At 37.0% G+C, this 57,671-nt stretch carries 61 protein-coding genes and 1 other annotated feature (1 of these 62 running past the window's edge); of the genes, 50 read left to right on the top strand and 11 right to left on the bottom strand.

Annotation, left to right across the window (positions count from 1 at the left end):
- Together V6E76_RS08380 and V6E76_RS08375 are read left to right on the top strand one after the other, a co-directional pair.
- On the top strand, positions 1–319 hold the final stretch of the coding sequence (locus tag V6E76_RS08380; protein ID WP_499797777.1) for a thermonuclease family protein. The gene continues 1,040 nt to the left of window position 1, outside the view; only the last 319 of its 1,359 coding nucleotides appear in the window; its start codon lies off the left edge, out of view; its stop codon occupies positions 317–319.
- Positions 320–447: 128 nt separating this feature from the next.
- A complete protein-coding gene (locus V6E76_RS08375) occupies positions 448–1,002 on the top strand; it encodes a VUT family protein (RefSeq protein ID WP_026866223.1) in 555 nt (184 codons plus the stop codon).
- Positions 1,003–1,108: 106 nt separating this feature from the next.
- Here V6E76_RS08375 and V6E76_RS08370 read toward each other — a convergent pair whose 3' ends face one another.
- Positions 1,109–1,267 (bottom strand): PhzF family phenazine biosynthesis protein, encoded by a 159-nt coding sequence (locus tag V6E76_RS08370; RefSeq protein WP_245570555.1) that lies wholly within the window; start codon positions 1,265–1,267, stop codon positions 1,109–1,111.
- Positions 1,268–1,515: 248 nt separating this feature from the next.
- On the opposite strand from V6E76_RS08370, the gene V6E76_RS08365 reads away from it, so the two are divergent.
- From V6E76_RS08365 to V6E76_RS08295, 15 genes are all read left to right on the top strand, one after another.
- A complete protein-coding gene (locus V6E76_RS08365; protein ID WP_026866224.1) occupies positions 1,516–2,130 on the top strand; it encodes an NUDIX domain-containing protein in 615 nt (204 codons plus the stop codon).
- Complete coding sequence (locus V6E76_RS08360; RefSeq protein ID WP_026866225.1) at positions 2,120–3,067, top strand: hypothetical protein; 948 nt, start codon at positions 2,120–2,122, stop codon at positions 3,065–3,067. Before V6E76_RS08365 ends, V6E76_RS08360 begins: the two co-directional genes overlap by 11 nt.
- 82 nt (positions 3,068–3,149) lie before the next feature.
- The gene (gene tig, locus V6E76_RS08355) at positions 3,150–4,439 is read left to right on the top strand and encodes a trigger factor (RefSeq protein WP_026866226.1); all 1,290 of its coding nucleotides are present in this window, start codon (positions 3,150–3,152) and stop codon (positions 4,437–4,439) included.
- A 130-nt stretch (positions 4,440–4,569) separates the two neighbouring features.
- Entirely contained in the window at positions 4,570–5,826 is a 1,257-nt protein-coding gene (gene clpX / locus V6E76_RS08350; RefSeq protein WP_026866227.1) for an ATP-dependent Clp protease ATP-binding subunit ClpX, read from the top strand.
- Between the two features lie 50 nt (positions 5,827–5,876).
- Positions 5,877–6,464: a ribosome biogenesis GTP-binding protein YihA/YsxC gene (yihA, locus tag V6E76_RS08345; RefSeq protein ID WP_026866228.1), complete on the top strand. Its 588-nt coding sequence runs from the start codon at positions 5,877–5,879 to the stop codon at positions 6,462–6,464.
- Between the two features lie 104 nt (positions 6,465–6,568).
- Positions 6,569–7,918, top strand: a complete 1,350-nt coding sequence (hemA, locus tag V6E76_RS08340; protein ID WP_026866229.1) for a glutamyl-tRNA reductase — start codon at positions 6,569–6,571, stop codon at positions 7,916–7,918.
- Positions 7,919–7,929: 11 nt separating this feature from the next.
- Positions 7,930–8,754 (top strand): cytochrome c biogenesis protein CcsA, encoded by an 825-nt coding sequence (gene ccsA / locus V6E76_RS08335; protein ID WP_247351967.1) that lies wholly within the window; start codon positions 7,930–7,932, stop codon positions 8,752–8,754.
- A 14-nt stretch (positions 8,755–8,768) separates the two neighbouring features.
- On the top strand, positions 8,769–9,698 hold the full coding sequence (gene hemC / locus V6E76_RS08330) for a hydroxymethylbilane synthase (protein WP_026866231.1): 930 nt from the start codon (positions 8,769–8,771) through the stop codon (positions 9,696–9,698).
- Complete coding sequence (locus V6E76_RS08325) at positions 9,688–10,380, top strand: uroporphyrinogen-III synthase (protein WP_499797775.1); 693 nt, start codon at positions 9,688–9,690, stop codon at positions 10,378–10,380. Before hemC ends, V6E76_RS08325 begins: the two co-directional genes overlap by 11 nt.
- Positions 10,370–11,350 carry a porphobilinogen synthase gene (gene hemB / locus V6E76_RS08320; protein WP_247351971.1) on the top strand — a complete coding sequence of 327 codons (981 nt, stop codon included), beginning with the start codon at positions 10,370–10,372 and terminating at the stop codon, positions 11,348–11,350. Before V6E76_RS08325 ends, hemB begins: the two co-directional genes overlap by 11 nt.
- Positions 11,351–12,637, top strand: coding sequence for a glutamate-1-semialdehyde 2,1-aminomutase (gene hemL, locus V6E76_RS08315; RefSeq protein ID WP_247351974.1), 1,287 nt, complete (start codon positions 11,351–11,353; stop codon positions 12,635–12,637).
- A 76-nt stretch (positions 12,638–12,713) separates the two neighbouring features.
- On the top strand, positions 12,714–13,214 hold the full coding sequence (locus V6E76_RS08310; RefSeq protein ID WP_247351976.1) for a c-type cytochrome: 501 nt from the start codon (positions 12,714–12,716) through the stop codon (positions 13,212–13,214).
- A 120-nt stretch (positions 13,215–13,334) separates the two neighbouring features.
- Positions 13,335–14,399 carry an AbrB family transcriptional regulator gene (locus V6E76_RS08305; protein WP_247351978.1) on the top strand — a complete coding sequence of 355 codons (1,065 nt, stop codon included), beginning with the start codon at positions 13,335–13,337 and terminating at the stop codon, positions 14,397–14,399.
- A gap of 46 nt (positions 14,400–14,445) precedes the next feature.
- Positions 14,446–14,654, top strand: a binding site (T-box leader).
- A 45-nt stretch (positions 14,655–14,699) separates the two neighbouring features.
- Positions 14,700–17,327: a valine--tRNA ligase gene (locus V6E76_RS08300; RefSeq protein WP_247351980.1), complete on the top strand. Its 2,628-nt coding sequence runs from the start codon at positions 14,700–14,702 to the stop codon at positions 17,325–17,327.
- 6 nt (positions 17,328–17,333) lie between these two features.
- A complete protein-coding gene (locus tag V6E76_RS08295; protein ID WP_247351982.1) occupies positions 17,334–18,593 on the top strand; it encodes a bifunctional folylpolyglutamate synthase/dihydrofolate synthase in 1,260 nt (419 codons plus the stop codon).
- Positions 18,594–18,997: 404 nt separating this feature from the next.
- On the opposite strand, the gene mscL is transcribed toward V6E76_RS08295, so the two are convergent.
- Entirely contained in the window at positions 18,998–19,390 is a 393-nt protein-coding gene (mscL, locus tag V6E76_RS08290; protein WP_026866239.1) for a large conductance mechanosensitive channel protein MscL, read from the bottom strand.
- 283 nt (positions 19,391–19,673) lie between these two features.
- Here mscL and acnA point away from each other — a divergent pair, with 283 nt between their 5' ends.
- The gene (gene acnA, locus V6E76_RS08285; protein WP_166626754.1) at positions 19,674–22,379 is read left to right on the top strand and encodes an aconitate hydratase AcnA; all 2,706 of its coding nucleotides are present in this window, start codon (positions 19,674–19,676) and stop codon (positions 22,377–22,379) included.
- 61 nt (positions 22,380–22,440) lie between these two features.
- Here the strand turns inward: acnA and plsY are convergent, their stop codons facing one another.
- Positions 22,441–23,031 (bottom strand): glycerol-3-phosphate 1-O-acyltransferase PlsY, encoded by a 591-nt coding sequence (gene plsY, locus V6E76_RS08280; RefSeq protein WP_026866241.1) that lies wholly within the window; start codon positions 23,029–23,031, stop codon positions 22,441–22,443.
- Between the two features lie 203 nt (positions 23,032–23,234).
- Here plsY and parE point away from each other — a divergent pair, with 203 nt between their 5' ends.
- The 7 genes from parE (at position 23,235) to V6E76_RS08245 (ending at position 31,513) form a co-directional block, all read left to right on the top strand.
- On the top strand, positions 23,235–25,217 hold the full coding sequence (gene parE / locus V6E76_RS08275; protein WP_026866242.1) for a DNA topoisomerase IV subunit B: 1,983 nt from the start codon (positions 23,235–23,237) through the stop codon (positions 25,215–25,217).
- Positions 25,204–27,633 carry a DNA topoisomerase IV subunit A gene (gene parC, locus V6E76_RS08270; RefSeq protein ID WP_247351984.1) on the top strand — a complete coding sequence of 810 codons (2,430 nt, stop codon included), beginning with the start codon at positions 25,204–25,206 and terminating at the stop codon, positions 27,631–27,633. The genes parE and parC overlap by 14 nt, the downstream gene beginning before the upstream one ends.
- A gap of 18 nt (positions 27,634–27,651) precedes the next feature.
- A complete protein-coding gene (locus V6E76_RS08265; protein WP_247351986.1) occupies positions 27,652–29,106 on the top strand; it encodes an alanine/glycine:cation symporter family protein in 1,455 nt (484 codons plus the stop codon).
- Positions 29,107–29,208: 102 nt separating this feature from the next.
- Positions 29,209–29,724, top strand: coding sequence for an NUDIX domain-containing protein (locus tag V6E76_RS08260; protein WP_247351988.1), 516 nt, complete (start codon positions 29,209–29,211; stop codon positions 29,722–29,724).
- 14 nt (positions 29,725–29,738) lie between these two features.
- Positions 29,739–30,035, top strand: coding sequence for a TIGR04104 family putative zinc finger protein (locus tag V6E76_RS08255; RefSeq protein ID WP_247351990.1), 297 nt, complete (start codon positions 29,739–29,741; stop codon positions 30,033–30,035).
- A gap of 61 nt (positions 30,036–30,096) precedes the next feature.
- Positions 30,097–31,332: an MFS transporter gene (locus tag V6E76_RS08250; protein ID WP_247351992.1), complete on the top strand. Its 1,236-nt coding sequence runs from the start codon at positions 30,097–30,099 to the stop codon at positions 31,330–31,332.
- A 10-nt stretch (positions 31,333–31,342) separates the two neighbouring features.
- The gene (locus V6E76_RS08245) at positions 31,343–31,513 is read left to right on the top strand and encodes a hypothetical protein (RefSeq protein ID WP_247351994.1); all 171 of its coding nucleotides are present in this window, start codon (positions 31,343–31,345) and stop codon (positions 31,511–31,513) included.
- 82 nt (positions 31,514–31,595) lie between these two features.
- Here the strand turns inward: V6E76_RS08245 and V6E76_RS08240 are convergent, their stop codons facing one another.
- Entirely contained in the window at positions 31,596–32,564 is a 969-nt protein-coding gene (locus V6E76_RS08240) for a DUF1002 domain-containing protein (RefSeq protein ID WP_247351996.1), read from the bottom strand.
- Between the two features lie 215 nt (positions 32,565–32,779).
- On the opposite strand from V6E76_RS08240, the gene V6E76_RS08235 reads away from it, so the two are divergent.
- From V6E76_RS08235 to V6E76_RS08225, 3 genes are all read left to right on the top strand, one after another.
- Positions 32,780–34,240, top strand: coding sequence for a VWA domain-containing protein (locus V6E76_RS08235; protein WP_247351998.1), 1,461 nt, complete (start codon positions 32,780–32,782; stop codon positions 34,238–34,240).
- Positions 34,241–34,382: 142 nt separating this feature from the next.
- Complete coding sequence (locus V6E76_RS08230) at positions 34,383–35,345, top strand: LCP family protein (protein WP_247352000.1); 963 nt, start codon at positions 34,383–34,385, stop codon at positions 35,343–35,345.
- Positions 35,346–35,617: 272 nt separating this feature from the next.
- Positions 35,618–36,076, top strand: coding sequence for a YdcF family protein (locus tag V6E76_RS08225; protein ID WP_247352002.1), 459 nt, complete (start codon positions 35,618–35,620; stop codon positions 36,074–36,076).
- 36 nt (positions 36,077–36,112) lie between these two features.
- Here V6E76_RS08225 and V6E76_RS08220 read toward each other — a convergent pair whose 3' ends face one another.
- Positions 36,113–37,366: a YeeE/YedE family protein gene (locus V6E76_RS08220; protein WP_247352004.1), complete on the bottom strand. Its 1,254-nt coding sequence runs from the start codon at positions 37,364–37,366 to the stop codon at positions 36,113–36,115.
- 178 nt (positions 37,367–37,544) lie between these two features.
- Between V6E76_RS08220 and V6E76_RS08215 the strand changes: the two genes are divergently transcribed.
- From V6E76_RS08215 to V6E76_RS08200, 4 genes are all read left to right on the top strand, one after another.
- Positions 37,545–38,081 carry a TetR/AcrR family transcriptional regulator gene (locus V6E76_RS08215; protein ID WP_247352005.1) on the top strand — a complete coding sequence of 179 codons (537 nt, stop codon included), beginning with the start codon at positions 37,545–37,547 and terminating at the stop codon, positions 38,079–38,081.
- Positions 38,082–38,390, top strand: a complete 309-nt coding sequence (locus V6E76_RS08210) for an SMR family transporter (RefSeq protein ID WP_247352007.1) — start codon at positions 38,082–38,084, stop codon at positions 38,388–38,390.
- Between the two features lie 10 nt (positions 38,391–38,400).
- A complete protein-coding gene (locus tag V6E76_RS08205; protein ID WP_247352009.1) occupies positions 38,401–38,748 on the top strand; it encodes a DMT family transporter in 348 nt (115 codons plus the stop codon).
- A gap of 69 nt (positions 38,749–38,817) precedes the next feature.
- Positions 38,818–39,066: a hypothetical protein gene (locus V6E76_RS08200; RefSeq protein WP_499797770.1), complete on the top strand. Its 249-nt coding sequence runs from the start codon at positions 38,818–38,820 to the stop codon at positions 39,064–39,066.
- A 53-nt stretch (positions 39,067–39,119) separates the two neighbouring features.
- On the opposite strand, the gene V6E76_RS08195 is transcribed toward V6E76_RS08200, so the two are convergent.
- On the bottom strand, positions 39,120–39,215 hold the full coding sequence (locus V6E76_RS08195; protein WP_152023464.1) for a type I toxin-antitoxin system Fst family toxin: 96 nt from the start codon (positions 39,213–39,215) through the stop codon (positions 39,120–39,122).
- Between the two features lie 407 nt (positions 39,216–39,622).
- On the opposite strand from V6E76_RS08195, the gene V6E76_RS08190 reads away from it, so the two are divergent.
- The 4 genes from V6E76_RS08190 to V6E76_RS08175 all read left to right on the top strand — a co-directional run bounded on the left by V6E76_RS08190 (position 39,623) and on the right by V6E76_RS08175 (position 42,807).
- A complete protein-coding gene (locus tag V6E76_RS08190) occupies positions 39,623–40,447 on the top strand; it encodes a hypothetical protein (RefSeq protein WP_499797768.1) in 825 nt (274 codons plus the stop codon).
- 142 nt (positions 40,448–40,589) lie between these two features.
- Positions 40,590–41,861 (top strand): Y-family DNA polymerase, encoded by a 1,272-nt coding sequence (locus V6E76_RS08185; RefSeq protein WP_247352013.1) that lies wholly within the window; start codon positions 40,590–40,592, stop codon positions 41,859–41,861.
- A 35-nt stretch (positions 41,862–41,896) separates the two neighbouring features.
- Positions 41,897–42,448, top strand: a complete 552-nt coding sequence (locus V6E76_RS08180) for a GNAT family N-acetyltransferase (protein WP_247352015.1) — start codon at positions 41,897–41,899, stop codon at positions 42,446–42,448.
- Between the two features lie 104 nt (positions 42,449–42,552).
- Positions 42,553–42,807, top strand: a complete 255-nt coding sequence (locus V6E76_RS08175; RefSeq protein ID WP_247352017.1) for a hypothetical protein — start codon at positions 42,553–42,555, stop codon at positions 42,805–42,807.
- A 51-nt stretch (positions 42,808–42,858) separates the two neighbouring features.
- Here V6E76_RS08175 and V6E76_RS08170 read toward each other — a convergent pair whose 3' ends face one another.
- Positions 42,859–43,242: a hypothetical protein gene (locus tag V6E76_RS08170; RefSeq protein ID WP_247352019.1), complete on the bottom strand. Its 384-nt coding sequence runs from the start codon at positions 43,240–43,242 to the stop codon at positions 42,859–42,861.
- Between the two features lie 126 nt (positions 43,243–43,368).
- On the opposite strand from V6E76_RS08170, the gene V6E76_RS08165 reads away from it, so the two are divergent.
- The 4 genes from V6E76_RS08165 to V6E76_RS08150 all read left to right on the top strand — a co-directional run bounded on the left by V6E76_RS08165 (position 43,369) and on the right by V6E76_RS08150 (position 46,609).
- Positions 43,369–44,196 (top strand): hypothetical protein, encoded by an 828-nt coding sequence (locus tag V6E76_RS08165; protein WP_247352021.1) that lies wholly within the window; start codon positions 43,369–43,371, stop codon positions 44,194–44,196.
- Positions 44,197–44,231: 35 nt separating this feature from the next.
- Positions 44,232–44,573: a hypothetical protein gene (locus tag V6E76_RS08160; protein ID WP_247352023.1), complete on the top strand. Its 342-nt coding sequence runs from the start codon at positions 44,232–44,234 to the stop codon at positions 44,571–44,573.
- A complete protein-coding gene (locus tag V6E76_RS08155) occupies positions 44,533–45,927 on the top strand; it encodes a hypothetical protein (protein WP_247352025.1) in 1,395 nt (464 codons plus the stop codon). Before V6E76_RS08160 ends, V6E76_RS08155 begins: the two co-directional genes overlap by 41 nt.
- A 106-nt stretch (positions 45,928–46,033) precedes the next feature.
- Complete coding sequence (locus tag V6E76_RS08150; RefSeq protein ID WP_499797767.1) at positions 46,034–46,609, top strand: hypothetical protein; 576 nt, start codon at positions 46,034–46,036, stop codon at positions 46,607–46,609.
- A gap of 66 nt (positions 46,610–46,675) precedes the next feature.
- Here V6E76_RS08150 and V6E76_RS08145 read toward each other — a convergent pair whose 3' ends face one another.
- Entirely contained in the window at positions 46,676–47,017 is a 342-nt protein-coding gene (locus V6E76_RS08145) for a hypothetical protein (RefSeq protein ID WP_247352029.1), read from the bottom strand.
- Positions 47,017–47,646 carry a helix-turn-helix transcriptional regulator gene (locus V6E76_RS08140; RefSeq protein ID WP_499797765.1) on the bottom strand — a complete coding sequence of 210 codons (630 nt, stop codon included), beginning with the start codon at positions 47,644–47,646 and terminating at the stop codon, positions 47,017–47,019. Before V6E76_RS08140 ends, V6E76_RS08145 begins: the two co-directional genes overlap by 1 nt.
- A 196-nt stretch (positions 47,647–47,842) precedes the next feature.
- Between V6E76_RS08140 and V6E76_RS08135 the strand changes: the two genes are divergently transcribed.
- The 9 genes from V6E76_RS08135 (at position 47,843) to V6E76_RS08095 (ending at position 54,518) form a co-directional block, all read left to right on the top strand.
- Positions 47,843–48,007, top strand: coding sequence for a hypothetical protein (locus tag V6E76_RS08135; RefSeq protein WP_247352034.1), 165 nt, complete (start codon positions 47,843–47,845; stop codon positions 48,005–48,007).
- 23 nt (positions 48,008–48,030) lie between these two features.
- Positions 48,031–48,306, top strand: coding sequence for a helix-turn-helix domain-containing protein (locus V6E76_RS08130; protein ID WP_247352036.1), 276 nt, complete (start codon positions 48,031–48,033; stop codon positions 48,304–48,306).
- Between the two features lie 178 nt (positions 48,307–48,484).
- Complete coding sequence (locus V6E76_RS08125; protein WP_247352038.1) at positions 48,485–49,732, top strand: aminoacyltransferase; 1,248 nt, start codon at positions 48,485–48,487, stop codon at positions 49,730–49,732.
- 273 nt (positions 49,733–50,005) lie between these two features.
- The gene (locus tag V6E76_RS08120) at positions 50,006–51,268 is read left to right on the top strand and encodes an aminoacyltransferase (protein WP_247352040.1); all 1,263 of its coding nucleotides are present in this window, start codon (positions 50,006–50,008) and stop codon (positions 51,266–51,268) included.
- Positions 51,269–51,291: 23 nt separating this feature from the next.
- Positions 51,292–52,539 (top strand): peptidoglycan bridge formation glycyltransferase FemA/FemB family protein, encoded by a 1,248-nt coding sequence (locus tag V6E76_RS08115; protein ID WP_247352042.1) that lies wholly within the window; start codon positions 51,292–51,294, stop codon positions 52,537–52,539.
- 94 nt (positions 52,540–52,633) lie between these two features.
- On the top strand, positions 52,634–53,191 hold the full coding sequence (locus V6E76_RS08110; RefSeq protein ID WP_247352044.1) for a DUF6036 family nucleotidyltransferase: 558 nt from the start codon (positions 52,634–52,636) through the stop codon (positions 53,189–53,191).
- Positions 53,192–53,218: 27 nt separating this feature from the next.
- Positions 53,219–53,560, top strand: a complete 342-nt coding sequence (locus V6E76_RS08105) for a hypothetical protein (protein ID WP_247352046.1) — start codon at positions 53,219–53,221, stop codon at positions 53,558–53,560.
- A 106-nt stretch (positions 53,561–53,666) separates the two neighbouring features.
- A complete protein-coding gene (locus tag V6E76_RS08100; protein ID WP_247352048.1) occupies positions 53,667–53,972 on the top strand; it encodes a hypothetical protein in 306 nt (101 codons plus the stop codon).
- Positions 53,973–54,161: 189 nt separating this feature from the next.
- On the top strand, positions 54,162–54,518 hold the full coding sequence (locus tag V6E76_RS08095; RefSeq protein ID WP_026866266.1) for a YflT domain-containing protein: 357 nt from the start codon (positions 54,162–54,164) through the stop codon (positions 54,516–54,518).
- Positions 54,519–54,577: 59 nt separating this feature from the next.
- Here V6E76_RS08095 and V6E76_RS08090 read toward each other — a convergent pair whose 3' ends face one another.
- Together V6E76_RS08090 and V6E76_RS08085 are read right to left on the bottom strand one after the other, a co-directional pair.
- Positions 54,578–55,252: a hypothetical protein gene (locus V6E76_RS08090; RefSeq protein ID WP_247352050.1), complete on the bottom strand. Its 675-nt coding sequence runs from the start codon at positions 55,250–55,252 to the stop codon at positions 54,578–54,580.
- A 60-nt stretch (positions 55,253–55,312) separates the two neighbouring features.
- On the bottom strand, positions 55,313–55,639 hold the full coding sequence (locus V6E76_RS08085; protein WP_247352053.1) for a DUF2651 family protein: 327 nt from the start codon (positions 55,637–55,639) through the stop codon (positions 55,313–55,315).
- Positions 55,640–55,768: 129 nt separating this feature from the next.
- On the opposite strand from V6E76_RS08085, the gene pepF reads away from it, so the two are divergent.
- Complete coding sequence (pepF, locus tag V6E76_RS08080) at positions 55,769–57,574, top strand: oligoendopeptidase F (protein ID WP_247352054.1); 1,806 nt, start codon at positions 55,769–55,771, stop codon at positions 57,572–57,574.
- The last annotated feature ends 97 nt before the right edge of the window (positions 57,575–57,671 follow it).

Genomic DNA, 57,671 nt, shown 5'->3' with positions numbered 1-57,671 from the left:
AGCTGCAGAACAAATTGCCAAAGATCAGCAAATTGGTATTTGGTCTATACCAGGCTATGTCAATGAAGGTGGAGAAGGGTTTAACTCAGAAAGTGAAGAGGAAGTCGTGAGTGAACCTGCTGTTGAAACTAGTCCAAGCAATAGTGATTCGACGACAAATAATGCGATAACAGCACCACCAGCAGATACTGGCGGCGGACAGTTCTTTAATAACTGTACTGAGTTAAGGGCAGTTCATCCGAATGGCGTTTCAAGTGATCATGCAGATTACCAACCGAAGATGGATAGAGATAAAGACGGCTGGGCATGTGAAAGATAATTAGTAGGAGAAGTTTGAGGATGGTAATCTACAAAATTGTAGAAATGCATCCTCATCTTTTTGTTATTCACAATATAATATATAATGAATGTTTATTAAATATATAAAATCTAGAATCGAGGAAAATCATGTTAAGACCTGTCTTATATATATTAGCAATCGTTATCGCTAACTTTATTACCGCTTATTTTGCACCATTAGTTTTAGGCATATTCATCATACCGTGGGGGACAGTTTTCGTAGGACTGACATTCGTCTTTAGAGACTTAGTACAACTACAATTCGGACGAAGAAAAACATATTACATCATTGCTATTGGATTAGGTATATCCATACTGATGTCCATATTTTACGGAGATATGTTACCAATCACGATTGCATCAAGTTTGTCATTTGTTTTATCAGAAGTGGTTGATACAGAAATCTTTACAAGATTTAAACTCAGCTTCTACAACAGAATTATGTTATCTGGAATATTAGGTGGACTCGTTGATAGTGTTGTGTTTATTTTAATTGGACTATCACCATTGTTTACAGGCATCCTAACTTGGGAGCAAGTGCCATATGCAATGCTCGGTCAATTAGTATTTAAGACGTTGTCACAGTTAATCACACTGGCTATTATTCATTTTGGATTTAGAGGCATTAAGAGAGAAGCGGATGAAAAGCTTTCTTATTCATAGTTAGATAAGCCCTTGAAGTAAAACTTCAAGGGCTTATCTTTATATGTTTAGTATTGAGGTTGAGAATAGCTGAGCCTGACCTGAAATTTCAACAGTATCTTCATAATTAAGTACAAACTAATGTCCCACCGCGTTTTGATGTTTGATAAGCTACAATATCTTTCTTTCCTAATTTATGTGCCCATAACGGTACGAGATGACAGTGCCCTGATCCACACACCGGATCTTCTGCTACACCAAGTTTTGGTGCAAAAGTACGAGACACACATTATGACAAACGGACTGTCATTATACATGACGACCAATACAAAGAATCAATCCAAATCACCTACCAGGGTCTCCAAGAGGATCCCGATAAATACCTAAACTCATAACAATCGCAATAGGGGTGTGACTTTTTACGACATTAGTGTTATTGTATATAGCTCGTAAGCAATATTGAATTGTGTTATTATAATTGTCGAAAATGATGAAAAATATATTCATTATGATTCAACTGTGAGGAGACTTATCATGAGTAAATTTGATGAACAAATACTAGTCGTAAATAGAAATACTTTATTTGATAACGAAGAAAATGCGTTTAATGGTTTTATCTCTAAGGATGATAATCGTTACAAGAACATTGTTAAACAGTTCTCAGAATTCCAAGTAAAACGCCGCGGGGATATGGAAGAGGATCCGTCTTACAAGCAGTTGATCAGCTATTGTATTATTGCCAATCAAGGCGAAACGCTTGTCTACAAACGCTTAACGGGTGGCGGTGAAGAGAGACTGCACGGCTTGTTATCGATTGGTGTTGGTGGCCATATGAACGATGTTGAAGATGTTTCTACTATTGAAGATAAACTTCGCATTAACGCGTCACGTGAGTTAAACGAAGAGGTTGGTTTAACTGAACAGGATGTAAAAAACATTGAAATTCACGGTTTAATCAACGATGATGATAACGAAGTAGGCAAGGTCCACATTGGGTTAGTTTTAAAAGTTGAAGTGGATAAGGAAAAAATCGTCAACAAAGAGGCGGATACGATTGAATTGAACTGGGTGGAAAATGATTTATTGGAAACGATGTCTCCATATGAATCATGGAGTGAATTAATTATACGTGATGCCTATGGACAATAAGATATCGACACATAAACGTTTTATTTCAAAGTTCGAGCGTGATTTAAAGTCTTATTTTGATCAAGGTGAAGATAATCAGTACGTCCAAACTTATCGGAAATATATTGAATTGACAGAGCCTAGTGATTATTTAGAAGAGTTATATTATGAGGCGCTATTAAACTTAGATGCTTATCACAGTGTCATTGATCATGCACTTATGAGAATGAACCGCGGCTTAGGAAATTATGAAACTCACATGGATTTCATGCTAGAGGCATTGACAGGTATGGGACGATTCCAAGAGGTTATTCAGTATTGTGAACAGCTTTTAAAGGAAGACTTACCACATGAATTTAGACTCTTAGTTCAACAGCGTCTCGGTCATGCGCGTCATGAATTAAATGTCTTCTACCGTGAGCCTGTCAAAAGAGATAAGGTAACAAAAAAAGAATATCAAGGTTATGATTTCATCGATAAGATTGAGTTTTTAGAGGATATTACTGAACTTACTGATATCTCATATAAATCTTTAATCTTAGACGAGATAAAAACCGAAACTGAGCCGATGGTCTACACTCAAATGCTCTTATATTTGCGGAGCATAAACGACAATGATAAGCTAAAAGTTAAGAAATTTAATATTTCAACGACTGTCGTACCAGCGAAACTACCGAGCTTAGAAGATTTTTACTTGGTGAATGAAGTTTTAGACGAACTATATGATATATTGGATGCCACAAATCCATCTATTAAGGATGCAGCAGAAAACATGCTGTATGGACATCTCTTATATATCTATCCGATTAAACCAAAATTCACAAACCACGAACTGGCGCTTGCTTACGCGCAATATCTACAGGAAATGCTTGGTCAAGAGAGTGTAGAACAGGCAGAGCAAAAGGCGATAGAGTGGATTGAAAAAATTGATAGATTTATGCTTGAAAATGAGCAGTAATTCAATGATTTGAAACAACTTAAGTATATGTTATAATATACTGGTTAATTGAAAATAACGACTTGATGGAGGAAATTGTATTATGTCTCAAACATGGGAAAAGCAAGAAGGAAATGAAGGAATTTTAACAATCACGATTCCTAGTGAAGAATTAGACACTGCTTTAGATGCAGCATTTAAAAAAGTATCCAAGGATATCTCTATCCCTGGTTTCAGAAAAGGTAAAGTACCACGTCAAATGTTCGAAAAACGTTTTGGTGTAGAATCACTTTACCAAGATGCTTTAGATATTCTTCTACCTGAACACTACACTAAAGCTGTTGAAGAAGCTGGAATTAACCCAGTTGCTCAACCAGATGTAGATGTAGAGCAAATCGAAAAAGGTCAAGACGTTATTCTTAAAGCGACAGTTACAGTTGAACCTGAAGTTAAATTAGGTGAATACAAAGGTCTTGAAGGTGAAGAAATCGACACTGAAGTCACTGACGAAGAAGTTGACCACCAAATCGATCATATCTTAACTGAGTACTCTGATTTAGTAGTTAAAGAAGAAGGTACTGTTGAGAATGGTGATATCGCGACAATCGACTTCCACGGTTTCGTTGATGGTGAGGCTTTCGAAGGTGGACACGCACACGATTACGAACTAGAAATCGGTTCTAACTCATTTATCCCTGGCTTTGAAGAGCAAATGGTAGGTATGGAAATCGGTGAAGAGAAAGACGTTACTGTGACTTTCCCTGAAGAATACCATGCTGAAGAGTTAGCTGGTAAAGAAGCTGTCTTCCAAGTTAAAGTCAGCGCACTTAAACAAAAAGAAACACCAGAATTAACTGATGAATTTGTGAGCGAATTAGAAGGTCGTGACGCAAACACAGTTGACGAATTAAAAGCTGAACTTAAAGAACAAGTTCAAAAACAAAAAGAAGAAAATGCTGAAGTGACATTAAAAGAAAGCTTAGTTGCACAAGCTGCTGACAACGCTGAAATTGATGTACCTGATGCAATGGTAGATACTGAAACTGATCGTATGCTACAAGAATTTGAAGCTAATCTTTCACAACAAGGCTTAAACCTTGAACTGTACACTCAACTGTCTGGTCAAGATGAAAACGCCCTACGTGAGCAAATGAAAGAAGATGCTTTAAAACGCGTTCGTACTAACTTAACGTTAAGACAAATCGCTGAAGATGAAAACATCGAAATCACACAAGAAGATGTTGACAACGAAGTGAACCGTCTTGCAGAACAATTCGGTATGCCAGCTGATGATGTTAAAAAAGCTTTAGGTGATGCATCTATGATTAAAGAAGATGTCAAACTACAAAAAGCATTAAACATCTTAGTTGATAACCGTAAACAAGCTGAGTAAATTCTAATATAAAAATAGAAAGAGAAGCTCTACACTTTAGTGTGGAGCTTTTCATCAATGTGCAAGTCAATTGATTTACCGCTGTTTTTCTAGTATATTTACTTGGAACTTAAGAATGAGGTGTATATAAATGTTTAAATTTAACGAAGACGATACTGATCTTACTTGCTCATTCTGCGGTAAAGATCAAGAACAAGTCAAAAAGTTAATTGCTGGTAGTGGTGTGTACATTTGTAACGAATGTATTGAACTCTGCTATGAAATCATACAAGAGGAATTGAAGTTAGACGATACAGCGGTCTTCGACTACATTCCAAAACCACAAGAAATCTTAGAAGCATTAGATGAGTACGTTATTGGTCAAGTTAACGCGAAACGTGCCTTAAGTGTGGCCGTGTACAACCACTACAAACGTATCAACAATGCGAGTGAAGAAGAAGTGGAAATCCAAAAGTCTAACATTGCTTTAATTGGTCCAACAGGTAGTGGTAAAACCCTACTTGCTCAAACACTTGCACGTACTTTAAACGTTCCATTTGCCATCGCAGATGCAACAAGTTTAACTGAAGCAGGTTACGTCGGCGACGATGTTGAAAACATTCTACTTCGTTTAATTCAAGCTGCTGACTTTGACATTGAGCGTGCTGAACAAGGGATTATCTATGTCGATGAGATCGATAAAATCGCGCGTAAGAGTGAAAACACATCAATCACTAGAGATGTTTCTGGTGAAGGTGTACAACAAGCCTTACTTAAAATTTTAGAAGGCACAACAGCAAGTGTGCCACCACAAGGGGGCCGTAAGCACCCTAACCAAGAGTCTATCCAAATTGATACGACAAATATCCTCTTTATTTTAGGTGGAGCCTTCGATGGTATGGAAGATATCATTAAACGCCGCCTTGGTGATAAGGTAATTGGTTTCGGCGGAGCATCTGAAGATTTTTCTGATAAGGATGCACTCTTAGCTAAAGTAAGACCAGATGACCTACAAGCTTATGGTCTTATTCCTGAATTCATCGGCCGTGTACCGATTATTAGTAACTTAGAAGAACTTGATGTTGAAGCATTGAAATCAATTCTTACTGAGCCTAAAAATGCCTTAGTTAAACAGTACACTCGTATGATGAATATCGATGATGTGGAACTAGAGTTTGAAGAGGATGCGCTCAACGCAATCTCAGAACTTGCGATTGATAGAAAAACTGGGGCTCGTGGTCTTCGTTCAATCATCGAAGAACGCATGGTCGACATTATGTTTAAAGTACCTTCTAATGATGACATCAAGAAAGTTGTTATCACTAGAGAAACGATAACTGATGAAAAAGAACCAGAAGTATATGATGAAAATGGTAAGGCCATTGAATCAGATAAGAAAAGTGCATAAATAATTTGAGGCTGTCGTCATAGACAGCCTTTTTTAAAGGAAGTGAACACATGAAAATTAATCCAGCTAATGTTGATATCATTATTTCAGCAGTGTCTAAGGCACAATATCCAGAAACTGGACTCAAAGAAATCGCACTTAGTGGCCGTTCTAATGTTGGTAAATCTTCATTTATTAATGCAATATGCGGTAGAAAAAATGTCGCAAGGACATCTTCAAAACCAGGTAAGACAATCACCTTAAACTTTTACAATGCAGATAATAAGTTCGTCTTTGTTGACGTTCCAGGTTATGGTTATGCCAAGCAGTCTAAGAAAGAGCGTGAAAAGTGGGGCGGAATGATAGAAGAATACCTCACTGAGAGAGAAAATCTCAGCTGTGTCGTCCAACTCATCGACCTTCGTCATCCACCAACACAAGACGATATTTTAATGTATGACTTCTTGAAGCATTATGAATTACCTGTGGTTATTGTGGCGACAAAATCGGATAAAATCGCCAAATCACGTCTGCAAAAACACATTAAAATTATTAAAGAAGACCTAGAATTAGAAGATGGGGATACAATTATTCCATTTTCATCTGTAAATAAAGAAAAACTACCTGAAATTATGACATCTTTAGAAAACTTCATCTAGAAGACTTGAAATATAGGTAGATTAGAATTATTGTAAATAGTGAGATGATTTATTCGTAAAACTGTGTATATACTTTTTTACTAGAGTTTTGAGGGGGCAAGACCGTGCATATTATTGCATTAAGTTTAAACTATAAACAAGCGAGTGTAGAGGACAGAGAAAAAGTCACGTTTCAAGATAATGAAGTCGTTGAAGCATTACATGCACTACGAGATCAAAAAAGTGTCTTAGAAGCGACGCTTTTATCGACGTGTAACCGTACAGAACTTTACGTTGTAAGTGATCAGGAGCATACGGGTGCTTATTATACGAGAAAATTCCTTGCAGACTGGTTCGGTGTGGACTATGAGCGCATTAAAAATATGACTGAACTAAAAGTTCAAGATGATGCTGTTAGACATTTGTTTAATGTAACGGCAGGCTTAGATTCGATCGTACTCGGGGAAACTCAAATCCTTGGGCAGATTCGTGATGCCTTTTTAAGAGCGCAAGAAGAACATACGACAGGTACAATCTTTAACAAGTTATTTAAAGAAGCGATTACGGTTGCTAAACGTGGACACAGTGAAACAGATATTTCTAAGAATGCTGTTTCTATGTCTTATGCTGCAGTGGAATTAGCAAAACGTATCTTCCAAAATGTTAAAGAGAGTAAGGTACTCGTAATCGGTGCTGGTGAAATGGCTGAAGAATCACTATTAAACCTTACATCTAACGGTATTGAAGACCTTGTTGTGATTAACCGTTCAATTGAAAAGGCTGAGAAGTTAAGTCAGAAATTTAATGGTAGAGCGGATAGTTTAGCGAATCTAGAAAAAGAATTGAAGAGTGCTGATATCGTGATCTCAAGCACATCTTCTACTGATTTTGTAATTGATAAAGAAATGATGGACCGAGTAAATGAAACCCGCAACGGTTCACCACTGATTTTAATTGATATCGCTATGCCTAGAGACATTGACCCGGCCATTGAAAGCTGTGACAATGTGTATATGTACAACGTTGATGATTTACAAGGACTCGTTGATTCAAATCTTGAAACAAGAGAACAAGAAGCAGAAAAAATTAAGGCAATGATTGACGGTTCAACTGCTGAGTTTGAAGACTGGTTACAAGTCCAAGGTGTGGTCCCCGTCATTCAAGCAATGCGAAAAAAAGCATTACAAATACACAGTGATACTTTTGAATCCTTAGAACGTAAGTTACCAGAAATGTCTGAACGTGAACGTACTGTAGTTTCAAAACATATGAAGAGTATCATTAATCAAATGTTAAGAGACCCAATTATCTTCACTAAAGAAATCGCTGGTGATAAAAATAGAGATGACAAGCTTGAAGACATTCAAGCGATGTTCCATATTGAAGAAGAAGTTAAGGCTCAACGTCTAGAAGCTGACCAAAAACAAAGACAAAAGTTACGTGCACGTAAAGAAGAATTGAGACTTAACTGGTAAGGTGGAATTTTATGGACATAATGTTCCGTATACAAGAAATTATCTTACTGCTATATTTCATTAGCCTTTCTGCACTGTCATATGATTTATTTACTAGAAATCGACAAGTCAGAAAGGCTTCTCTGTATGTTATGACACCTGCTGTCGTACTGCATGTTATTTCAGTGATACAACTCGGTATTAGCTTAAGAAGAATACCTATTCTGACTTTTTCTGAAGGTATCTTCACCTTAAGTCTAGTGTTGATTTTAATCGGTATTGTACATCTTTATAGGGTGAAAAGTGAGTTTGTGTTCATGTTTTACTTATTGATTACAACATTCTTATTAACGTTCTACACATTCTCACCTCTGAACTTTAGTTCTACAGCCTTGACACTAGATGTGGTGAATGAATTGTTAATTGTCCATGTGGGCAGTGCCTTATTAGCCTATGTAATGTTCTTTATTGCGATGGTGCATTCAGTCATATATTTAATTCAAGAACGAAATTTAAAAACGAAAAAATTCAATAGAACTTTCTTCTCATTGTTCAGTATAGAAACGGCCAAAAAAGTAATGGTTAGATTTGCCCTTATTGGTGTTATCTTACTGACGATAAGTATTATAATAGGAATTGTATGGGGCTTACAGATACTAGGGCCTCTAGTATTTTCTGACTTAAAGGTGATCGGTACATTTTTCGTCATCGTCATTTATGGAATAATTCTCGCACAGATGCGATTAAATCATGATGCGTCCAAGTTTGCAGTCTACAGTACAGCAGCCTTTGTTCTCGTCATGTTGAACTACCTGGTTATTTCGGAGTTCTCAGATTTTCATCTTTGGTCAATATAAGGAGCATATAAATTATGAGGAAACTAGTAGTCGGTTCACGTCGTAGTGGTTTAGCTATGACACAATCAAAGCAATTTATTAAAAAATTACAGGATAAATTCCCGGATCTTGAAATTGAAATTAAAGAAATCGTCACGAAAGGTGACCAAATTGTCGACGTTCAATTATCTAAAGTCGGTGGTAAGGGACTCTTCGTTAAAGAGATTGAAGCTGCCTTAGAAAACAAGGAAATCGATATGGCCATCCACAGCCTAAAAGATGTTCCGAGTGAGCTACCAGAAGGCTTTACGATTGCTTGTGTCCCTGAACGTGAGGACATGAGAGATGCTTATTTATCGAATGATAAGGTTACATTTAAAAACTTAAAACCTGGTAGTGTAGTGGGGACATCTTCACTCAGACGTGGTGCGCAATTAAAAGCGATGCGTGATGATATTACAGTCAACTGGGTAAGAGGAAACATCGATACGAGAATTAAGAAGATGGAAAATGGCGAGTACGATGCCATTCTACTCGCTGCAGCCGGTCTTAAACGTATGGGTTGGAGTGATGATGTGGTCACTGAATACTTTGAACCTGAAGAGTTCATACCAGCCATTGCCCAAGGTGCTTTAGGCATTGAAGTGCGTGAAGATGACCATGAATTAATTGAAATGCTTAAGAGCGTTCATTCAGATGAGGCGTCACTTTGTACAACGGCTGAGCGTACCTTCTTAAAACGTATGGACGGTTCATGTCAGGTGCCAATTGGCGGTTACGCGACAGTCGAAGATGGGGAACTATATTTAACAGGATTAATCATGTCTGAAGATGGTAACGAACGTTATCTAGTGAAAAAATCCCATGAAGACCCTGAGACTCTGGGTAACTTAGTTGCTGATGAGATGGAAAAAATCGGTGCTAAAGAAATCATTGATATGATTAACGAGAACAATGAGCAGTAAAAGTACAGTCTGTGTCACCCAAATGTCTTGTCAGCTCGATGAGAATGACTTAAGAATTATTCACCGTCCACTGATTACGACAGAAGCTTTGGACTTTGATCAGAAGTGTCTCGACACTGACTACGATTTACTGGTGATAACGAGTAAGAATTCGGTGAAGTATCTCTTACCTTATATGGATTCGCTTAAAGTAAGACGCATTGCTTCAATTGGTAAAAAAACAACTGAAGCCTTGGCTGACGCTGGGATTACGGTAGACTTTGAACCTGACGTCTATACTCAAGAAGGTTTTATCGAAGAGATCAACATCACACCAGGGGAAAAGATTCTCTATCCAGCTAGCCTAAACAAGAGACCTAAGTTAAGGGACTATATGACAGATCAAGGTGCGATTGTTACTGAAATCGACCTGTATTATCCAAAGGCAAATACTGAGTCTGTTCAGTGGATTAGTAATCATTTAGCTCATATCGATTTTCTTACCCTATCGTCACCATCCGCGGTCGAAGCACTGATGAGTGGCGTTGAAGCTGACGCTTTAATAGATACAACAGTCATTGCCATCGGGGCAGTGACCAAAGAACGTTTAGATAAATACAAAGTACCAGCAGAAACACCAGAACATGAAACATTAGATCATATGATAACTTATATTAAGGAGCGTATTCGTGATGAATTTTGACAGACATCGCCGCTTAAGAAGAAGTGGCTTCATGAGAGATATGGTGCGTGAAACAACATTATCAGTAAATGATTTGATTTACCCGATCTTTGTTGTTGAGAAGCTAGATGTAAAAAAAGAAGTGCCTTCAATGAAGGGTGTTTACCAGATCTCACTTAATCTCTTAAAAGAAGAGCTGGATGAGGTGGTTAAACTCGGCATTAAAAGTGTTATCTTCTTTGGTATTCCAAATGAAAAAGATGCTGAAGGCACAGGTGCCTATCATGACCATGGTATCGTTCAGGAGGCATGTCGCCTGTCAAAACAACATTACCCTGAGCTTTTAGTAATCTTAGATACCTGTCTTTGTGAATACACAGACCACGGCCACTGTGGCTTAATTGATCCGGTAACTAAAGATGTTGATAATGATTCAACACTACCTCTCCTTGTACAGACTGCTGTGTCACAGGCAAAAGCCGGTGCGGATATTATTGCACCATCAAACATGATGGATGGTTTTGTGAGTGAAATCAGACAAGGCTTAGATGAGGCTGGCTATAGCCACATCCCTATTATGAGTTACGGCATTAAATACGCTTCTAAATTCTACGGACCATTTAGAGATGCTGCGGAGTCGACACCATCATTCGGTGACCGTAGAACGTATCAAATGGATCCGGCTAATCGTCTTGAGGCCCTCCGTGAATTAGAGAGTGATACACTAGAAGGTGCGGATATGATGATCGTTAAACCTGCACTGTCTTATTTAGATATTATACGAGATGTCAAAAACAATTCTAATTTACCGATTGTTGCTTATAATGTCAGCGGTGAATATGCAATGACACGTACAGCAATTGATATGGGCTTAGTCGATGAGGCAGTGATTGCTGAACAGATGATCTCAATGAAACGTGCTGGTGCGGATATGATTATTACTTACTTTGCTAAAGAATTAGCTGAAAAAATCAATAGAGGAGAGATATAAATGTACGACAAGTCAAAAGCCCTATATGATGAAGCAGTCAAAGTGATGCCGGGTGGCGTAAACTCCCCAGCACGTGCCTTTAAGTCAGTCGGTGACCATCCATTATTCATCGACCACGCCAAAGGCAGTCGTGTGTATGATGTTGATGGCAATGAATACATTGATTACTCTTTGAGCTTTGGACCGTTAATTTTAGGTCATGCGGATGATCAAGTCGTAAAAAGTCTCCAAGAAGCTGCGGTTAAAGGTACTTCATTCGGTGCGCCAACTGAACTAGAAACAAAAATGGCGAACCTCGTGATTGACCGTGTACCTTCTATAGAGATGTTACGTATGGTTTCTTCAGGTACAGAAGCGACACTTGCTGCGCTTCGTTTAGCACGTGGTTTCACGGGTAAAAATAAGATTCTTAAATTTGAAGGTTGCTACCATGGACACAGTGACTCACTATTAATTAAAGCAGGTTCTGGTGTAGCAACACTCGGTCTACCAGATTCTCCAGGTGTACCAGAAGGTACGGCTAAAAATACAATTACAGTACCTTATAATGATGAAGCAAGCTTAAAAGAAGCTTTTGAAAAATTTGGCGATGATATCGCTGCAGTGATTATGGAACCTGTTGCAGGGAATATGGGCGTTGTACCGCCAAAAGAAAACTACCTACAGTTTGTTAGAGATATTACAAATGAACACGACAGCCTCTTAATCTTTGATGAAGTCATGACCGGCTTTAGAGTTGGCTATAACTGTGCCCAAGGATTCTTTGGTGTCACACCAGACTTAACATGTCTCGGTAAGGTCATTGGTGGTGGGCTACCAGTTGGTGCTTACGGTGGTCGTAAGGATATTATGGAAAGAATCGCGCCAGTTGGAGACATCTATCAAGCAGGGACTTTATCTGGTAATCCATTAGCTATGACTGCAGGCTATGAAACCTTAAGTCAATTGAGTGAAGAGAGCTATGAATATTTCAATGAACTTGCAGACCAATTAGAAAGTGGCTTAAAATCAGTATTCGATAAGCATGATCAAGCGATTACTGTAAACCGTGCAGGTTCAATGATTGGCTTCTTCTTAACCGACCAAGATGTTGTTGACTTTGATTCTGCTAATACATCTGACTTAGAATTATTTAAAGATATGTACCAAGCACTCCTCAGTGAGGGTGTTTACTTACCACCTTCACAATTCGAAGGCATGTTCTTATCAACGAAACACACAAGTGAAGACATCAAACAAACTTTACAAGCATTTGATAATGCATTAAGTAAAGTTAAGGGTAAATAATTTAGAATTTGTACTTCATCACTGAATAATTATGTGTATAATAGTAGTGATAGAATTAATTGGGGGGTAAAAGAATATGAGTGACAAAAAGCGTCCGACTGGTAAAAAGGTTGATGGACAGCCTCGCTACATCGACAAAAATGAAACAAGAAATACGAAAGGTACAGCGAACCTTTACTGGTTAATTCCGGTAATCATTGCTGTGCTCATCATTCCAGTTATGATTTTCCACCTAGGTGGCGGTGGTGGTGAAGAAACCGCATCTGAAGGTGAAAGTACTGAGGAAACAGCAGATTCTGGTGAAGAGTCAGGTGGCGAGTCTGAAGAAGGCGGCGGCGAAGAAGCTGCATCTAGTGGTGATGCAGATGCCGAAGGTATCGCTCGCGACAACTGTGCATCTTGTCACGGTGAAGACTTCTCTGGTGCTATGGGACCTGCTTTAGCAGGAACTTCATTAGCTGAAGATGAGTTCCAAACAATTGTCCGTGAAGGTCAAGGTTCAATGCCTGCTTTCAGTGAAGATCAAGTAGCAGAAGAAGAATTAACAGCTTTATATCAATTCTTTAGTGAACAATAGTGTTTATATAGACAAACTCATTATTTGAGTTTGTCTTTTTTCATTTTAAGCAAGTTACTGTAAATTTACATATTAATAAGTTATTATTATTGATGAATAAGTTATATATAAGGTGATATTATGAAGTTTCTTCGACTCTTGCTGCTCATTCTTATTGCGGCATTGATTTCATTGGGCCTTTCTGCTGTTGGTATGATCCTACCTTGGCTGTTCGGTTCAATGATTGCAACCATACTCTATATTAGATTAGTTAAAAAAGAACTGTTTTTCCCACCTTGGCTCGGTAACCTCGGTGTCATGATCATGGCAACTGAGATCGGCTCAACCTTAACCTTAGATGCCCTAGGTGATATGAAAGATGATCTTTTAAATATCTTTTTAATGACAATCTTCGTCTTACTACTCAGCTTAGCGCTCTCACGCTTCTTCATTTACTTAACGAAAAGTACACCTGAAACTGCCATCTTAGCATCCGTACCTGGTGCCTTATCTCAAATGTTGATTATGGCAGAGGAAGAAAAGAATGCAGATATTCTATTGGTGACATTGACTCAGATGTCCCGCATTGTCTTAATCGTCTTGATTGTGCCTTTTGTGGCAGGCTTGTTTGCTGGTTCAAATGATATACCTTTAGCGACGACATCTGTAGATTATGTCACATCTGTTTTTACTTATCCGATGCTCATTATTCCTGTAGCGAGCATACTTTTAATTTATATTTTCGATAAAATACGCTTCCCAGCGAGCCTGATGCTTGGACCCATTATTATCATGATCATTTGGAACTTAACCACAGGTATTGAATTTTCTTTGAATATTGAATTTATTAATGTGGCACAAATACTATTTGGTATTCGAATTGGTCTACAAATTGCTTCCTTGATGTCACAGCTCAGTAAGCGATTAATTTTTGCGATCTTACTGCAGAACTTAATGCTGATTTTTGGTACAATGTTTATCGTTTTTATTTTCCAAATTTTTACCTCACATCAGTTCAACGACTTATTCTTAAGTGCGGCACCAGGTGGTCTCGGTCAAATTATTGTTATCGCCATTGAAACAGGCGGTAATATTCCAATGATCTCGTCCTACCATATCTTTAGAATATTCTTCATTATTATCGTTGTCGTACCGATTGTTGGTTACTATCTAAGATACTTGAATAAACGCCGTCATAGCAGTTAAAGCCGCTTGACAGTTTCAAATTATTCGCATAAGATTAATCTATAATATTTAAGTGCAGAAGAGTATTCTGCTGCGGGTGTTAAGAGAGTAAACGGCGGTGTGAGTTTACCGAAGCAGTAGGTGAAAGTAGTCTGTATTCAGTTTCGTGCGAAAGGAAATCGATTAGTGCGAGACGTGTGATGAGCGTTAATCATCAATTGAGATGCAGGCGAACTCGCCTGAATTTAGGTGGTACCGCGGAACTCCGTCCTATTGTTAGGACAGGAGTTTTTTTGTTTTTTAATTTAAAGGAGTGATTATATGGAAATGTCAACGAAGTACAATCCGACTGAAGTTGAAAAAGGTAAATATGAAAAGTGGGTGGAAGCTGGCCTATTTAAATCAGATGTAGCGAGTGATAAGGCACCATTCTCTATTGTCATCCCACCGCCGAATGTAACAGGTAAGTTACACCTTGGACATGCTTGGGATACGACTTTACAAGATATCATTACACGCATGAAACGCATGCAGGGTTATGATGTGCTTTACTTACCAGGTATGGACCATGCGGGGATTGCCACTCAGGCTAAAGTAGACGCGAGACTCCGTGAATCTGGCATTAACCGTCACGATATCGGCCGTGAGAAGTTTTTAGAACACGCTTGGAACTGGAAAGAGGAGTACGCAAGCCATATTCGAGAACAGTGGGCAAAACTTGGACTCGGTCTCGATTACAGTAAAGAGCGATTTACTTTAGATGAAGGTCTTTCTAAAGCGGTTCGTAAGACCTTTGTAGACCTTTATAACAAGGGCTTAATTTACCGTGGTGAGTATATTATTAACTGGGACCCAGAAACACAGACTGCCCTGTCTGATATCGAAGTGATTCACCAGGATATTGAAGGGAAGTTCTACCATGTTAAGTATCCTTTAACAGATGGTTCTGGTTTCTTAGAAATTGCGACGACACGTCCTGAGACAATGCTCGGTGATACGGCGGTTGTTGTTCACCCGGATGACGAACGCTACCAGGACTTTATTGGTAAAACTGTGGAGCTACCTATTGTGGGTAGACAATTACCGATTATTGCTGATGATTATGTTGAAAAAGATTTTGGTTCAGGTGCTATGAAGGTTACACCAGCCCATGACCCAAATGACTTTGAAATTGGTAACCGCCATGACCTTGAAAGAATTAACGTCATGCATCCAAACGGTGTCATCAATGAACTTGGTGGTCAATATGAAGGTATGGATCGTTTTGAATGCCGTAAGCAACTAGTGAAGGACCTAGATGAGGCAGGCTACCTCATTAAAGTTGAAGATCATATGCACTCAGTCGGTCACTCTGAGAGAAGTGGGGCGATTGTTGAGCCTTACCTATCCACGCAGTGGTTTGTAAGCATGAAACCTCTAGCAGAAAAGAGTCTGAACAACCAGGACACAGATCAGCGTATTGATTTTGTGCCAGGACGTTTTGAACATACTTTTAATGGCTGGATGGAGAACATACGTGACTGGGTCATTTCACGTCAACTGTGGTGGGGGCATAGAATTCCTGCCTGGTACCACAAGGAAACAGGTGAGCTTTATGTTGGTTTAGAGGCGCCTGTTGACTCAGAAAACTGGGAACAGGATGAAGATGTGTTAGATACTTGGTTCTCAAGTGCCCTATGGCCGTTTTCTACTTTGGGTTGGCCAGAAGATACGGCTGACTTAAAGAAATATTTCCCAACGAATGTATTAGTGACAGGTTATGATATTATCTTTTTCTGGGTCGCGAGAATGATCTTCTCATCACTTGAACATACAGGTCAAAAACCCTTCTCTGACGTACTTTTACACGGACTTGTGCGTGATGAACAAAACCGTAAGATGTCGAAATCACTCGGTAACGGTGTCGATCCAATGGATGTTATTGAAAAATACGGTGCCGATGCACTCCGTTATTTCCTAGCGACCGGTTCAACACCTGGTCAAGACCTCCGCTACAGTGATGACAAGGTTGAAAGTATCTGGAACTTTATAAATAAGATCTGGAATGCTTCAAGATTCTCACTCATGAATATCGGTGAAGATTTCGGCTTAGAAGATATTGATTTAAGTGGTGAGAAATCACTAGCAGATAAGTGGATCTTAACGCGTCTAAACGACACGATTAGAGACGTGACACGTCTATCTGATGACTATGAGTTTGGTGAAGTTGGGCGTCTCTTATATAACTTTATTTGGGATGATTTCTGTGATTGGTATATCGAGATGGCAAAAGTACCGATGACTTCAGGTAGTGATAGTGATAAGCATATGACACGCTCAGTGCTTCTTTATACGCTGGATAAAATTCTGAAGATGTTACACCCGTTCATGCCGTTTGTTACAGATGAAATCTACCAAGCGATTACTAAAGACGAATCGATTGTCGTGAGTGACTATCCTGTCGTTGATGATTCTTTAAGCTATGATGATGCGAAGTTAGAGATGGAACTATTAGTGGCAATTATTAAATCTGTAAGAACGACGAGAAATGAAGTGAACACGCCGTTATCTAAGCCGATCGACATTAATATCGAAGTAAAAGATGATCAAAGACGTCAGGCGGTTGAGCGCAACAAACATTATATTGAGCGCTTTACGAACCCTGAGACTTTATCGATTAGTGATTTTATAGAAAAACATGACGATGACAAAACGGACGTTGTCAAAGGCGCGACAGTTGTCTTACCACTTGCTGGCTTAATCGATAAGGAAGAGGAAATCGAAAGACTAGAAAATGAACTGAATCGTTTAAATGGTGAATTGAAGCGTGTTAAAGGTAAATTATCTAATGAGAAGTTCGTAAGTAATGCACCAAAAGACATCGTTGAAGCAGAACGACAAAAAGAAGCCGGCTACCAGAGTCAGTATGATGAAGTTGAAAATAGACTCTCTAGCTTGAAAGGTGAGTAAAGACCGATGAATTATCAAGACAGCCTACAATGGATACACGAACGCACAAAATTTGGTATTAAACCTGGCATCAAGCGTATGGAATGGATGTTAGAACGATTTGACCATCCTGAGAAAAACATTACCGGTGTGCATATTGTCGGAACGAATGGTAAAGGCTCGACGCTGTCGTATATGAGAAATGCACTTAACCATAACGATTACAGTGTTGGAACCTTTACTTCGCCTTATATAGAAGTGTTCAATGAACGCATTTCAGTTGATGGCTCACCGATATCTGATGAAGATATTGCTGAACTTGCCACACTTGTTCGTCCAGTCAGTGAAGCGATGGTAGCTGAGACGGATCTTGGGAATGCAACAGAATTTGAGATTATTACTATGATGATGTTTGTTTACTTCGGTCGCCTACACCCAGTGGATATCGTCTTAGTTGAAGCTGGACTCGGTGCGACCAATGACTCGACGAACGTATTCTCGCCAGTGATGACCTTACTAACCAGTATTGGACTCGATCACGTGGATATCTTAGGCGATACCTTACTCGATATTGCGAGTGATAAGTCAGGTGTGATTAAAGCAGGCGTTCCTTTAGTCTTCAACGTTAAAGATGACGCTTGCCGTGATTATATCTATAAGGTACTCGATGAAAAGAATGCTAAAGGTGTTGAACTAGAAAGAGACATCATTTTGACGACTAATGGCGAAGAATTTAGCTTTAAATATGGACGCTATGATTTCGATGACATTAAACTCGATATGCTCGGTCGCCATCAACAAGAAAACGCGTCGATTGCTATTGCAGCCTTGTTAGAAATGCAAGAAGCGGGTGTGGTGAGTTTAGACGTCAACAAGATGATTACTGGTGTTGAACGTACTTACTGGAGCGGTAGAATCGAAAAGATTTCCCACTCACCCTTAGTGATAATGGACGGTGCCCATAATAATGAAGCTGTCGATGCCTTAGTTGCAACCATGCGTGAATCATATAGTGATAAAAAAATCACGGTACTCTTTTCAGCAGTCAAAGGTAAGCCCTTAGACAGCATGGTATCTAAAATCGGCATGATCGCTGATACATTTGTCGTAACAGAATTCGACTTCTTTAAAGCCGAAAAAGGTGACGTATTGTTTGATGCCATCGAGCATCCAGATAAGCACTATGTCGAAGACTATATGGAATATATCCGTAATTTTTCAGGAGACTTGCTCCTCATTACAGGCAGCTTGTACTTTATCAGTGAGATAAAACAACAATTGAAGTAGAGTTTGCATGCCCACCTTATATGCGTATGAGGTGGGTTTTTGTTTGGGTTGTTAGGGAAGGGGGCTTACGGGCACTCTGTGGGGGTGACAGCGTCCCGCTAGACTAATATCGGATCACTGTGGTGCTGACAGCGACCCGTTAGACTAATATTGGCTCACTGTGAAGCTGACAGCGACCCGTTAGACTAATATCGGATCACTGTAGACCTGACAGCGGGCCGCAAGAGTTATATCGGCTCACTGTGAAGTTGACAGCGGGTCGCTAGACTAATATCGGCTCTCTGTGGCCCCGACAGCGGGCCGTCATTATGCCCACCACCAACAACCATCAGCCCCAAAAGCAAAAAAACCTGGCAGGAACAACCTATAAAAGGGGATCCTACCAGGCCTCAATTAGTCAAAACTTAAAGTGATGGTCCATTACCATCGTTTTTGTTGCCTTCAACGGCTTTAAGAGAGTCTCTCATTTCACGTAGTAATACAAGTTGCTCGTCTTCTGCTTCTTCTTCAACGAAGCGGTTACCAGATAGTTTGTTAACCACTTTAACGAATACGAATACTGCAGCACCGATGATGATGAAGTCGATGATTGCTTGAATGAACACACCGTAAGTAATACCCATGTAGCTCCATTCTGAAGCAAAGTCTGTGTTACCGAAAATCAACGCGATAGACGGCATGATGATGTTGGCAACGAGTGCCTCAACGATCTTACCGAAGGCAGCACCGATAACAACTGCGACTGCAAGGTCTAGAATGTTACCACGAAGCATAAAATCTTTAAATTCTTGCCACATAAAATAGCCTCCCTAGATTAAATTAAAATAAAAACAAGTGAATCGTAATAATACAGGAAAAATTATCATCAAGCAAGTTTATATTTTCAATTTTATGCTATTTTAACAAAAAATCAATGAGCAATTTACTTATAATGATTTATTATTAATGATATTATAATAAATAATAATAACTTAATTAACTGTTAGCTTATTCGTATCATTAGATTATGTTCATGCATTTACTTTATGAATATATTCAGTATACAATTAAGATGACTAAATTTAGAGGGGGCTTTTAATTATGTCAAATAACGTAAAGGAACATTCCCGCAGCACTTTATCGGTTAATGGTAAGGACTACACTTACTATAGCTTACAGTCACTCGTTGACAACGGCGCAAGTCAGTCACAAAATTTACCTTACTCAATCCGTGTGCTACTGGAATCTGTCTTACGTCAATATGACGGTAAGGTGATTACTGAAGATCACATCGAAGCATTAGCAAATTGGGACAAAGGGGATATCAAAGGGAAAGAGGTGCCTTTTAAACCTTCCCGTGTTATTCTTCAAGACTTCACTGGTGTACCAGCAGTTGTCGATTTAGCTTCATTACGTAAAGCCATGGACGATGTTGATGGGGACGTCCAAAAAATCAACCCTGAAGTACCAGTAGACCTAGTCATTGACCACTCAGTTCAAGTTGATGAATATGGTACTTTAAACGCACTTCAAAAGAACATGGAGCTTGAGTTCCAAAGAAATATGGAGCGTTATGAATTCTTACGCTGGGCAACGAAGGCATTTGATAACTATCAAGCAGTACCACCAGCAACGGGTATCGTTCACCAAGTGAACTTAGAATACCTTGCAAATGTCGTTCATAACAGAGAAGAAGAGGGTACGAACGTACTTTATCCAGATACACTTGTTGGTACAGACTCCCATACAACAATGATCAATGGTCTTGGTGTACTTGGTTGGGGTGTTGGTGGTATCGAAGCTGAAGCAGGTATGCTTGGCCAACCTTCATACTTCCCAGTACCTGAAGTAATCGGTGTACGTATGACGAATGCTTTACCTGAAGGGACAACTGCAACGGACTTAGCACTTCGCGTAACAGAATTGTTACGACAAAAAGGTGTGGTTGGTAAATTTGTAGAATTCTTCGGTGAAGGTGTTACAGCCTTACCATTAGCTGACAGAGCAACTATTGCCAACATGGCACCTGAATACGGTGCGACATGTGGCTTCTTCGCTGTAGATGAAGAAACGTTAGACTACCTTAAACTTACAGGTCGCGACACTGAACACATCGACTTAGTTAGAGCATATCTGAAAGAGAATAATTTATTCTTTGACCCTGCAGTAGAGCCAACTTACACAGATGTGGTTGAACTTGACTTATCTACAGTTGAGCCATCACTTGCGGGACCAAAACGTCCACAGGACTTAATTAATCTTTCTGATATGAAAGATGAGTATAGAAAATCTGTCACTGCTGAAAGTGGTAACCACGGTCATGGTTTAACAGAAGAAGAGTTTAACAAAACAGCAACAGTGAACTACAATGACGGTGACTCTGAAGAACTGAAAACAGGGGACTTAGTCATTGCAGCGATTACGTCTTGTACAAACACATCTAACCCATACGTTATGTTAGGTGCTGGACTCATTGCTAAAAAAGCAGTTGAGAAAGGTTTATCTGTACCGAAGTACGTAAAAACTTCACTGGCACCTGGTTCAAAAGTTGTTACAGGTTACCTAGCTGATTCAGGCTTACAACCTTACCTTGATCAACTCGGTTTCACACACGTTGGTTACGGTTGTACAACATGTATCGGTAACTCAGGTCCATTACGCCCAGAAGTGACTGAAACGATTGTAGATAACGACATGCTCGTTTCATCAGTACTATCTGGTAACCGTAACTTCGAAGGTCGTATTCACCCGCTTGTTAAAGCGAACTACCTAGCATCACCACAACTCGTTGTTGCTTATGCTTTAGCAGGTACAGTAGATATCGATCTTAGAAATGACCCAATCGGACAAGATAAAGAAGGTAATGACGTATACATGAAAGATATCTGGCCGTCAATTCAAGAGGTTAGAGATACTGTAATGTCTACGGTCACACCTGAACTATTTAGAAAAGAATACGAAACTGTATTTGATTCAAATGAAACATGGAATGAAATTGATGTAACAGATGCACCATTATACGATTTTGCAGATGAATCGACTTACATTCAAAACCCTTCATTCTTCCAAAAATTATCCAAAGAAGCGGGTACAATTGAGCCGTTAAACGGCCTACGTGTACTTGGTAAATTCGGGGATTCAGTCACAACGGACCACATCTCACCAGCCGGTGCAATCGGTAAAGATACACCAGCAGGGCAGTGGTTAATTGAACAAGGCGTATCACCTAGAGACTTTAACTCTTATGGTTCACGTCGTGGTAACCATGAAGTGATGGTACGTGGTACATTCGCGAACATCCGTATTAGAAACCAAATTGCACCAGGTACAGAAGGTGGCTATACAACTTACTGGCCAACAGGTGAAGTGATGAGTATCTATGATGCATCACAAAACTACCAAAAAAATGGTACAGGCCTTGTAGTCATCGCTGGTGACGATTACGGAATGGGTTCAAGTCGTGACTGGGCAGCTAAAGGTACAAACCTACTAGGCGTTAAAGCAGTTATCGCGGCAAGCTACGAACGTATTCACCGTTCAAACCTAGTGATGATGGGTGTACTCCCTCTACAGTTTGTCAACGGAGAAAATGCTGAAGATCACGGCTTAGATGGTTCTGAAACATTTGATATCAATATTGATGAATCCGTTACAGCTGGAGAAATCATCGATGTTGTCGCAACGAAAGAAAACGGCGACAAAGTGACGTTCAAAGCAAAAGTACGCTTTGACTCTGAAGTAGAAGCAGATTACTACCGTCATGGTGGTATCCTACAGCTTGTACTACGTAACAAAATCGCATCGTAAGTAAAGAGAGGCATAAATTAAGTCCATCAGAACTTATTGTTCTGATGGACTTATCTTTCTTTTACATAAATGTAATCTTCGGTTCAGTTTTACTTTTAATACGTTTCATATTGGGTATATGCTTAACTATGACAACGATGCCGAGGATGATACCAAAGATGATCATAAACCAATCTGAGGTAAACATGACACCAATTAATAAGGCGAGTGCTGCAAATACACTCGATAGGGAAACGTATTTCGATAGTTTTAAGGTAATTAAAAATGTTGATACTAACACTATAAACAGAATTGGGTTCGCAGCAAGTATGGCACCACCACCCGTTGCAACAGCTTTCCCACCTTTGAATTTTAAAAAGATAGAATAGACGTGTCCGAGTGCTGCAACGACACCGTAAATCACGACAGGAAAGTCACCAGTCACATCGACGAGCATGGCGACCCAAACTGGAATCGCACCTTTTAAAATATCGAGAATAAGGACGACAATTCCTGCCTTTTTTCCGAGGATGCGAAAGGTATTCGTTGTACCCACATTACCGCTGCCATGTTGTCTTAAATCAATGTTGTAAAATAATTTACTGATAATTAGACTGAACGGAATTGACCCAAACAGGTAGGAAAAGATTAATAAAATAAGAACTGTATACAATAGATTATCCCCTTTTTATTATCAGGTACTAACAGTTTACCATATATCTTTAAATTATCACATAATTATATAAAGTTACCATTAATATCATTATGTAAACTAATGACAAAACATTCTTGCAAAATGTTTGGATTTACGTAAAAATAGATAAGTAGATTAATTTAACGAACATACGTTTGTATTGTTTGTAGGAGGATACAGACTTGGCTAAAGAAACCGGATATAATGATGAATCCATACAAATACTAGAGGGACTAGAAGCAGTAAGAAAACGTCCGGGTATGTACATCGGTTCAACCGATACGAGAGGACTACATCACCTGGTATATGAGATTACGGACAATGCTGTTGATGAGATTATTAACGGCTACGGTGATGAAATCAATATTACAATCAATAAGGACGAAAGCATTACAGTTAGAGACAATGGCCGTGGGATACCAACAGGTATGCATGCTAGCGGTGTACCGACTGCTGAGGTCATATTTACGGTACTACACGCCGGCGGGAAGTTCTCTTCAGGCTCCTATAAGTCGTCAGGGGGACTACATGGTGTAGGGTCTTCTGTTGTAAATGCGCTCAGTGAACACTTAAAACTCCGTTCATTTAGAAACGGTAAAATATATGAGATTACTTTTAAAGATGGCGGCAAGGTCGACACGCCCTTAAAAGAAGTCGGTAAGACAAAAGAGACAGGGACAGAAGTCACTTTTAAAGCAGATCCTGAAATCTTTAAACAGACGATCGCCTTTAACTTCGAAACGATTGTTGAAAGAATGCGTGAGTCTGCCTTCTTAACTCGTGGGCTTAAAATTACCATTAATGATAAAAGAACTGATGAAGAAGAAATATTCCAATATGATGATGGTCTGAAATCATTCATTAGCTTCTTAAATGAAGGTAAGGATGACATTGGTGAAATCGTCATGTTTGAAGGGACTTATAATGAAATGGTCGCAGAAGTTGCCTTTCAGTTTAACGACCAATACTCTGAAACAATCTTCTCCTTTGTCAATAACGTCCGTACTAAAGACGGCGGTACCCATGAGGTCGGTTTTAAGACCGGTTTCACTCGAGTCTTTAATGAATATGCCCGTAAAATTGGTGAGTTAAAAGATAAGGATAAGAACCTAGAAGGCTCTGACATTAGAGAAGGTCTAACAGCCGTCATTTCGATTAAACTCCCAGAACACCTCCTACAATTTGAAGGACAAACGAAAGGGAAGCTTGGTACGAGTGAGGCGAGAAACTTACTGGAGACACTCCTTACAGATCAACTCCCATACTTCTTAGAAGAGAACGGGGCCTTATCGACTCAACTTGTTAAAAAGGCAATTAAGGCAAGACAGGTGAGAGAGGCTGCCAGAAAGGCACGTGAGGATGCGCGTAGTGGTAAAAAGAACAAGAGTAAGGATACTTTACTATCTGGTAAGTTGACACCCGCACAAAGTAAGAACGCTAAGAAAAATGAATTGTTCTTAGTTGAGGGTGACTCTGCAGGTGGCTCAGCCAAACAAGGTCGTGACCGCCGTTTCCAGGCGATCTTGCCGCTACGTGGTAAGGTCATTAATACTGAAAAGGCGAAATTTGAAGATATCTTCAAAAATGAAGAAATTAATACGATTATCCATACGATTGGTGCGGGTGTCGGTAATGATTTTAAAGTAGAGGACTCAAACTACGACAAGATTATTATTATGACCGATGCAGATACGGACGGTGCGCACATCCAAGTCTTACTCCTCACTTTCTTCTTTAATTACATGAGACCACTGTTTGAAGCAGGTAAGATTTACATTGCCTTACCACCACTCTTTAAGTTAGAGAAGAAGGGTAAGAAAAAAGATGTCCAATACGTGTGGACTGAAGATGAACTAGAAGTAGCTCAAAGAGAGATGGGTTCAAATGTTGAACTCCAGCGCTATAAAGGTCTCGGTGAGATGATGGCTGAACAGCTATGGGAAACGACTATGAATCCAGAGACACGTACTTTAATTCAAGTGCGCATTGAAGATGAAGCCCTGTCACTTAAACGTGTGACGACACTGATGGGCGATAATGTAGAAATCAGACGTAAATGGATCGATTCAAACGTCTCCTTCACCTTAGAAGAAGGTACAAGTATCTTAGATAATCAAGATGTAGAAAAATTAGCAGAAAGTGATGAAGACTATGGCAGAGCATAATCCATTACAACAATTAAAGCTAGAAGATGTTATTGGCGACCGCTTCGGACGCTATAGTAAGTACGTCATTCAAGACCGAGCCATTCCAGATGTAAGAGATGGCCTAAAACCGGTACAAAGACGCATTCTTTACGCGATGTATAAAGAAGGAAACACTTTCGATAAAAACTATCGTAAGAGTGCGAAGACTGTCGGTAATGTTATTGGTAATTATCACCCACATGGTGAGAGCTCGATTTATGATGCCATGGTCCGCCTTGGCCAAGACTGGAAGATGCGTGAAGAGTTAATTCTGATCCACGGTAACAAGGGGAGCGTCGACGGTGACCCTGCAGCAGCCATGCGTTATACAGAAGCAAAGCTTGCTGAGATATCTGGAGAGCTCTTAAAAGATTTAAATAAGAACACAGTGCCTTTTATCGATAACTTTGATGATACAGAAAAAGAACCTGCAGTCTTACCGGCGAAGTTTCCAAACTTACTCGTCAATGGTGCAACAGGGATCTCAGCGGGTTATGCAACAGATATTCCACCGCACAACTTAGCCGAAGTCATCGATGCGACCTTAAAAGTCATCGATAAGCCTTCAGCAACAATTGATGAGCTCATGGAATTTGTTAAGGGACCAGACTTCCCAACAGGTGCCATTATTCAAGGTAAGAATGAGCTGAAAAAAGCTTATACAACTGGTAAGGGACGAGTCGTCGTTCGCAGTGTGGTCAATAAGGAAGAAACAAGAGGCAATAAGGTACTGATTGTCATCACTGAAATTCCTTTTGAAGTGAACAAGGCGAACTTGGTTAAAAAGATGGATGAAATCCGTGCGGACCGAAAAGTGGACGGTATTATTGAAGTCCGTGATGAGACGGACCGTGAAGGTCTAAGAATCGTCATTGAAGCGAGAAAAGATGCCAATATCGATGCGATTATCAATTATCTCTATAAGAAGACGGATCTACAAGTCTCATATAACTTTAATATGGTGGCAATATCCGACCGTGCACCTAAGTTGATGGGCTTAAAAGATATTTTAGAAGCTTATATCCGTCACCAAGAAATCGTCATTACCAACCGCTCGAAATATGAGCTCGAACATGCTCAAAAACGCATGCATATTATCGAAGGCTTAATCAAGGCGCTATCAATTTTAGATGAAGTCATTAAAACGATTCGTGAATCTGAGAATAAGAGAAACGCCAAAGAGAACTTAATTGAACGCTATAGTTTTACAGAAGCTCAAGCTGAAGCGATTGTCATGCTCCAACTTTATCGTTTAACGAATACGGACGTTGTAGAGCTTGAAACGGAGCAAAACGAATTAGAGTTTCAAATCAATCAATTAAATGAAATTTTAAATGATCCAAAGAAACTAAAAAGTGTGATCAAATCTGAACTTAGACAGATTAAGAAAAAATATGCCTCAGAGCGTTTAACTGTCATAGAAGACGAAATCCAAACGATTGAAATTTCTAAAGAGCAGTTAATTGCTAAAGAAGAAGCAGTTGTCTCACTGACTAAGGAAGGCTACGTCAAGCGTACAAGCATCCGTTCTTATAATGCCTCTAATTTCGATGAAATTGGTATGCGTGAAGGTGATAACGTCTTGTTCTCGACGTTCTCAAATACATTAGAACAACTGCTCATCTTCACTAATCTTGGAAATTATATGATTATCCCGGTCCATGACCTTCAAGATATTAGATGGAAAGATATGGGACAACACCTGTCATCCCGTTTCAATTTAAAATCGAATGAAGCACCGGTTTATGCGATGACCTTAGAGCAGTTTAGTCAAGACATTAATGTGGTCATGTCAACACAATCCGGTCAGGTTAAACAGACTGCTTTAAGTGAGTTTGAGGCAACAAGAATTTCAAGACCAATCGTTAACATGAAACTTAAAGCGAATGATGAAGTCATCGATGTGTCCTTGGCAAAAGCACCACAAGATTTATTGTTCATTACATCTAAAGGTTTGTCATTAAGATATGCCCTAGACCAAGTATCTGAAACAGGATTAAAATCTCAAGGTGTCAAGGCGATGAATGTAAAACCTGATGATCATCTCGTCTTAGGTCGTGTGATTCCAAATGAGGGTAATTTAATTACGGTATCAAACCGTGGTGCGGTTAAACGCACGAAATTATCTACCTTTGAACATGGTAATCGTGCGCAAGTAGGCTCGATGTTATATAAAGATATCAAGTCAAAACCACATGTGATTATCGGTGCAACCATTGTAGAAGATGGAAAGAATGTTAACATAGACTTATTAGCAGATGATCACAGTCATAGAACAAAAGCCAATGAAGTGCGAATCAGTGGTAAATATTCTAATGGTTCTTTCGTCGTCGATGAGGATACTTTCGGTCAGGTCAAACGCGTACATTTCTCTCAAATAGAGGAAGATAGATAATAAAAGGGGAGGAACTGAATGCAAGACTTTTTAAGTGTTTTTGAACAAGCAGTCAATTTTTTAAATGATTTACTGTGGCAAGAGGTCTTAATTGGACTATTAATTATAGCGGGACTATATTTCTCATTTACAACTAAATTTGTCCAGTTTAGATGGTTAAAAATTATGTTTTCTTCACTCGGTGAAAAACGAGCGAAGATGCCAGACGGAACGAAGGGGATTTCCTCATTCCAGGCCTTTACAATCAGTGCGGCCCAGCGTATTGGAACAGCGAATATCGCGGGTGTCGCAACTGCTATTGTGGTCGGTGGTCCTGGGGCAGTATTTTGGATGTGGATTGTTGCACTCTTAGGTGCAGCATCAGCATTCTTTGAAGCGACACTTGCCCAAGTGTATAAGGTCCGAGATTCAGAAAGTGGATTTCGTGGAGGCCCGGCCTACTATATGACAAAAGGTTTGAATCAAAAGGGGATTGGCTACATATTTGCGGTTCTCATGACCATTACTTTTGGTGTGGTCTTTGTCATGTTACAGTCCAACACCATTGCTAATGCTTATGATGAAGCCTTCAACGTAGATACTTGGTTATCCGGTGTCATCGTTGCAGTCGTCGTTGGCTTAGTAATCTTTGGTGGGGCCAAATGGATTGCCAATGTCGCAACTGCCATTGTGCCGATCATGGCAGGGCTCTATCTTTTACTGATTACCATAATTCTTGTCATGAACTATGACATGATCATACCGATGCTACAGACGATTGTTATGAATGCCTTCGGACTCGAAGAAGTCTTTGGTGGTGCCTTAGGTGCAGCGATTATCAATGGTTTCCAACGTGGACTCCTTTCCAATGAAGCGGGTATGGGTTCAGCACCGAACGCAGCAGCATCAGCTGCCGTCCGTCACCCCGTTCAACAAGGACTGATCCAGTCTTTAGGTGTTTACTTTGATACAATTATCGTCTGTACAGCGACTGCCATTGTTATTTTAATGTATACAGACTTAAGTTTTGGAGCCGATGCACCCCAAGGTATCCAAGTGACTCAAGCAGCGATGGACCAACAATTCTTCGGTTACGGTGGAACGATCATTGCAGTATTTATCCTATTATTTGCCTTTACGACAATTCTAGGAAACTATTTCTATGCACAAAGTAACTTAAGTTTCATTGTGGATAATAAGAAAGTAACGACCGCATTTAGAATCATTGTGACTATTATGACTCTAGTCGGTGCAGTTTTAGGTGTTCAGCTCGTGTGGACCTTAGCTGACCTCTTCATGGCCTTCTTAGCCATTATTAACTTAATGATGGTGGTTGCCTTAAGTCCGCTAGTGTTTGAAGTCATGCGGGACTATAAGGAACAAAAGGACCGGGGAGAATCACCGATTTTCTATGCAAAAAACATCACCTACAAACTGCCTGATGATAATCAGTGGGGCAATGAGGATTATAGAAAAGACGAAGATGATAAGTAAGAACATGAGCCAACCGACAAAAATCGGTTGGTTCTTTCTTGTCTAGAAAAATTGAAATATGGTAAGGTAACTATTATGTCTAAAGACGAATGAGGAATAGTAATGGAACTTTGGAACTTATATGATAAGGATCGAGTATTAACAAAAGAGACCATGGTCAGAGGAGACGAAATGAAAAAAAACACGTATCATTTAGTCGTTCATGTGGTCATTATTAATTCAGAAAATCAGATGCTAATTCAACAACGCCAGTGGGATAAAATTGGAGCACCCGGACTCTGGGACATATCAGTAGGTGGGAGCGTACTTGCTGGTGAAACGAGCCGAGCTGGTGCTATCAGAGAAACAAAGGAAGAATTAGGGATCGAGCTTGATTTAAATCAAAGACCCCATCTTTCAGTGACCTTTGACCATGGCTATGATGATATATACATCGTCAATCAAGAAGTGGAACTCGATTCACTTAAGGTGCCAAATGATGAAGTCCTAGAGACTAAATGGGCGTCGATAGATGAAATCTATGAGATGATCGATAACAAAAGTTTTATAAATTATCGTAAGAGTTTAATTCAATTGCTATTTGATATGCGGTATTCTTACGGTGGTAAAAATGACTAGATAGGAGAGAAATCATGACTAAATGTGCGAGTTGTAAGAAACAGTGGACTGGGCTCTTGTTGTTTAAGGGGCATTTTGCTTCTCAGAACGGGGTAGAGTGTGACTACTGTGGTAAGACGCAATATGTATCGGAAAAATCGAAAAAAAGAATGATTATTCCTCTATTACTTGTTACGGGAATGTTGTTAATTGGACTCTTTGCACCACCATCAATTACTCAATATTTCTGGGTCTACATTACGATTACGGCAGTGACTTTAATCTATATGTACGTGAGTTTGGAGTTAACGGATATCCCACCAGAGCAATAGGCTTTTCTTTTTCTGTAATTTTGATATACTTCTGTAATACTTATATAAAGAAGGTTAGCGTATGCAACAAGTGAGAATCGGCACAAGTATTTACTTGAATTATATTTTACTGGGCATGATTAATTTAATTATCGCCTTACATATGAGTTTTTTAACCGAACAGTTGAATACCGATGCAGCTGCGATATCAGCACTTATTTCTGCCATTGGTATCGGGAAACTGATTGCGCTTAGCTTTGCAGGTAAACTATCCGATAATCTCGGTCGTCGACCGATGATTATTACAGCATGTTTAATCTACGTAGTCTTTTTATGCGCCATACCCTTTGCACCGACCTACACCATTGCATTTATGTTTGCACTTTTAGCAGGTATGGGAAATTCTATATTGGATACGAGTTCATATCCGGCACTAATCGAAGTGTTTAAAAATCGATCCAGTTCAGCAACAGTTTTAGTTAAAGCCTTCATGTCTGTTGGATCAACAATCTTACCATTAATGATCACATTCTTTATGGCGAGAGACATGTTTTACGGTTATACCTTTTTCATTATGGCAGCAGTCTTTCTCTTTAATGCGATTCATTTAATGAGTGTGAAGTTCCCTGAAGCGAATGGGGGATATTTACCACCGAAGAAATCGACGCATAGACAAGTGAAACTAAAACCTAAGACGGTCTTCATGGAAAAACCAAAATTTTTACGTGAAGGCATTACAGTCATTGCGATTGGCTTTACGTCAGTCGGTCTGTTTCTTATCATCCAAACTTGGTTAGCGACATATGTAGAAACGATCATTGGTTTAACAGAATCTCAGGCAATCAACCTACTAAGTATTTATAGTCTAGGTGGCTTTGTTACGGTAATTATTTTAGCGACCTTACTCGATAGAGTGTTTAAACCTGTAACAGTACTCATAATCTATCCAGTCATTGCGATCGTTTCATTAACATCACTTCTAGTGGTAGAGAACTATATCATTCTTATTGTTATTGCCTTTATGCTTGGACTATCGACTTCAGGACTATTCCAACTGGCAGTGACACTGATGGCACAGTTCTTCCCAGAGAAAAAAGGAACAAGTACAGCCTTTGTGACCTTGTCATCAAGTATTGCCTTCATTACCTTACCGTATATTACGGGTCTCTTAAATCGTCATATTAATGTGTCGTCCATATTTATATTTGAGATCATGATTGCAATCATAGCAGTCACCTTAGCAGTGTTTATATCATATCGTTATAGAAAGATTTTTAATTCAAGAAGTTCTGGGAAAATATTGTGGCGTAATCCGTAAGGAGAATATCATGGTTAAGTTTTTTAGTATTGTGTTGATCATATTAGGCACTGCATCATTTATAAATGTATTGATGAATCTATCTTCAAGTCTACTTATGTCAGGTGTCTATTTGGTTGCAGCGATTATTTTACTGTATGTAGGAAATCAGATGTATAGGAATAGTGGGAAAGAAGAGTAGGAAAGAATAAAAGATAATAGACAAAAAGGAAGCAACCTAAAAACATAAGTTTTTAGGTTGCTTCTATTAGATTATGCTACCTCTAGAACAATCCTCTAAAGAATTCTACGATACGATCCCAGAAGTTTCTGAGAGCTTCCATAAATGAATTGACTTCTTCAGAGTCCGCAATGTCACGGCCTAATTCAGATGCACTGTCTTTAGCATCTTGGAATGAATCACTTGACGTAATTCTGTTTAATAGATCTTCAGATGAATCCACTAATCTCTGTGCCTCTTCACCTGTGAAAATTCCTGAGTCTTTAATGCTGTTAAAGATTTCAACTAAACGATCGATTTGTTCCTGACTTAGTAATCCCTCTAAACCATTTTCTGCAAGTTTCTCATCAAGAATCGAACGAATTTGTTCCTCACTCACATCACCATTAAAGTTGTTGATGATCTCAACTTTCACTTCAGTGATAACTTTGTTTAATTGAACTTGTGTAAAGCCTTCTACATTACTATTCTCATTTGTAATGTCAGAAATAGCATCCAATTCATCCTGAGCATTTTGAGTTTTCTCAGGGTCAATCTCCTCACCTTGAGCAGTGTATGCTTTGTAAACACCAGCTAAGGCACTTTCACCAGTTACATCTTGAGCAGCCGCAATCGTGACATCCGCATCAGTAATGCCTGAAGTTAATAAGGCGTTTTGATAAGTTTCTTCAGAGATCATCGTTATGTTACCCAGTGACTCATCAATATTTATATTTAAGCCACTACCTTCAGACGTTTGTTGTATACGAATACTCGACATTAAGACACTATTGTCATAATTTTGATTTACGTACTGACTGACATCCTCACTATATACATAATCGATGATATCAGAATCACTCGCGCCGAGTAGATCTGCAGTCTGTTCTTGTAAACCCGTATCAGATTCTAAAGCAGCACCATATACTGTCACAGCATTATCCCATTCACTTGCTGCATTGATATTCTGTGATGTTAATGGAATCAATACAGATAGTGATACGACTGTGAGTACAAGTAGTTTTTTAATCATTGTGTTAACTCCCAACTGTTTTAATCTTTCATGCTACAGAACTAGCATTGTAATCATTTTACCAAGCAATTATTAAAGGAAAATGAAAGTTTCATAGAAATATCCAGATAGGGAATTTACAGAATTTTTACAAACAAATTTTAGAATCGTTGTTCTTAGATAATAATTATAGGATATACTTATATTAAAATTGAAAATTTACAAGGGGTGTAATGATGAGAGCATTTTTACTGATGGGACTCTTATTTATACTTACTGCATGCAGCACAACGGAAGGTAGCACAGACGAATCGACAGAAGACACGAATCAAACAGAGGAAACTGAAGGTACTGATGAGAATGAATCAGAGGATACCGATGAGGGTACTGATGAATCATCAAATGATGAAGATAATAACTCAGAAAACGATTCAAATGATTCAGAAGACAACAATGAGGAAGACTCATCAAGTGAAATAGGTGAAGATATCGAAATTTCTCTGGACTCAGTTCTTGAAGAAGAAGAGGGGACAATGGTCGATGCTTCTAGAGAAGAACTTGAGGATGAGTTAACAACATTCATAGAAGATAACGATGGTGATGTAACAGATGAAATGGTCTATGAGAAATTAATTGAAATGCTTGGTGGTCACCCAGATATGCAAGAAGGTATCGAGTATTTCCAGGACTTTTCAGCTGAGCTTGTTGATTTAACAGATCAACCTGGTGGTTTGAAAGTTGAAGATGGTGAGCTATCAATGAGAAATAATGTATATATTTTAATGGACAATAGTGGTAGTATGGCAGATGAAATTGATGGTACGACGAAGATGGATGCAGCTAAAGAATCAATTAACCAGTTTGTTGAAGATATGCCGAATGGTACACAAGTGAGTCTAATTAATTACGGATTCTCAGAAGAAGGTAGTGAAGAAGATAATTCATGTTCAGCAGTTGAAGAAACATTTCCAATTGGTGAGTATAATGAAAGTGAATTCAATGATGCCCTAGGTCAATATGGAAGTGAAGGATTTACACCACTTGCCCTTGCCATAGAAGAAGTAGGGAAAGTGATTGAAGATAGTGAAGCGACGGGTAGTCATACAATATATGTTGTAAGTGATGGTCAGGAAACTTGTAATGGAGACCCTGTTGCTGCTGTACAAGATCTACCTGAAGATGAGAATATCGAAACAGTGTTAAATATTATTGGTTTTGATATTCAAGATGATGAAGTTCAATCATTGGTTGATATTACTGAAGCTAACGGTGGAGAGTACTTATCTGCAACGAATCCAGATGAATTGTCTAGAGTATTAAAACAAGAAAAGCTAAATCTATTTATAAAATATAGAGATTGGTCGAATGAGAACTTAAAAAATATAACTCAAGCAAGTAATGACAAAATGTTAGACAAAACACAAGTTTACAATGACGCAGCTACAGCGAATCGCGCAGTTAGTAATAGTATTAACGGGGTTTTAAATGATGTTTCTCAAAGAAGTAGCCAGGAGTATCGATATCCTGAAGCTAGAGAAATGGCAGATGAGAGATATCTCTTAGTGAGAGATTTCTTAAGTGAAGCTTATGACGAATCAAGTGATGATGTAGAGGCTGAAAGAGAAAAACTCCAAGAAACAGTCAATCAAGAATTTGATGAAATTGAAAGTGAATATAAAGAAGACACAGAAGAATAGCTATAGTCCCACTGAGTTAAATCAACAAACTTAGTGGGATTTTTGTATGCAATTTGTTGACTGATTAAATCTGTTTTCACTTTATAATATAAGAAAGATGGCGTACAATTAGTTCTTAAGAAAAGTTTAGGGGCAGTTAGTAATGGACAATGAGCAGATGAGAAGATCCGGTAAGAAAGAATATAAAACTGTTAAGAAAACAAAACTTAGAAAACGAGGATTTGTATTCCTTGGTGCAATTGCCTTAATAATAATTATTGCTCTATATATAGTGTTTTCCTATAGATCAGGTTTAAATATTGCTAAAGAAAATGGTGTCGAAACAGAATCAGAAACGTTTGACCCAGTGGACAATAATGATGGTAAAAAGACAATTCTCATCGTTGGTAAAGACCGTATGGATGAAGGTGCAGAACGTACGGATGTTGTGATGATCGGACAATATGATTATATGAAAAAAGACATGAAGCTTGTGTCACTCATGCGCGATATCTATGTAGAGATACCTGGCTATCAAAATTATAAAATTAATGCGGTCTATTCTTTAGGTGGTATGGAACTCTTAAGAGAAGTCATTTCACATAATTTTGGACTAGAAGTAGAAGAATATGTGACCGTAGATTATGAAGCATTTACCGATACTGTAGATGTGATTAACCCAGATGGTATAGAAATTGATGTTGAAAAGGACATGTCAGAAAAAATTGATACGACACTTCATAAAGGAGTTCAACAATTAAATGGGCAGGACTTACTTGCCTATGCACGATTTAGAAATGACGAAGAAGGCGACTTTGGACGGGTGAGACGACAGCAACAAGTCCTTTCTGCAATCAAAGATGAAGTTGTAAGTGTAGGCGGGGTTGTTAAACTCCCTAAAATTATCGGTACAGGCATGGGTTATGTTGATACATCAATGTCTAATAAGGAAATGTACAGAATGATTGCTAGCTTCCTAGTAAGAGGAGACAAAGATATTGATTCAATGACCTTACCTTTAGAAAATACTTATCAATTTATGGATACCAGCTATACTGGAAATGTCATTGATATGGATTTTGAAACGAATAGTGAAGAACTTAAGAAATTCTTAAATGGTAAGTAAGAGGATTTCTAATAATTTATTCAGATATATGTATTACCCTAATAAGTACTTTAATCTGTAATTCTCTAGGACTTATGATACCATGATTACGCACTTAAATAATTTGAGCGATATTAGGAGACCTCAATGAAAATAAAAGGTGTAGTAATAATACTAAGTATATGTTTAATAATGATTTTTGCTGTATTGATTGAGAGTATAAACCATAGTGAGTCTGATACACCCAAAAAGCGGATGTAATAATCGTGCTCGGGGGTGGAGACAATGGACGCATGCAAAAAGCTGCAGAACTGTATCATGATAACTATGCAGACTATGTAATTATTTCACCAGTAAGAAAGAACATTTACCCCCAAAGTATAGAATTCGCAATGGAACTCGGTATTCCCAAATCAGCAATTATTGAAGAACACAATGCAACAAGTACCTATACCAACGCTACAAAAACCTTAAAACTAATGGATGAATACGAATTCGACAGTGCTCTCGTCGTTACAAGTGACTATCATCTTAAAAGATCTAAAATGATTTATGATAGAGTAAACGATGGAAAATTTGACTTATCATACATTTCTGCCCCAAGCACAGACGGTAAAGCCTGGCACGAACGAAGTTATGCCAAAAGAATCTGGTTCAGTGAATTCTACAAACTCTGGGGCTACCGACTCGGACTCTACAACTTTATAGATCAAAGCGATCACGACGAACAAAATCCTAACATCGAATCATGATGTTAGGATTTTTACTGGGTTTTTATCGATTAAATTTTAACACACCGAATCATTAGACTTAGGAACCGACAATCCAAATAAAGGTCTAAGATATAAAGCTAAGAAGGTGCCACCAATCGCAACAATACCCCAAATATAACCATGAAGACTGAAGGAAGCAATACCACCAAAATAAGCACCAATATTACAACCAAAAGCTAAACGTGCACCATAGCCCATCATCAGACCACCAATAACAGAAGCCATAAAATTACCTTTATTAATCTTAGTGAATTTAAACAACCCACCAGCAGCAGACGCAATAAAGGCACCTAAAATCACACCAAAATTAAGAACAGTCGTCGTATCAGCAAAGATCGAAGCATTTAATGCAGTCGCCGCTTCACCTTGCCAATATCCCCAACTCGCTACATCAAATCCAAGAATTTCCGCAATTTTAGAGCCCCATAAAGCAAAAGCAGAAGTAATCCCCCAGGGCTCACCACGCACCATTAAAGTCAAAGCATTTAACACAGCTAATACTACAGCCGCCACCATCATTGGCCAAGACCCTCTAAAAACTCTCTTCCAACCATGAGTAGACGGAACCGTCGCTGCCCTAGGTGCATTTTTCTTTCTCTCAACTACCTTACTTATAAAAGCAATCAAGGCAAAAATAAGTAAAGAAACAATTAAGGCACCACCATAACCAAGGTTAGTAGATGTTGCTAAAGAGAATGGTCCCATTGAAGGCAAATCTTCAGTCCAGAACGGTAAATGCGCCGCACCAATCGTAGTACCAATAATGAAGAAAATTATGGTAATAAACATAACCGAACGCCCCGCACCAATATTGAATAAAGTACCAGAGGCACAACCATTTCCAAGCTGCATACCAATACCAAATATAAAAGCACCAACAATTAAACTCACACCGACAGGAGAAACATAACCCGTTACCTCAGCGCCAAAAAATGAAATCCCAAACGCTAAAATAGGTGAGAAAAGTAAGGTTGCAGTAGCCAACATGACCATGTGAGCACGAATCGCCTCACCATTACCCACAGACATCAATCGTCTAAAAGCAGAAGTAAAACCAAAGCGAGAGTGAAACAAAGCATAACCCAATAATAAACCTATAATCATTAGTATCGGTTGAATCATATCTTGAGTTATTGCTAAATATATAAATAAAACCAAACTCACCAAGACACCACCAATAATCAACTTCTTTTGAGGTGGATTTAAAGCTTTCACTTGAGTTTTAATATTATTGTTAAAATTACTTACCGTATTTATATTAGAAACCAAGAACTCACTCCTATTCCTACTTATTTACTATGATTTCGTCAGTATAAGAGGGAAGTGGATGTTTGTCAAAGAAAATAATGATACTTATTTAAAATTCATTCTTGATTTTACGGAAAAATTCATGTTACATTCACTTTACTGAACGTTTGGTATAGTAAATATTAAAAGAGGTATACACATGAAGAAAAAAGATCAATTACTCATCAATGCAGCAAAGATTGTAAACGAAGAAGGTATTCAAAAACTCACCATGAGCTATCTTGCAGAAGCTTCAGAAATCACCAAGGGTGGCATACTTTATCATTTTGAAAACAAGGAAGAATTACTCTACAAAATGAATGAAAAAGTCATCAATGAATTTGAGGACAACTTACGTGGTTATATGTCCAATTTAACAGGTCCATATCAATTCACCAGAGCATACGCCATGGCTACCATGGATTACCTAACAGAAAAAGAGAATATTCTATTACCAGCAGTCTTCATTTCATCTCACGAAGATAAGAAAAGTAAAACCTACTGGGAAGAGACAATTAAACGATGGGATGAAGCTTTTGAAAATGATCAAGGGGATCAAAATAAGATACTCGAACTCAGAATGATTTGTGATGGAATTTGGTTCACTTTAACTTATAACATCAGTAGCGAATACAAAGAGAAAATGGAGACGGTTGTTAAAAACTATATTCAGTCACTAGAAAAGGAAGTGAATTAAATGCCATACATTTATTTATTAGGTGCAATTTTATCTGAAGTATTCGGGACTACCATGATGAAACTGACAGCAACAAGTGATAACAAACTCTATATTGTCGGAATTGCAGGCGGTTATATACTCGCATTCTTTTTACTTTCACTATCATTAATCAGCTTACCATTAAGCTTTGCTTACACCGTTTGGAGTGGGGCAGGTACTGCATTCACAGCCATGGTCGGATTTTTAGTATTCAAAGAACAAATCACAAAAAATGCACTCATCGGTATCATCTTAATTATTGTCGGTGTTGTGCTGATGAGAGTATAAGGAGAGAACTATGAAACACTTTTTAATATTAATCACATCGATACTATTTGAAGTATTCGCAACATCCATGTTAAATCTATCTGAAGGATTTACGGTTCTAGTCCCCACAATTGCTATGTTTATAGGTTACGCCGTATCATTTACCTTATTAGTTATGTCATTAAAAGGTATACCACTAAGCATTGCTTACAGTGTTTGGGCCGGACTTGGTACAGTCGGTACAGCCATAGTCGGTATCTTCTTATTTAATGAAGTGCTTACCCTAATCAATATTAGCGGTCTAGTTATTATTATAGTCGGGGTTGTCATTATGAACATGTCTAAGAAAGAAGATAGTCGTGCTGACTGTGTGGTTTAACCTATGAATGATTACTCGATTTATGTAGTGGTATATATACACTAGATCCTATACGACTGGAGTGAATTGATGAAGTATTTATATTCTTTTTTACTCGGACTACCATTTTCTTTAGTATTCTTTCTAGTGATAAACTATTTAAATGACAATAGATTAATTTTCATTATTAGTATCATATTGCTTATCAGTTTGATTAGAGTGATTGCTAATCCAATATTAAAAAAGCTTTCTGATAGTGAAAAATTTGAATCATCACTGTCACTAGTATTCTTATTAGGTTTAGCAGGTCCTTTATTCATTCTACTAACCCTTATCTAACACTAACCCCGAGTTGCTGGGAAGAACAACTCGGGGCTTTTAGTGCTTATCGCCTAATCTTTCCTTTGTAATTCAAGCCAGTGCTTGAACAGTTGGACGATACATCCTACGATGACCGGTCCAACAAAATATACAAAAATAGCGTCCATGAACTCCACCCCCTCCCGGAACATATTTAGCCCGGGAAGAATAGGCGATATAATAATTATAACAAAAATAGAACGTATGTTCGATATATAAATAGAACTTTCCTTAAGTCTCATAAAGAAACGTTTCAAACTGGTAATTTTATATTGCATATGTTAAATTATAGGTAACAAAAATAGTGTACATGACTTCACACGAACCACCAAACGCTGGGAAGAGCGTTTGGTGGTTTTTTAATCGGAGTTAAAATTCACCATCATTATTTATATGTATCTATTATGGTATGTTATAGGTATTAATTGTTTGGAGGTGTTAACAACTGAATAAGGAAAATGAAAAAGTTGTTTTTTATAAAAGGGTAGGTAAGTGGTGGATACTTATTATTGGTATCGTTCTCTCAATAATTGTCTTGCTTATTGGTGTGTTTACAATAGAAGGATTTCCTACTGAGATGTATACATCATTTGCAGCGTTTATTATGTTAATATCTACAGCAATTTTACAAAACATTGATCTTTCTTTGCAAAGAGAAGATTTAAAACTTAACAGAAAAGCTTTAGAAGAACAACGTGAAGAAATGCAAAAACACACAGATGAATTTTCTAAGACAAATGAAAGTAACAAGGAAAGCCTTGAAATGCAGAAGTTTTTCGAGCTAATAAGACTGAAAGAAGATCTTTATGTTGAAATTATAAAAAATAAAAATACAAACAATATAAATGCTTTGGAACACTTTAATGCATCAGCTATGCGAAAAATAAAAAATCAGGCTAAAAATGAACTAGCCCTTAAATTCAATAACTTTAGAGGTCAATTTGGGTTACATCATATGAATGATGATGATATTAAAGCTTATTACATTAAATGTAATGATGAAAACAAAGTGATTTTTCTAAACGCAACTGACAAAGCCATTAAAGAAACAGATATATTTTCTAATACTAAAGATGGAACGGAAAATTCAATTAAAAAACTGTACAAATACAATGAATTGTTAGAAAGAATGACTGATGAAGGTACTAAGGGATGGGTTCATCAATTCCAAGGCCCTCTTAATATATCGACCATGCTTGTTAAAAACTCAATGGAATATTTTTATGGTAGACCGAAATTACAAACAACTATTAAAGACATTTATAGTGGTTTACTTACAGAGGATGAAATACTTTTATACAGAATCATAGATAGAAAACTTACTCCAGAAGATTTGTTTGGATTAGAAGATGCAGATTAATGCATCTTTTTTTTACTATAAAAAATCTCTGCTTTATATGTTTCTTAGAATCAATTTTCTAAAAAAATATAAGTGTTATAACTCAACAATAAATTTAGATTCATGCTAAAATAGAACATATGTTCGATTTAGGAGGATCTAAATGTATCAATTATATAACTATAATCTATGTCCACAGCGTCATATCTTCTGTGTAGATTTAAAAAGCTTCTTCGCCAGTGTATCTTGTATATTAAAAGGCTTAGATCCTATGAAGGTAAAACTCGCCGTCGTCGGAGATACGAAAAGTATTGGTTCTGTTGTACTCGCAGCAACTCCAGAATTAAAAAAGATTGGCATTAAAACAGGATCTAGATTATTTGAAATTCCTTCAAGAAGCGATATTTATATCATCAATCCATCTATGAAAATATATCTAGATTACACCAAACGCATTACAGAAATTGCTTTGAAATACGTTGCGCCAGAAGATTTTCATCAGTATTCAGTTGATGAGTTCTTTATGGACGTCACACACAGCTACAAACTCTTTGCAGATAGTCCAAAAGCACTTGCTAAACTTATAAAAGATGAAATCTATGAAAAGACAAAGATTGGTTCTGCCATTGGTATCGGAGATAACATGTTGCTCAGTAAAGTTGCCTTAGATATTGAAGCCAAGCACATGCCGGACGGTATCACAGAATGGCGTTATCAAGATGTTCCAGACAAACTATGGAATATTAAACCACTGAGTAAGTTTTGGGGCATTAACCACAGAAGTGAAAAGAAACTCAACCAACGTGGCATATTTTCTATAGGAGACTTAGCAAAATATCCCCATACTCATTTAAAAAGAGACTTCGGTATTGTTGGTGTAGACTGGCACTTACATGCTAACGGCATTGATTTTAGTCAGATTAGCAACAAGCACGTCGTCCATTCACCATCCATTGCGAAGAGCCAAATACTTATGAGAGATTACCAATTCGAAGAAACCTATGTAGTTTTATTTGAACATATCGATGAAGTCGTCCATAGAATGCGTTTGATGAAACAACTTGCAAGAACCGTCGCTTTTACACTCGGTACCAAAGACGGTCATATATATAGAAAGCAATTTACCATTAAAGAAGGATCTAACAATGAAATGGATATTATGAAATTGGTTTGGAAACACATCAACAGAATCGCCGATCCCTATGAACTTTACAGAACCATCTCAGTCTCACTATCGAACTTTATACCAGACAGTGCCAAGCAGATTTCACTCTTTCAAGACCCAGACAAATTATTAAGAGAAGAAGCCCTAATGAAGACAATAGACGCTCTAAAAGAAAAATATGGACAACTGTCTATTATGCGGGCGATTAGCTGTACAGAAGCCTCTACCTTAAAATTGAGAGAAGGTTTGATAGCGGGGCATAAAAGGTAGAGGGACAATTTAAAAAATTGAAGGAGAGTGTACATATGAAAGATGATTACACTTATGTATCTATGGAATTAAATACACAGGTCAATACAGATTTAAAAATTATTGAAGGTAAAGGAAAGATTAGAAGCTATAATGATGATGACACATATGAAGATATAGGGTTCTTTACAGTATCTATAATGAATATATACAACTTGACTGAGACGAATTTATTTGATGTGTTTGATTCTGTAAATGATGCATTAAGTATATATGAGTATCTTAAGCCACAAATTGATGATAATGATTTTGAAATTGAAGGAATGAACTGGGGATCTTTAATGGTAATTGGTATGATGAATGTCAACAAAAATCACAGAAATAAAGTTATTGGTTCGCAAATATTAAAAGAAATATTAAAGTGGGGTAAGATTGCTGATATGGGTTGTATTATCCTACAAGCCTCAGCATATGAGTCGGAAAAAGAGAATAAGTTAAATGAGTCGAAAAGATTAAAAGAGTTTTACGAGAAAAATGGTTTCCTAGAGTTATCAGAAGACCCAGATAGCCAAGGTTTTTTAATGTACTATGATTTTACTCATGTTTAAGAATTTAAAAAGTTGACCCCCTTCTTCTATTTTATCCTCTTTAGGTTTAATAAAGACCGGAAAGGTAATTATAAGAGATAGAGGGACAGTAAGGAAGTGATGATATGCGGATTACGATATTGATATTATCTATCATCAATTTAATATATTTGATTACTACATTTGCAGCCAATCAACCAAATAATATTTACCTATCACCATTAGGCTTACCATTCTACAACGCAATCGTTTTAGCACTTTTAAGTGTCGTAATTTTACTCATCAGCAAAACAGGTGAGGGAAGCGCTAAAAAATTAAGTCTCTTTACGATAGGGATTAATATTATTGGAATATTCCTAGTAAGAATACTATTTTTATAAAACTAGGCTAGATGATTATATGTAATAAGACCTGATTTTCAGTATTGAAAGTCAGGTCTTTATATTTTCAGAGTCATAATTATTTAATCGCTGTTTAGTTTTATATGCATCTGCAAAAGAAAGTAAAATTAAAATCCAAAAGACTATATTATTGATTCTAAAAACACTCTCACTACCACCAGGGGATACGATATTTAATATAACTACTAATACTAAAACATAGAAAGTAGAATTTATTTGGAATTTATAAGTTTCTTTTAAGCCTTCATACTCAGTCTGACGAGAACTTACAAAAATCGACAGTCCAATTAATCCTAAAATAATTACGAGAACGAAAGACCTATTTAAATTTATAGGCAGTACACTAGAGTAGAAGTCGAGAATGATAACACCAGTTGCCAAAATTAGTACTATTATCCTTAAGTATTTATTCATATAACATCATCCTATTAAAAGTTTATTAATAGTAGTTTAGGCTAATAATTAATAACGTGATTTTTATATACAAATACCCTATTTCGGGATAGGAAAACAGTAAAGAAAATGGAGGCAAACAAGGTAATGAAGCGTATAGGAAGTCTAGTTGTTGTGCTTATGCTTGCTGCATGTAGTGGAGAAAATGAAGGTACAGAAGATCAGGAAGCTGTGAACTCTGAAGAAAATACTCAAGAAGTTGAAGATGACGAAGTTGCTGATCAAGAGACAGACATAGCTGAGGAAAAAGCATCAACAGAATCAGAAGCTACAGAAGAAAACGAAGAGGTAGAACAAGTAGAAGAAGAACCGACTGAATCTGAAACAGAAACTGAGGTCGAAGAAAATAATGGTGAAGTCGCAGAGACTCCAGAATTTACCGCTCATGAATTCAGTGAGGAAGAAAAACAGGCAATGAATGATGAATTTTACAACTGGGCAGTGGAACGTGCAGAAATAGGTGGTATGGCTGTTACTCCATTCTTCTTTACACATGGTGCTGCAGGATCGGGCGATTGGTATGCAAATACACCAGATGGAGAGGCACAAGTTCAAGATTTTAATAATCCAGGTTTTGACCATTTTGATATGCATATAATTGGAGGCGTCGCATTCTATCAACCATCAAGCGGTATAGTTGGTACGGACGACTTAGACAGAGTTCCAGGGACTGCTGAAGGATATAGTAATATAGCTGTACCAGAAACTAACATTCATAAATATATTCTTGTAGATAATGGTGTTGTATACGAGTTAATCGCACCTAAAGAAAATATGGCATTTTCAGCAGGTTTCGGTGAGTACGCAGATGATGGGACAAAAGATGGTGGAATTCCAACGGACAAAGACTTCGAAGTCTCCGGTGACCAAGAAGCACAAAATGAATGGCAGAAAATACTATGGGAATATCAATAGATAGATTTAACTTGTAAAAAAGGAGAAATAAAAAAATGGAAGCTAGTAAGATTAAAGAAATGTTAGATGATTTAGATTCACTTCCATACAAAAAAGTACTATTTAACGGATCATGGGGAATTGGTAAAACTAAGCATATTTTGGAAGCGGTTAAAGAGAATGAACACTATATATATATTTCACTATTTGGTAAGAAAGAAATTAATGACGTATATGAAGAAATATACTATCAAATCGTTTCAAAGTTTAGGGGGAATACAGAGAAATTATTAAACATTGCTGGAGACTTAAAGTACTCTCAATTTGGTTTTAGTATCTCAGTTCCTATAGTAAAAGATGTACTTAAAAAAAATACAAAAAAATTTAGAGGGAAATAAAAGAATAATAATATTTGATGATCTGGAAAGAAGAACCGAGAGCTTAGATATTAAAGAGGTATTAGGATTAGTAGATTATTTAACCAGTGGTAAATCTATAAGAGTTATATTAGTCTCATCTATTGATAATTTACCAGAGAATGAAAAGGATATTTTTAATGCGTATTCAGAAAAATCTATTGATAGAATATACGAGATCACATCATATTCTAATGGAGCGCCTGAGAATATACTAGGAAATGAAATATGGAATAGTATTAAACCAATTTATCACGAGAATTCAAAGACAAATTTACGGACAATGGAAAAAGTTAAATACTTTATAGATGAAATAGAAACGAAAAATAGTGACATTGAATATAGTCATAAATTTAACAAGCAAGATTTATATTTAATATGTGGTGCAGTCATATTATTTGTGGTTGAGCACAAGAAAGAATTAGTAAAAATAGACAAAATTGAGAAGGAGAGCATGAGAAAATCAGCAAAGAGGCATTATGAAAAACCGGAGAATAGATTTGAATATATAAACAGTTATATTATTGGAAATAAACTAAATAATGATATGATGAAAAACCTCACATCGATTTTACTAAGTTGGTTTATGACAGGAGAAATTAGAGAGGAAAAATTAGTGAAAGTGAAAAAACAGGTTGAAGCTAATAATTTTGAAAAAATTCCATTATTTATGTCGGAAAAAGAATTAATGAAAGAGATAACTGATATCACTTCGTACACTGACAGAGGTGAAGGATATATTTCACTACATAGTTTTTTAAAACGATTAGACGAATTAGCTTATATTGCTGAACAAACTAAATTAGACTTTAAACACGATGCATGTGACATAGTGGATTGGATATTTAATAAGACAAATTTCATAGATTATTATGAGGTGTTACCTCATAATATTTTGTTAGTAAAACAATCTAAATTTATTGTTAATGTCTTGGATAATTTAAATTATCAGTATTTGAAAAAATATAATCAAAAAATAACAGAGAAATTAATAATGAATAGGGACAAAGGATTATTAAATAGAATTGATGTGTTTGAAAATCTGAAAGATCTTCATAGATTACTCATTTATTACGAGTATAAAGATGAAGAACAAAAGTTTTTAAGTAATTTGAAAAATAACGAATGGTATTTTCCTCTTCCCTATGGAGAAATCAAAGAAGAACATTGGACATATTGTCATTTGTTATTAAGTGCTATTAATCAGCTAAGTGACAAACGTAGAGACATTAAAAAAGATGCAGTGGATTTCTTTGAAGAAAAGATAGAAAAATCGAAAGATGAAATATTTAAGTACAGAATGAGGTCACTGATTAATCAATATTTAATCAGTTAATACTAATTAATTAGCAAAGTGAATAATTGAGAAGAGCCTAAATATTGTGGTTAATGTAGCCATTGTATTTAATCTCAAAAATCTTTATGAAGAGGGGAAAGTATGTATGAGTGAGGAAAATCTGTTTCAATTAACGTATGTTGGGTTTGGAGCAATAGTTACCTTAGTTAGCGCAGTATTAATATACTTTTTACAACAATTAATATACAGATATTTAAAACGGAGAGGTGAAATATCTGTATATTATAAACACGTGTATAGTAAACATGATGGGAAGTTAGCATCGTTTAAGGAAAGAAAAAACCAATTAACAATCCCACTTTGGCTAGAGATTCACAATAATAAAGAAGTTAATCAAATTATAAGAAATGTTAATTTGGCTCTTTACAACTCTACTGAGGAAGTAGATATAGCAACTCAAAGTAATTACATTGAAAAAGGGTCAGAGATTATATATCTAGGTAATAATGGTTCGTATTCATTTAATCTACCTCCAGAATCTATACAACAATATGAAGTATATTATATCTTTAACAAGACTGACATGAATGCTAAATTTGATTCTATATATTTAACATACTATACTTCAAAAAATAAGAAAGTAGAATCTAAAATTTTCGAGATACAAGATGGATGGGACAGTAAAGAATTAAATATGGATAGAGACTGGATTAAGTCCTAAACTAATGTCTCAATCATATAAGAGCCTTGGTCTGTATTTAACTTATATAATCAGGTTGATATCAATTTAAATCTTAAAAGCAAACATAAAAATCAATCCATTCACTATACCAAAGACCAGCGACAACATTGTCCCAACTAAAACATATTCACTTTCTTTTCTAACAGACTCGCTGGATTTATCCCCAGAGAAGCGGAGAATAGATTTAGCCGCAACTAAGAGTCCTAAGGCTGTATATTGATTCAACATCACAAATGCAATCGTTAATAATCTTTCACAGTAGCCGATCGTCATTCCAATACGGTCGGTTTCTGTATTTTTCTCACCTGATAAAATCTCCAGGATGATTTTTATCAAGCCACCGCTAATTATATACAGAGTAATACCAATCATAATTAATAGTACCATTATTTTCCTCCTGACCCGATTATATCACGGAGCTGATCTACAAGCGCTTCTGAGTTAAGTGAATAGGTAGATTTTACATAATCAATAATCTCAGTTAATTGTTTCACCCGTGACAGTTGGACATGTTTAGAAATTGTCGCCACAGACTTATTTGTCTTTGCTGCAATATCCTTTTGACTCATACCCGTTAGATAATACTGCATCACTTCTTGCTGACTTTCAGTCAAATCTCTAAAGATATCCGTCGCATACATTAAGGAAATTTCTATACCCTTTGTCATATGCGGACTCGCAAAATCCTGCATGTTCGATTTCTTTATAGATTGAAGCGACTCACGAACTGTTTTTATAGACGGATGATTCCAATGCTCAGGATTACCCTCCGGAAAAGGAATATCCACACTATGGAAGCTACACTTTAAAGGAAAGTCCGAAGCGGGCCATAGAACTTTGACGTAAAGTGATAAGAGAGCAGTGTAATACTCCGTATCAGAGAGTATGAATAACTCATCCCCCATGCGATAATTAACATATATTCTATTTTGATCTGTATTTAATTCTTGTAATTTTTCTTCAATAAAAGCAAGATGATCATAAATCTCTTTTGGGGCCTTTGTACTATTAGACACATCCATAATCAACATAGATAAGATAGGAACCATCTCCTTAAACTAGTAAGGATAGTATATAACAATTAGCCTAAAAAAGCGAATTTTATATAATTCGCTTAAATGGGCGAAACTTTTGGATTTCGTTTTGAAAAGCATAAATATAAGGGTATCAGAATGAACGTGGTATAATTAAGTAGTAAAGGAGTCGATTGATATGCTAACCATAGACTCAAAAACGAATAAGCAAATCGTTAAGAATTTAGAACTAGAAGGTATGACAATATCTAAAGAAAAACAGCAGCGGATATTTGATTTAATTAACTCAAATCAGTATATTACTAAAGAAATGATTAGAGAAATTGCCTTAAAAGAAACGTAGAAGTTATATTTGGAGGTAATCCAATGACTAGAATGGAAGAGATTAAAAAATTCGTTATAGTAACCAGTCCAGAGCGAAAAGATAACTTCGAAGAAGAACATATACGCCTAAAAATTGCAGTGATGGTCGTAGAACTGAGAGAAAAATACGAATTATCTCAACAGATGTTAGCAGATAAGTCAGGTGTACCAAAGTCAACGATTGTTCGTATAGAGAACGCGCAAGTGAATACTACAGTTCACACATTAAATAAGCTAGCAAATGCAGTAAACAAAGAAATTAAAATGACTTTAGTCTAAATTTTAGCTGTTATCTTTCATACAGATAACAGCTTTTTATCGACTAAAATTATGCCTAAACTTAGCGATTTTAGGGAATTCTTTTAATAAGGTAAAATTGATTTTGCTTTGAGATGAAACTACTTGTGAAATCTGTTACTATATTAGAGATTAAGAATTGATGAACGGGAGTGCCATTATGCAATTTACAGAATTAAGTTTAGCTGAGTTTAATGACTTTACGAGAGAGAACTTCAGTCATTTCACTCAAACTGAAGAGAACTACCAATTAAAAGTAGACAGTGGCATCGAGACTTATTTAGTCGGTGTTAAAGATCAAGACACAGTAAAGGCAGCGTGTTTAGTCACTTTAACACCAGTAATGAAGGTTTTTAAATACGCATATACAAACAGAGGACCGGTTTTAGATTATAGTGATGAAGCGGTATTCAATACATTTTTTGAAGGTCTCACAAACTTCTTAAAACCTAAAAAAGTGTTATATCTTAGAGTCGACCCTTATGAAGTGATTAACAAACGTAATCACGAAGGCGAGATTATTGAAAGTATGGAAAACGACTATATCTTCGATAACTTTAAAGCACTCGGCTATAATCATGACGGCTTTAGAAACGGCTTCGACCCGATTGTGCAAGTGCGTTGGCATTCTGTCTTAAATTTAACAGATAAAGACGAAAAACAAGTTTTTGATGACATGGATAACCTAAGACGAAGAAACATTAAGAAGGCTGAAAAACATGGTCTACACATTAAATATTTAAACCTAGACAACATTGATATCTTCCGTAAATTTATGAAAGATACATCAGAGATGAAAGCCTTCTTTGATAGAGATGACAGCTTTTACATTGACCGTAAGAAGTACTTTAAAGACCAAGTGCTAATTCCTATGGTTTACGTAGACCTTGAAGACTATACTGAGTCCATTGCTAATGACAAAGCTAAGATGCAAAAGAATATAGATAAGGCACAAAAAGCCTTAGACAGAGATCCAGACAACGAGAAAAATCAAAACAAAATTAAGAATCTAACAGAACAAATTGAAAACATAGATGCGAAGTTACAAGAAGGGGAAGAACTCCTACAGACACATGGTAAAGAATTGCCACTATCCAGTGCCTACTTCATTGTCACACCACACGAAGTGACCTATCTTTCCGGTGGTACAGACAATGACTTTAGACACTTTGCGGGATCATATCTCATCCAGTGGACTATGATTAAATATGCATTAGACCAAGGTATAGACCAATACAACTTCTATGGAATCAGTGGAGATTTCACTGAAAATGCCGAAGACTACGGCGTGATTCAATTTAAGAAAGGCTTTAATGCGGTCGTTAATGAGTACATCGGAGACTTCATTAAGCCAATCAACGGACCAGCTTATAAAGCCTATCAAGCAATTAACAAAATAAGAGGATAAGATAGACAGCCTAATCAGAAAGATGATTAGGCTTTTTATTCTTGTTTACCGGTAGATGGCTCTCATTGACCTATAAGATAGTTATTTTGGCAGATGTGCCGTGACATTGTCCACTAAACAAGATAATCAGGCAGATGTCATGCGGCACTGTCCACTAAACAGCACTTTATCATGCTAAAACTTACGCCATACTGTGATATAGTTGAATTAAAGCATATAAGAAGGTAAAATATTTTATTGATTAAAAGAAGACTTTTAAGAGAGAGTGAAATTATGAAATTCTTGGAACTTACTGATGAGGAATATCAATCTTTTATAGAGGAAGGGCATGAGTCAGCCTTCTTCCAGATGATAGAAAATAAAAAGAACCGTGAAATGGATAGGCAAGAGGTAAAATTAGTCGGTGTGAAAGACGATAGTGACAAAGTCATTGCTGCTTGTCTATTCACCTTGCAGCCAACGGTAATGGGTAAATATTTCTATTACTCTAACCGTGGACCGGTCTTAGATTACCACAATCTCGACCTCGTTAGATTCTTCTTTGAAGGTTTAACGGATTATTTAAGTCAAAATAAATGTTCTTACGTTAAAGTCGATCCAAACTGGATATACAAAAAGTACGACAAGGACGTTAATGAAAAAACGGACTATGAACCAAAAGATGATGTCATCGAGCTTTTAGAATCTCTTGGTTATGCACATGAAGGCTTTACACGTGGCTATTCTAAAACATCTCAAGCGCGTTGGATGAGTGTCTTAGATATGTCTCCATTTAATAACGAGCAGGAACTCATTAAATCATTCGATTCCCAACGTAAACGCAATATGAAAAAGGTTCAAAAGTATGGCGTAGAGCTTAGGTTCTTAGAAGTAGATGAGATTGATAAGTTTGTGAAGCTTTATGCTGACACATCTGAGCGTCAAGGATTCTTTACACACCCTGATCCAAAACGCTATTTCTCTAACTTTAAAAAAGCCTATGGAGACAAGGTTTTAATTCCATATGCTTATATTGAGCTAGACAAATACGTCTCGAATTTAACAAGTGAATTAGAAGATGTTGAAGGTCGCTTAGTTACTATGCAAGCTAAAGAAAACAAAAACGATAAAACACTCAATAAGATTAAAGAGTTAGAAAAACAAGTAGCAAACTTAACGAAAGATTTAGAAGATGCCAAAGTCATTCATGACAAGGAAGGTAACGTCTTAGATCTTGCTGCTGGAATCTACTTCGAAACACCTTACGAACTCGTTTATAACTCAGGAGCGAGTACGTCTGAGTATCCACAGTTTGTTGGGCCATACAAGATGCACTTAGAAATGATGAAGTATTGCATAGACAATAATATCGACAGATATAATTTCTATGGTGTCAGCGGGGACTTCTCAGAAGACGGGGAGGACTATGGTGTGTATAGATTTAAGCGTGGATTTAACGCTGAAATTGAAGAACTTGTAGGTGACTTTGTAAAAGTCATTGCACCATTCCAACACAACGTTTATAAAGTGAAAGCAAAACTCGGACTCAATAAGTAAAATAGAGAAGGGTTGGTCCAGAAATGGAAGTAAAACCAATATCAGAACAAGAATTTAAAACATTTCTTAAGGATTATGATGGTCACATGCACTATTTTCATGACGAAATGTTCTATGATTACATTTCTAAGGTTAATGAGACCCATCTGTTAGGGCTTCTTAACAATGAAACGGTCATAGGCGTAGCCATGCTGAGTGCGACATCTGTCCTAAAGAAATTTAGGCTATTTACATCCCATACTGGGCCTTTATTAAAAGATTTTTCTAATGACAAATTAGAATTTTTCTTAAAAGAAATTGACCAGTATGCAAAGAAAAATGGTGCACTACAGATGATTCACTCACCATATACGGTCTATCAAATGCGTGACCATGACGGTAACATTCTAGAAGATGATAGCCGAAATAATTACAATATTATTAAAATCTATGAGGAATTAGGCTATAACCATCACGGTTTTACAACAGAGCTGATCACGGAAGAACTACTGAGATATCAAGCAGTTATTGATGTGGATAAGCCGCTTGATGACATCTTAAAACAGATGGATACGACGACGCGCTACAATACCCGTCAAACTGAGCTTATGCCTTTAGAACTGAGACTTTTAGAAGAAGATCAGTACGATAAGTTTATTGACATTTATAAGGAAACAGAGGAAAGAATCGGTTTTGATCCAGTGCCAAGAGAGAAGGTTAAAAATCTCTTAAACACTTTAAAAGACCGTATGTTTTTAGTCTTAACCCATGTCAATGTGGATAAATATCTTACTCAATTAGAAAGAGAACGCCAAGAAGAACTTAATAATATCGCTGAAATTGAAGAAAAGACAGCAAATGGTACAGCAACAAAACGTGAGAAAAAACGCATTAATGAACACAAAGAACAATTGGCAAGTAAAGATAAGCGTATAGAAAAAATGGAAAGCTTCAAATCAGAATTCGGTACAGAACTCGATCTATCGGTTGGTATGTATTATTACAATAATCAAGAGATGGTTTATCTGTTTAGTGGTAGTTATCCAGAATTATCCTTCTTTAAAGGTACGAACTTTGCCACTTGGGAAATGATTAAAAAGGCGAAAGAATTGGGCTTAAAACGCTTTAATTTCTTCGGTTTAACTGGAGACTTTACAGAAAACTCCAAGGATTACGGGGTTTACAGATTTAAACGCGGTTACACACCATATATAGAAGAACTTCCAGGCACATTTGATAAGGTATTTAACAAGCCTGTCTACTTATTAGCCAAAAAATTAGGCAAGATATAGCATGAAACCAGGACTGAAAAGTTCTGGTTTTTAAGTAATTATCTTGATGGAATATGTCTGAAATTTCTTTGTATAAAAAAGAGGAGGAAATCTGATGGCAGCCTATGGCAAAAATATGTCGAATACAGATGAGATTATTAACCAACTCATTGAAATAGATGTATCGTGTGGCGAAAGCGCTGTGTCAGCAGAAATATTAATCTTAGGTGGTGCAGCTTTAGCGATTCTACTGGAACAATACGATAGTAGTTTTAGGTCCACTAAAGACATTGATATAGAAATTTTAAGTACTCCGAATAGAGAGATTTTTGAATCGATTTTACGAAGATATGAAGTTGATATAATAAGTGGTATTGTAGAAGTTCCTCCTCAAGAAGATTTCTCGGTGGGAGAGAAATTTGAAGTTAATAAAGAGGGCTTTAAAAACCTGAAAGTATTCGTTCCTAAAATAGAGTTATTAGCATGTACAAAGATATTTAGTAAAAGAGGAAAGGATCTACAGGATTTAACAGAGACAGATCTTCTTTTACATTGTGATAAGGATACATTACGTAAACTAGTAGATGAATATAAGGATTATACTTTAATGTTAGGCTCACCAGATTTAAATTATCATCAATTTGATAGGATTTTAGAGGAAAAGGGTATATAATTACAGATAAGATACGGAGGTGGATCCATGGTTACAAATCAAATGATGAGAGATGTACTTTTAGATGAATATCACATGTTTAAACTTTATGGTACTAAATACCGTTTTGTGACTGTTGAAAAGTCATTGGAAGTATTAAGCCATGTGCATTCACCGGAAGTATTTTCAAACAGAGAGAGTTCTTTAGAACTGGTTACTAAAGAACTCAAAAATGAAGATTTGGATAGGAATAAGGATGTTGCCAAATTATTGAACGTAACATTTAAGCAGCTTAAAACTAGACAAAATCAAACCGATAGCTTTAGAAAAAAAGTAAATGAAAGAAAGAAAGCTAATAAACAAATCACTTTAACATTAGTGAAAAAATGAATTTGATCGATATTCAATTTTTTGAATATCGATTTTTTTATAAAAATAGACTAAAACATTGTTTATCGGGTAAATGTACACTGAATATCTATAAGGAGGTATTATTTTGAATTCATCGCAACCAATTAATATTGAACTTGCTGAACTAAAAGAACAGCCGAATCGTGCATTTGAGACCGCAAAGAAAGAAAAACGCGTTGTACATGTCATGGATGGAGATCAATTAGCTGGTGTATTAATGAGCAAAGCACAATACGAATTTGCCTTAGATGAGATTGAGTCATTGTACGATGTAATTGATGAACTCACTGTAAGTGATAGTATTGCAAACTCAGATGAGAAAACATTTTCAGTAGATCATGATGACTTTGAAAGAATAAAAGATATGCAATTGTATGAAGAATGGGATTAAGTGTTAATTTTAAGATATTTAATCCCTCTCTTTTAAAATCCATATTAAAGTTTACATAACATATATTATAGGAAGTTATATATTTATCAGAATAGAGCCCCTATTCACGTGAATATGATGTTTTATAATCTATATTTCGGATAAATAATATATGTAAGATGATTGATAATATTTTAGGAGGTTATAAATATGGCACCATTCTTTAAAGTTTATCATGACGATGAAAGAATTCAGGAAGATATCAATATCTTAAAATCAAACAAGATTGATAAAGAAAATATCTATGTATTAACACATGATGACGATCGAACAGATCGTATTGCAAAAAATGCTGAAGCCAACACGATTGGCGCAAAAGAACAAGGTTTAGCCGACGCAGTTAAATCAACTTTTGAAAAACAAGGTGACGAATTAAGAAATAAATTCGAAAGCATTGGTTTTTCTAAAGAAGAAGCGTCAGAATATGAAGCAGAATTAGACAAAGGTGCAGTATTCCTAATTGTCACTGAATCATATGGTGTAGACTTAGAAGCACTAATTGGATAAAAATTTGAAGCCATATCCCCTACTTTTTTGGGATATGGCTTTTTTGTTAGATTAAGTTTTTATTGTTCTCCTGTGAAGCCGCTACCTGCCTCTATATCAATCAGCCAATGCCGTTTTAACATAAATGCACGTTCGGTTGCAGCAGTTGCCGCAATAATCGCGACAGCAAAATTACCCCAGAATGATAGAGAAATCGGAGATGTAAATTTTCCAATATTTTCAGCTACCCACGGAATTTCTGTCAGTGTTTCTGTTAGTTGAAGCACGGTCAACACTAAAGAAATCAACAGGATAATTATTGCTAAGATGCCTATAAAATTACTGATGACTGGAAACCGCTGATGAAACCCTCTTCTAAATCCTCTTACCGAGTTTTTATCAGGATAGACTGAAAAGACTGCATCTTGATCAGAAACATAATTAATTTTATTAATACCACTCGTACTATTTTTAACTTCGATCATGCCATCATCAACTGGAAATACAGCTGGGAGTTTAGAAAAAGCAATATGTCTTCCTTCTTTATACAGGTCTACAGAAGGTTCTTCTGAAAAATATCTAGATTTTAAGGCATAGTAAGTCGTGTTCCCATCCGCTTTATTGGTAATTTCTAAGTGAAACAACGAATGCGTAAATATATTCCAAATTTTATAAGGCTTTAAAAGATGACCATCGCCCTCTTTTACTTTCTTCATCTGCTTACGTCGTCTACTTTTCTTAGTTAAACCAAGCATTGAAAACACCCTCTTATAAAATTTCTATAGCCACGAAAAATACCCATAAACACTGAAAAATCAGCGTTTACGGGCTTTCTCTTCCTTGGATTCTCTCACTACTCTTTCTGCTTCTCTAACCTCTTTAGCTTTTCTTCTATTTCTCTTCGCCACCCACATAGATACAGAAATAATTAACGATAAAACAGCTAAGAACACTGCATATCCTAAAAGTGGTTGCCATTCAAGATTTGAATAGAAGTTAGGCAGAATAAATGCCAATGCGCCCATCACGACAATAGTGATAATTGGCATAATATAGTATTTTTTAGGTAAAAATCCGACAAGTATACTTAAAACAATGACTGCTAAAAGTGTATAAATATAAAACTGTACATCATCAACCACTATTCTCACCTCCAGAAATATATACCCGATTTTATAAAAATAATTCATTTATCGTAAGTTATACAATATTCAAAATTTTATGTATAATACTAATATAGAAACAAAGGAATAATATTGGGAGATGATTTAATGTCAGAATTACAGCATCGTTCAGACGTCGATGTGAATTACACATGGGATTTGTCGGTAATATTTAAGAATGATGACGCTTGCCAAGACGCAATTGGAAAAGCGCGAAAGCAAATCGATGCGTTTCAAACTTCACATCAAGGAAAACTTGATTCGGTAGAAAATGCAATTAAAGCCATTGACGATTATCGCAAAATTTTAGAGACAACAGTTTTAATTGGTACATACTCCAACCTTCGATTATCTGAAGATAGAAGTGATGCCGATGCACAAAAACTCGGTGGATTAACAGGGAATTTACAAACAGACTTAAGCTCAAAAACGAGCTTTTTAGATAGCGAACTACTCCAAAAAGATGATGCTTTCCTTAAAGAGATTGGGGATACACAGCCAGAATACGCACACTTTATAGCGGATTTATTGCGTTCTAAACCCTATCAATTAGATGCAAATGTAGAAAAAGCACTCGCCTCTTTCTCTTCTGTATTTGCAGGACCATATGATTTATATCAGAAAACAAAATTACTAGACATTGATTTTGGTACCTTTACTGCTAATGGTGAGGAATATTCTTTATCCTATCTAGCATTTGAAGGTGGTTTAGAGTCTAATCCAGATAAGGAAGTTCGTAGAGCAGCATTCAAAAAATTCTCTGAATCGTTAAGACAATACCAAGAAACGACAGCAGGAACTTATGATATTCACTTAAAACAGGAAAAAGCAGAAGCAGACTTACGTGGTTTCGACTCTGTGATTGATTATCTTTTACACAAACAAAAAGTCGACCGTGAATTATACGATAGACAGATTGATACGATTACAGAAAAATTAGCCCCACATATGCGTCGTTATGCGAAATTATTAAAAGATGTCCACGGCTTAGACACTATGAAATATGAAGACTTAAAGATTCCATTAGATCCAGAATCAGAGCCTGAGATTAGTGTAGAAGATTCACGTAAATATATTTTAGATGCCCTTGGTATTATGGGTGAAGATTATACAGCTATGATCAACAGAGCCTATGATGAACGTTGGATTGACTTCGTTCAAAATAAAGGGAAATCGACAGGTGCTTTCTGCTCTAGTCCATACGGCAGTCATCCGTATATTTTAATCTCATGGTCCTCTTTAATGGAAGAAGTATTTGTCTTAGCCCATGAATTAGGACATGCGGGTCACTTCTATAATGCGAACCGTGCACAAAATATTTTTGATACAAGACCATCGATGTACTTTATCGAAGCGCCAAGTACGATGAACGAGATGTTGATGGCCAATCACTTACTGAAGAATTCAGAAGATCCAGCCTTTAAGCGTTGGGTAATCAGTTCAATTATTTCAAGAACTTACTATCATAACTTTGTTACTCACCTACTTGAGGCAGCCTATCAAAGAGAAGTGTATAAACTTGTTGATAATTATGAGACGGTTACTGCATCGACGCTCAATCAATTAAAACGTGAAGTCATTGAGAAGTTCTGGGGTGAAGATGTTGAAATCACTGAGGGGGCCGAATTGACTTGGATGCGTCAACCACACTACTATATGGGACTATATCCATATACTTATTCAGCAGGACTAACGATTGCGACAGAAATGTCCAAACGTATTTTAAACGATGGTCAACCAGCAATTGATGATTGGTTAAATGTACTGAAGACAGGTGGGAAAGAAAATCCAGTTGAATTAGCGAAGATGGCCGGCATTGATATTACAACTTCTGAACCATTAGAAAATACAATTGCCTATATCGGAGAACTCGTTGATCAATTAGAAGCGTTGACTGAGGAAATCGGTAAATAATTTATTTAGGTATGAAATCCTATAAGTGGATTTCATACTTTTTATTATTTATAAGGATTGTTACGCGCCAATGAACGGGTCACACTGGCGCGAAAAG

Origin of the sequence: Jeotgalicoccus huakuii (assembly GCF_036665975.1) — a bacterium.
GTDB lineage: Bacteria > Bacillota > Bacilli > Staphylococcales > Salinicoccaceae > Jeotgalicoccus > Jeotgalicoccus marinus.
The sequence above is the reverse complement of the archived record's forward strand: the minus strand, read 5'-3'. Positions and strand labels throughout refer to the sequence as shown.

Excerpts from the sequence above, each read along its gene's own strand:
- V6E76_RS08375 (WP_026866223.1), top strand. The coding sequence starts at position 448 with ATGTTAAGACCTGTCTTATATATATTAGCAATCGTTATCGCTAACTTT.
- V6E76_RS08365 (WP_026866224.1), top strand. The coding sequence starts at position 1,516 with ATGAGTAAATTTGATGAACAAATACTAGTCGTAAATAGAAATACTTTA.
- V6E76_RS08360 (WP_026866225.1), top strand. The coding sequence starts at position 2,120 with ATGGACAATAAGATATCGACACATAAACGTTTTATTTCAAAGTTCGAG.
- tig (WP_026866226.1), top strand. The coding sequence starts at position 3,150 with ATGTCTCAAACATGGGAAAAGCAAGAAGGAAATGAAGGAATTTTAACA.
- clpX (WP_026866227.1), top strand. The coding sequence starts at position 4,570 with ATGTTTAAATTTAACGAAGACGATACTGATCTTACTTGCTCATTCTGC.
- yihA (WP_026866228.1), top strand. The coding sequence starts at position 5,877 with ATGAAAATTAATCCAGCTAATGTTGATATCATTATTTCAGCAGTGTCT.
- ccsA (WP_247351967.1), top strand. The coding sequence starts at position 7,930 with ATGGACATAATGTTCCGTATACAAGAAATTATCTTACTGCTATATTTC.
- hemC (WP_026866231.1), top strand. The coding sequence starts at position 8,769 with ATGAGGAAACTAGTAGTCGGTTCACGTCGTAGTGGTTTAGCTATGACA.
- V6E76_RS08325 (WP_499797775.1), top strand. The coding sequence starts at position 9,688 with ATGAGCAGTAAAAGTACAGTCTGTGTCACCCAAATGTCTTGTCAGCTC.
- hemB (WP_247351971.1), top strand. The coding sequence starts at position 10,370 with ATGAATTTTGACAGACATCGCCGCTTAAGAAGAAGTGGCTTCATGAGA.
- hemL (WP_247351974.1), top strand. The coding sequence starts at position 11,351 with ATGTACGACAAGTCAAAAGCCCTATATGATGAAGCAGTCAAAGTGATG.
- V6E76_RS08310 (WP_247351976.1), top strand. The coding sequence starts at position 12,714 with ATGAGTGACAAAAAGCGTCCGACTGGTAAAAAGGTTGATGGACAGCCT.
- V6E76_RS08305 (WP_247351978.1), top strand. The coding sequence starts at position 13,335 with ATGAAGTTTCTTCGACTCTTGCTGCTCATTCTTATTGCGGCATTGATT.
- V6E76_RS08300 (WP_247351980.1), top strand. The coding sequence starts at position 14,700 with ATGGAAATGTCAACGAAGTACAATCCGACTGAAGTTGAAAAAGGTAAA.
- V6E76_RS08295 (WP_247351982.1), top strand. The coding sequence starts at position 17,334 with ATGAATTATCAAGACAGCCTACAATGGATACACGAACGCACAAAATTT.
- mscL (WP_026866239.1), bottom strand. The coding sequence starts at position 19,390 with ATGTGGCAAGAATTTAAAGATTTTATGCTTCGTGGTAACATTCTAGAC.
- acnA (WP_166626754.1), top strand. The coding sequence starts at position 19,674 with ATGTCAAATAACGTAAAGGAACATTCCCGCAGCACTTTATCGGTTAAT.
- parC (WP_247351984.1), top strand. The coding sequence starts at position 25,204 with ATGGCAGAGCATAATCCATTACAACAATTAAAGCTAGAAGATGTTATT.
- V6E76_RS08265 (WP_247351986.1), top strand. The coding sequence starts at position 27,652 with ATGCAAGACTTTTTAAGTGTTTTTGAACAAGCAGTCAATTTTTTAAAT.
- V6E76_RS08260 (WP_247351988.1), top strand. The coding sequence starts at position 29,209 with ATGGAACTTTGGAACTTATATGATAAGGATCGAGTATTAACAAAAGAG.
- V6E76_RS08255 (WP_247351990.1), top strand. The coding sequence starts at position 29,739 with ATGACTAAATGTGCGAGTTGTAAGAAACAGTGGACTGGGCTCTTGTTG.
- V6E76_RS08250 (WP_247351992.1), top strand. The coding sequence starts at position 30,097 with ATGCAACAAGTGAGAATCGGCACAAGTATTTACTTGAATTATATTTTA.
- V6E76_RS08245 (WP_247351994.1), top strand. The coding sequence starts at position 31,343 with ATGGTTAAGTTTTTTAGTATTGTGTTGATCATATTAGGCACTGCATCA.
- V6E76_RS08240 (WP_247351996.1), bottom strand. The coding sequence starts at position 32,564 with ATGATTAAAAAACTACTTGTACTCACAGTCGTATCACTATCTGTATTG.
- V6E76_RS08235 (WP_247351998.1), top strand. The coding sequence starts at position 32,780 with ATGAGAGCATTTTTACTGATGGGACTCTTATTTATACTTACTGCATGC.
- V6E76_RS08230 (WP_247352000.1), top strand. The coding sequence starts at position 34,383 with ATGGACAATGAGCAGATGAGAAGATCCGGTAAGAAAGAATATAAAACT.
- V6E76_RS08225 (WP_247352002.1), top strand. The coding sequence starts at position 35,618 with ATGCAAAAAGCTGCAGAACTGTATCATGATAACTATGCAGACTATGTA.
- V6E76_RS08215 (WP_247352005.1), top strand. The coding sequence starts at position 37,545 with ATGAAGAAAAAAGATCAATTACTCATCAATGCAGCAAAGATTGTAAAC.
- V6E76_RS08210 (WP_247352007.1), top strand. The coding sequence starts at position 38,082 with ATGCCATACATTTATTTATTAGGTGCAATTTTATCTGAAGTATTCGGG.
- V6E76_RS08205 (WP_247352009.1), top strand. The coding sequence starts at position 38,401 with ATGAAACACTTTTTAATATTAATCACATCGATACTATTTGAAGTATTC.
- V6E76_RS08200 (WP_499797770.1), top strand. The coding sequence starts at position 38,818 with ATGAAGTATTTATATTCTTTTTTACTCGGACTACCATTTTCTTTAGTA.
- V6E76_RS08195 (WP_152023464.1), bottom strand. The coding sequence starts at position 39,215 with ATGGACGCTATTTTTGTATATTTTGTTGGACCGGTCATCGTAGGATGT.
- V6E76_RS08185 (WP_247352013.1), top strand. The coding sequence starts at position 40,590 with ATGTATCAATTATATAACTATAATCTATGTCCACAGCGTCATATCTTC.
- V6E76_RS08180 (WP_247352015.1), top strand. The coding sequence starts at position 41,897 with ATGAAAGATGATTACACTTATGTATCTATGGAATTAAATACACAGGTC.
- V6E76_RS08175 (WP_247352017.1), top strand. The coding sequence starts at position 42,553 with ATGCGGATTACGATATTGATATTATCTATCATCAATTTAATATATTTG.
- V6E76_RS08170 (WP_247352019.1), bottom strand. The coding sequence starts at position 43,242 with ATGAATAAATACTTAAGGATAATAGTACTAATTTTGGCAACTGGTGTT.
- V6E76_RS08165 (WP_247352021.1), top strand. The coding sequence starts at position 43,369 with ATGAAGCGTATAGGAAGTCTAGTTGTTGTGCTTATGCTTGCTGCATGT.
- V6E76_RS08160 (WP_247352023.1), top strand. The coding sequence starts at position 44,232 with ATGGAAGCTAGTAAGATTAAAGAAATGTTAGATGATTTAGATTCACTT.
- V6E76_RS08155 (WP_247352025.1), top strand. The coding sequence starts at position 44,533 with ATGTACTTAAAAAAAATACAAAAAAATTTAGAGGGAAATAAAAGAATA.
- V6E76_RS08150 (WP_499797767.1), top strand. The coding sequence starts at position 46,034 with ATGAGTGAGGAAAATCTGTTTCAATTAACGTATGTTGGGTTTGGAGCA.
- V6E76_RS08145 (WP_247352029.1), bottom strand. The coding sequence starts at position 47,017 with ATGGTACTATTAATTATGATTGGTATTACTCTGTATATAATTAGCGGT.
- V6E76_RS08135 (WP_247352034.1), top strand. The coding sequence starts at position 47,843 with ATGCTAACCATAGACTCAAAAACGAATAAGCAAATCGTTAAGAATTTA.
- V6E76_RS08130 (WP_247352036.1), top strand. The coding sequence starts at position 48,031 with ATGACTAGAATGGAAGAGATTAAAAAATTCGTTATAGTAACCAGTCCA.
- V6E76_RS08125 (WP_247352038.1), top strand. The coding sequence starts at position 48,485 with ATGCAATTTACAGAATTAAGTTTAGCTGAGTTTAATGACTTTACGAGA.
- V6E76_RS08120 (WP_247352040.1), top strand. The coding sequence starts at position 50,006 with ATGAAATTCTTGGAACTTACTGATGAGGAATATCAATCTTTTATAGAG.
- V6E76_RS08115 (WP_247352042.1), top strand. The coding sequence starts at position 51,292 with ATGGAAGTAAAACCAATATCAGAACAAGAATTTAAAACATTTCTTAAG.
- V6E76_RS08110 (WP_247352044.1), top strand. The coding sequence starts at position 52,634 with ATGGCAGCCTATGGCAAAAATATGTCGAATACAGATGAGATTATTAAC.
- V6E76_RS08105 (WP_247352046.1), top strand. The coding sequence starts at position 53,219 with ATGGTTACAAATCAAATGATGAGAGATGTACTTTTAGATGAATATCAC.
- V6E76_RS08095 (WP_026866266.1), top strand. The coding sequence starts at position 54,162 with ATGGCACCATTCTTTAAAGTTTATCATGACGATGAAAGAATTCAGGAA.
- V6E76_RS08090 (WP_247352050.1), bottom strand. The coding sequence starts at position 55,252 with ATGCTTGGTTTAACTAAGAAAAGTAGACGACGTAAGCAGATGAAGAAA.
- pepF (WP_247352054.1), top strand. The coding sequence starts at position 55,769 with ATGTCAGAATTACAGCATCGTTCAGACGTCGATGTGAATTACACATGG.